Source organism: Microbacterium sp. LEMMJ01, from assembly GCF_002114135.1.
Taxonomy (GTDB): Bacteria; Actinomycetota; Actinomycetes; order Actinomycetales; family Microbacteriaceae; genus Microbacterium.
The window spans coordinates 505,326-555,761 of record NZ_NCTV01000036.1 but is presented as its reverse complement, the minus strand read 5'-3'; the positions used below and the strand labels follow the sequence as shown (position 1 = coordinate 555,761).

At 70.9% G+C, this 50,436-nt stretch carries 47 protein-coding genes (1 of these 47 cut by a window edge); 35 read left to right on the top strand and 12 right to left on the bottom strand.

Going from position 1 to position 50,436, the window contains the following annotated elements:
- The 4 genes from B7W94_RS17650 to B7W94_RS17635 form a co-directional block, all read left to right on the top strand.
- Nucleotides 1-597: substrate-binding domain-containing protein (locus B7W94_RS17650; RefSeq protein ID WP_172400146.1), on the top strand; the 597-nt coding region annotated here is incomplete at its 5' end.
- A 108-nt stretch (nt 598-705) separates the two neighbouring features.
- Nucleotides 706-1,491 (top strand): SDR family NAD(P)-dependent oxidoreductase, encoded by a 786-nt coding sequence (locus tag B7W94_RS17645; protein ID WP_085607930.1) that lies wholly within the window; start codon nt 706-708, stop codon nt 1,489-1,491.
- A 114-nt stretch (nt 1,492-1,605) separates the two neighbouring features.
- Nucleotides 1,606-1,923, top strand: coding sequence for a hypothetical protein (locus B7W94_RS17640; RefSeq protein WP_085607928.1), 318 nt, complete (start codon nt 1,606-1,608; stop codon nt 1,921-1,923).
- Nucleotides 1,923-2,135, top strand: coding sequence for a DUF2188 domain-containing protein (locus B7W94_RS17635; protein ID WP_085607926.1), 213 nt, complete (start codon nt 1,923-1,925; stop codon nt 2,133-2,135). The genes B7W94_RS17640 and B7W94_RS17635 overlap by 1 nt, the downstream gene beginning before the upstream one ends.
- A gap of 14 nt (nt 2,136-2,149) precedes the next feature.
- Here the strand turns inward: B7W94_RS17635 and helR are convergent, their stop codons facing one another.
- Nucleotides 2,150-4,279, bottom strand: coding sequence for an RNA polymerase recycling motor ATPase HelR (helR, locus tag B7W94_RS17630; RefSeq protein WP_253247469.1), 2,130 nt, complete (start codon nt 4,277-4,279; stop codon nt 2,150-2,152).
- Nucleotides 4,280-4,407: 128 nt separating this feature from the next.
- Between helR and B7W94_RS17625 the strand changes: the two genes are divergently transcribed.
- A complete protein-coding gene (locus tag B7W94_RS17625) occupies nt 4,408-4,989 on the top strand; it encodes an NADPH-dependent FMN reductase (protein ID WP_085607922.1) in 582 nt (193 codons plus the stop codon).
- A gap of 17 nt (nt 4,990-5,006) precedes the next feature.
- Here the strand turns inward: B7W94_RS17625 and B7W94_RS17620 are convergent, their stop codons facing one another.
- The gene (locus B7W94_RS17620) at nt 5,007-5,882 is read right to left on the bottom strand and encodes a DUF72 domain-containing protein (protein WP_085607920.1); all 876 of its coding nucleotides are present in this window, start codon (nt 5,880-5,882) and stop codon (nt 5,007-5,009) included.
- Between the two features lie 84 nt (nt 5,883-5,966).
- On the opposite strand from B7W94_RS17620, the gene B7W94_RS17615 reads away from it, so the two are divergent.
- Nucleotides 5,967-6,182: a hypothetical protein gene (locus B7W94_RS17615; RefSeq protein WP_085607918.1), complete on the top strand. Its 216-nt coding sequence runs from the start codon at nt 5,967-5,969 to the stop codon at nt 6,180-6,182.
- A gap of 388 nt (nt 6,183-6,570) precedes the next feature.
- A complete protein-coding gene (locus tag B7W94_RS17610) occupies nt 6,571-6,951 on the top strand; it encodes a hypothetical protein (protein ID WP_025105120.1) in 381 nt (126 codons plus the stop codon).
- A gap of 33 nt (nt 6,952-6,984) precedes the next feature.
- Here the strand turns inward: B7W94_RS17610 and B7W94_RS17605 are convergent, their stop codons facing one another.
- From B7W94_RS17605 to B7W94_RS17595, 3 genes are read right to left on the bottom strand one after another with little or no spacing between them, the layout of a single operon-like run.
- A complete protein-coding gene (locus B7W94_RS17605; protein WP_085607916.1) occupies nt 6,985-10,440 on the bottom strand; it encodes an error-prone DNA polymerase in 3,456 nt (1,151 codons plus the stop codon).
- On the bottom strand, nt 10,440-11,975 hold the full coding sequence (locus tag B7W94_RS17600; RefSeq protein ID WP_085607914.1) for a DNA polymerase Y family protein: 1,536 nt from the start codon (nt 11,973-11,975) through the stop codon (nt 10,440-10,442). Before B7W94_RS17600 ends, B7W94_RS17605 begins: the two co-directional genes overlap by 1 nt.
- On the bottom strand, nt 11,972-12,775 hold the full coding sequence (locus B7W94_RS17595) for a hypothetical protein (protein ID WP_085607912.1): 804 nt from the start codon (nt 12,773-12,775) through the stop codon (nt 11,972-11,974). The genes B7W94_RS17600 and B7W94_RS17595 overlap by 4 nt, the downstream gene beginning before the upstream one ends.
- 130 nt (nt 12,776-12,905) lie before the next feature.
- On the opposite strand from B7W94_RS17595, the gene B7W94_RS17590 reads away from it, so the two are divergent.
- The 6 genes from B7W94_RS17590 (at nt 12,906) to B7W94_RS17565 (ending at nt 17,293) form a co-directional block, all read left to right on the top strand.
- Nucleotides 12,906-13,376, top strand: a complete 471-nt coding sequence (locus B7W94_RS17590) for a prepilin peptidase (RefSeq protein ID WP_025105116.1) — start codon at nt 12,906-12,908, stop codon at nt 13,374-13,376.
- Between the two features lie 47 nt (nt 13,377-13,423).
- Complete coding sequence (locus tag B7W94_RS17585) at nt 13,424-13,639, top strand: hypothetical protein (RefSeq protein ID WP_025105115.1); 216 nt, start codon at nt 13,424-13,426, stop codon at nt 13,637-13,639.
- On the top strand, nt 13,632-14,243 hold the full coding sequence (locus tag B7W94_RS17580; RefSeq protein WP_062764524.1) for a CYTH domain-containing protein: 612 nt from the start codon (nt 13,632-13,634) through the stop codon (nt 14,241-14,243). Before B7W94_RS17585 ends, B7W94_RS17580 begins: the two co-directional genes overlap by 8 nt.
- Before the next feature lie 62 nt (nt 14,244-14,305).
- Entirely contained in the window at nt 14,306-15,463 is a 1,158-nt protein-coding gene (locus B7W94_RS17575; protein ID WP_253247468.1) for a type III polyketide synthase, read from the top strand.
- On the top strand, nt 15,460-16,185 hold the full coding sequence (locus B7W94_RS17570; protein ID WP_085607908.1) for a methyltransferase domain-containing protein: 726 nt from the start codon (nt 15,460-15,462) through the stop codon (nt 16,183-16,185). Before B7W94_RS17575 ends, B7W94_RS17570 begins: the two co-directional genes overlap by 4 nt.
- Nucleotides 16,172-17,293 (top strand): FAD-dependent oxidoreductase, encoded by a 1,122-nt coding sequence (locus B7W94_RS17565; protein ID WP_085607906.1) that lies wholly within the window; start codon nt 16,172-16,174, stop codon nt 17,291-17,293. The genes B7W94_RS17570 and B7W94_RS17565 overlap by 14 nt, the downstream gene beginning before the upstream one ends.
- A 53-nt stretch (nt 17,294-17,346) precedes the next feature.
- Here the strand turns inward: B7W94_RS17565 and lpdA are convergent, their stop codons facing one another.
- Both lpdA and B7W94_RS17555 read right to left on the bottom strand, forming a co-directional pair.
- Nucleotides 17,347-18,744: a dihydrolipoyl dehydrogenase gene (gene lpdA, locus B7W94_RS17560; RefSeq protein WP_025105110.1), complete on the bottom strand. Its 1,398-nt coding sequence runs from the start codon at nt 18,742-18,744 to the stop codon at nt 17,347-17,349.
- 9 nt (nt 18,745-18,753) lie between these two features.
- Nucleotides 18,754-19,407, bottom strand: a complete 654-nt coding sequence (locus B7W94_RS17555) for a copper resistance CopC family protein (protein ID WP_085607904.1) — start codon at nt 19,405-19,407, stop codon at nt 18,754-18,756.
- A 100-nt stretch (nt 19,408-19,507) separates the two neighbouring features.
- Between B7W94_RS17555 and B7W94_RS17550 the strand changes: the two genes are divergently transcribed.
- From B7W94_RS17550 to B7W94_RS17540, 3 genes are all read left to right on the top strand, one after another.
- Nucleotides 19,508-19,990: an FHA domain-containing protein gene (locus B7W94_RS17550; protein ID WP_025105108.1), complete on the top strand. Its 483-nt coding sequence runs from the start codon at nt 19,508-19,510 to the stop codon at nt 19,988-19,990.
- Nucleotides 19,990-20,676, top strand: a complete 687-nt coding sequence (gene ftsR / locus B7W94_RS17545; protein ID WP_085607902.1) for a transcriptional regulator FtsR — start codon at nt 19,990-19,992, stop codon at nt 20,674-20,676. Before B7W94_RS17550 ends, ftsR begins: the two co-directional genes overlap by 1 nt.
- A 99-nt stretch (nt 20,677-20,775) precedes the next feature.
- Nucleotides 20,776-21,321 (top strand): MerR family transcriptional regulator, encoded by a 546-nt coding sequence (locus B7W94_RS17540; protein WP_025105106.1) that lies wholly within the window; start codon nt 20,776-20,778, stop codon nt 21,319-21,321.
- A gap of 69 nt (nt 21,322-21,390) precedes the next feature.
- On the opposite strand, the gene B7W94_RS17535 is transcribed toward B7W94_RS17540, so the two are convergent.
- Nucleotides 21,391-22,203 carry a ParA family protein gene (locus B7W94_RS17535; protein WP_025105105.1) on the bottom strand — a complete coding sequence of 271 codons (813 nt, stop codon included), beginning with the start codon at nt 22,201-22,203 and terminating at the stop codon, nt 21,391-21,393.
- Between the two features lie 92 nt (nt 22,204-22,295).
- On the opposite strand from B7W94_RS17535, the gene B7W94_RS17530 reads away from it, so the two are divergent.
- The 3 genes from B7W94_RS17530 to def all read left to right on the top strand — a co-directional run bounded on the left by B7W94_RS17530 (nt 22,296) and on the right by def (nt 27,744).
- Entirely contained in the window at nt 22,296-25,703 is a 3,408-nt protein-coding gene (locus tag B7W94_RS17530; protein WP_085607900.1) for a pyruvate carboxylase, read from the top strand.
- A 65-nt stretch (nt 25,704-25,768) separates the two neighbouring features.
- Nucleotides 25,769-27,253, top strand: a complete 1,485-nt coding sequence (locus B7W94_RS17525; protein WP_085607899.1) for a MinD/ParA family ATP-binding protein — start codon at nt 25,769-25,771, stop codon at nt 27,251-27,253.
- A complete protein-coding gene (def, locus tag B7W94_RS17520; protein WP_085607896.1) occupies nt 27,253-27,744 on the top strand; it encodes a peptide deformylase in 492 nt (163 codons plus the stop codon). Before B7W94_RS17525 ends, def begins: the two co-directional genes overlap by 1 nt.
- 91 nt (nt 27,745-27,835) lie before the next feature.
- Here the strand turns inward: def and B7W94_RS17515 are convergent, their stop codons facing one another.
- Entirely contained in the window at nt 27,836-29,668 is a 1,833-nt protein-coding gene (locus B7W94_RS17515; RefSeq protein WP_025105101.1) for an AMP-dependent synthetase/ligase, read from the bottom strand.
- 151 nt (nt 29,669-29,819) lie between these two features.
- On the opposite strand from B7W94_RS17515, the gene B7W94_RS17510 reads away from it, so the two are divergent.
- Together B7W94_RS17510 and B7W94_RS17505 are read left to right on the top strand one after the other, a co-directional pair.
- Complete coding sequence (locus B7W94_RS17510) at nt 29,820-30,509, top strand: lysophospholipid acyltransferase family protein (RefSeq protein WP_029989867.1); 690 nt, start codon at nt 29,820-29,822, stop codon at nt 30,507-30,509.
- Between the two features lie 47 nt (nt 30,510-30,556).
- The gene (locus tag B7W94_RS17505; protein WP_029989865.1) at nt 30,557-31,897 is read left to right on the top strand and encodes a class II 3-deoxy-7-phosphoheptulonate synthase; all 1,341 of its coding nucleotides are present in this window, start codon (nt 30,557-30,559) and stop codon (nt 31,895-31,897) included.
- A gap of 61 nt (nt 31,898-31,958) precedes the next feature.
- On the opposite strand, the gene pknB is transcribed toward B7W94_RS17505, so the two are convergent.
- Together pknB and B7W94_RS17495 are read right to left on the bottom strand one after the other, a co-directional pair.
- Nucleotides 31,959-33,914, bottom strand: coding sequence for a Stk1 family PASTA domain-containing Ser/Thr kinase (pknB, locus tag B7W94_RS17500; RefSeq protein ID WP_085607894.1), 1,956 nt, complete (start codon nt 33,912-33,914; stop codon nt 31,959-31,961).
- Between the two features lie 76 nt (nt 33,915-33,990).
- The gene (locus tag B7W94_RS17495) at nt 33,991-35,127 is read right to left on the bottom strand and encodes a LysM peptidoglycan-binding domain-containing protein (RefSeq protein WP_253247467.1); all 1,137 of its coding nucleotides are present in this window, start codon (nt 35,125-35,127) and stop codon (nt 33,991-33,993) included.
- Between the two features lie 130 nt (nt 35,128-35,257).
- Between B7W94_RS17495 and B7W94_RS17490 the strand changes: the two genes are divergently transcribed.
- Nucleotides 35,258-35,614, top strand: coding sequence for an Rv2175c family DNA-binding protein (locus B7W94_RS17490; RefSeq protein WP_025105098.1), 357 nt, complete (start codon nt 35,258-35,260; stop codon nt 35,612-35,614).
- Between the two features lie 6 nt (nt 35,615-35,620).
- Here the strand turns inward: B7W94_RS17490 and B7W94_RS17485 are convergent, their stop codons facing one another.
- Complete coding sequence (locus B7W94_RS17485; RefSeq protein WP_051582272.1) at nt 35,621-36,724, bottom strand: polyprenyl synthetase family protein; 1,104 nt, start codon at nt 36,722-36,724, stop codon at nt 35,621-35,623.
- A gap of 84 nt (nt 36,725-36,808) precedes the next feature.
- Here B7W94_RS17485 and B7W94_RS17480 point away from each other — a divergent pair, with 84 nt between their 5' ends.
- The 13 genes from B7W94_RS17480 to ftsZ all read left to right on the top strand — a co-directional run.
- Nucleotides 36,809-37,183: a DUF3040 domain-containing protein gene (locus B7W94_RS17480; RefSeq protein ID WP_025105096.1), complete on the top strand. Its 375-nt coding sequence runs from the start codon at nt 36,809-36,811 to the stop codon at nt 37,181-37,183.
- Between the two features lie 263 nt (nt 37,184-37,446).
- Nucleotides 37,447-37,878, top strand: a complete 432-nt coding sequence (gene mraZ, locus B7W94_RS17475) for a division/cell wall cluster transcriptional repressor MraZ (protein ID WP_025105095.1) — start codon at nt 37,447-37,449, stop codon at nt 37,876-37,878.
- Between the two features lie 103 nt (nt 37,879-37,981).
- Nucleotides 37,982-38,920: a 16S rRNA (cytosine(1402)-N(4))-methyltransferase RsmH gene (gene rsmH / locus B7W94_RS17470; RefSeq protein ID WP_025105094.1), complete on the top strand. Its 939-nt coding sequence runs from the start codon at nt 37,982-37,984 to the stop codon at nt 38,918-38,920.
- Complete coding sequence (locus B7W94_RS17465) at nt 38,917-39,489, top strand: hypothetical protein (protein WP_025105093.1); 573 nt, start codon at nt 38,917-38,919, stop codon at nt 39,487-39,489. The genes rsmH and B7W94_RS17465 overlap by 4 nt, the downstream gene beginning before the upstream one ends.
- Nucleotides 39,490-39,514: 25 nt before the next feature.
- Nucleotides 39,515-41,284, top strand: coding sequence for a peptidoglycan D,D-transpeptidase FtsI family protein (locus B7W94_RS17460; protein WP_025105092.1), 1,770 nt, complete (start codon nt 39,515-39,517; stop codon nt 41,282-41,284).
- A gap of 27 nt (nt 41,285-41,311) precedes the next feature.
- Nucleotides 41,312-42,724: a UDP-N-acetylmuramoyl-tripeptide--D-alanyl-D-alanine ligase gene (locus B7W94_RS17455; protein ID WP_025105091.1), complete on the top strand. Its 1,413-nt coding sequence runs from the start codon at nt 41,312-41,314 to the stop codon at nt 42,722-42,724.
- Nucleotides 42,721-43,827 (top strand): phospho-N-acetylmuramoyl-pentapeptide-transferase, encoded by a 1,107-nt coding sequence (gene mraY, locus B7W94_RS17450; protein ID WP_025105090.1) that lies wholly within the window; start codon nt 42,721-42,723, stop codon nt 43,825-43,827. The genes B7W94_RS17455 and mraY overlap by 4 nt, the downstream gene beginning before the upstream one ends.
- Nucleotides 43,817-45,352 carry a UDP-N-acetylmuramoyl-L-alanine--D-glutamate ligase gene (gene murD / locus B7W94_RS17445; RefSeq protein ID WP_085607890.1) on the top strand — a complete coding sequence of 512 codons (1,536 nt, stop codon included), beginning with the start codon at nt 43,817-43,819 and terminating at the stop codon, nt 45,350-45,352. Before mraY ends, murD begins: the two co-directional genes overlap by 11 nt.
- On the top strand, nt 45,321-46,526 hold the full coding sequence (ftsW, locus tag B7W94_RS17440; RefSeq protein WP_025105088.1) for a putative lipid II flippase FtsW: 1,206 nt from the start codon (nt 45,321-45,323) through the stop codon (nt 46,524-46,526). The genes murD and ftsW overlap by 32 nt, the downstream gene beginning before the upstream one ends.
- The gene (locus tag B7W94_RS17435) at nt 46,523-47,599 is read left to right on the top strand and encodes a UDP-N-acetylglucosamine--N-acetylmuramyl-(pentapeptide) pyrophosphoryl-undecaprenol N-acetylglucosamine transferase (RefSeq protein WP_085607888.1); all 1,077 of its coding nucleotides are present in this window, start codon (nt 46,523-46,525) and stop codon (nt 47,597-47,599) included. Before ftsW ends, B7W94_RS17435 begins: the two co-directional genes overlap by 4 nt.
- A 42-nt stretch (nt 47,600-47,641) precedes the next feature.
- Nucleotides 47,642-49,042, top strand: coding sequence for a UDP-N-acetylmuramate--L-alanine ligase (murC, locus tag B7W94_RS17430; RefSeq protein WP_025105086.1), 1,401 nt, complete (start codon nt 47,642-47,644; stop codon nt 49,040-49,042).
- Nucleotides 49,043-49,045: 3 nt separating this feature from the next.
- Entirely contained in the window at nt 49,046-49,969 is a 924-nt protein-coding gene (locus B7W94_RS17425) for an FtsQ-type POTRA domain-containing protein (protein ID WP_085607886.1), read from the top strand.
- A gap of 162 nt (nt 49,970-50,131) precedes the next feature.
- Nucleotides 50,132-50,436, top strand: partial view of a cell division protein FtsZ gene (ftsZ, locus tag B7W94_RS17420; RefSeq protein ID WP_085607884.1) — the beginning only. It continues 850 nt past the right edge of the window; only the first 305 of its 1,155 coding nucleotides appear in the window; its start codon is at nt 50,132-50,134; the stop codon falls past the right edge of the window.

Sequence of the window (50,436 nt, the reverse complement as noted above, 5' to 3'; positions counted from 1 at the left end):
CTCATGAATCCGGCCATCGTCGCGCGCGCCTACACGGCCGTGTGCGCGCTTCCCGCCTCGCCGGCGCCGCGGCAGCTCGTCCTCCGCGAGGCGAATGTCGCCGATCTGCGGCGCGAGCTCTCCGCCGGGGAGCTGGACCTCATCCTCGTCCCGTCCGTCGCCCCCATGCCGCGGTTCCGGCACCGCATCGTCGACGCGGAACCCGTGGTCGTCGTCGACCAGGAGCCGTCGCAGGACGGCCCCGTGGAGCTCAGCGACCTCACCGACACGCCCCTCATCCTGATGCCGGACACGTGCGGATTGACGACCTTCACCACCGACCTCTTCGCCGCGAACGACGTGCCCTTGAGCGCCTATGACGGCGAGGCCGCGACCTATCGGGTGCTCGAGGAATGGGCGAAGCTGGGCCTCGGCACGGCGGTCATCCCGCGCTCGAAGCTCGCCTCCCCGGACGCGCCGCACCGCCCGCTGCGAGAACGGGGCATGGACGTCGAGATCTTCTACGAGGCCGTCTGGGACCCGTCCTCCCCGCTCGCGGACGATCTGGACGACCTCACGGCCGCGCTCTCCCTGGACCCGGCGGCCACTCGGACATAAGCAAGGGTTATCACTCCATCACGTGCGCTCGTCTACTCCCGCCGGCTCCCGCTTCCTAGCGTGGAGACGAGACGGCACCCGCCGTCCAGGACGGAGAGGAGCCGCACCATGGCCGCGCTCGACAGGGAATTCACCGGACGCACCGCGATCGTGATCGGGGGCACGAGCGGGATGGGTCTCGCCATCGCCGAACGGATCGGACGCGAGGGGGCCGCGGTCGTCGTGGTCGGACGGCGCGAGGAGAAGCTGCGGGCTGCGCGGACGTCTCTCGTCGGACAGGGCATCGATGTGACCGTCCTACAGGCCGATCTGACGGACCCCGCGAGCGTGGAGGCGCTCCGGGCCCGGCTCGCCGCGGAGCACGCCGACGCCGACCTCCTCGTCAACGCCGCGGGCGTGTTCGCGCCGAGGCCCTTCCTGGAGCACACCGAGGCGGACTACGACGCGTATCTGGACCTCAACCGGGCGACCTTCTTCGTCACCCAGACCGTGGTGTCCGGCATGGTCGCGACGGGCGGCGGCGGAGCCGTCGTCAACCTCGGCTCGATGTGGGCGCACCAGGCCGTGGCCGCGACGCCGTCCTCGGCGTACTCGATGGCCAAGGCCGGCCTCCACTCGCTCACCCAGCACCTGGGGATGGAGCTCGCGTCGCACGGCATCCGGGTGAACGCGATCGCCCCCGCCGTCGTACGCACGCCCATCTACGAGGGCTTCATCCCGAAGGACGAGGTCGACGGGGTCGTGTCGAGCTTCGACGCCTTCCACCCGCTCGGCCGGGTGGGAACTCCCGAGGACATCGCCGAGGTCGCCGCTTTCCTGCTGTCCGATCGTGCGGGCTGGGTGACCGGAGCGGTCTGGGACGCCGACGGCGGCGTGATGGCCGGGCGCAACTGACGCCGCCTCCTCGCAAAGCTCCGGAACCTAGCTGCTCGGCGAGGTCTCCTCAAGCCCCTCGGCGACTCTGATTCCAGCCGGGAGACTGGGGGCAGCCCGATCGAAGGAGGAGACATGGAATCGACACCCGACGACGTCGGCGGTCAGCCGCTGCGCGACGGCGACGCGACCACCGAGGCCGACCCGAGCAACGATCCCGCGCAGGCGGAATGGGAGCGCACGGAAGCCCTCGACGAGGGTGCGGCACCGGAGGATCTGGAGGCGTCGACCGCCACCGGTCGCGATCCCGACGAGATCCCCGACCCCGACGATGAGGTGCCGGCGGAGGACCTGCCGGGTTCCGCCCCGCAGCCCGAGAGTCAGGGGGAGGACCCGGTCCTCGCCGACCTCGGCGACGAGGGGCAGGGCGACCTGGGGCCGGGGGACCTCTGATGGCGGTCACGGCGGTCGTCACCCGGTCGAAGAACGGGCAATGGGTCAACGAGGTGGACGGCGCCCCCGAGCTCTCTCGCAGCTACACCAGCCGCGACGAGGCGATCGAGGAGGGGGAAGCTCTCGCGGCGGAGCACGGTGCCCGCCACGAGATCGAGCACAGCGAGCCGACCGGCACCATCACCGACGGCGGCGACCCGGACGACGTCTGAAGCCCCACGGCTGCTCAGCGCAAGATGACGAGTTCGCGCGTCGTGCGGGTCATCGCCACATAGCGGTCGACCGCCCCCGTGCGCCCGGAGCCGAATGCCTCCGGGCGCACGAGGAGCACGAGGTCGAACTCCAGTCCTTTGGCCGCCTCCGGCGTCAGCGCCCGGACCCGCGGATTCGGCGCGAAGGTGGGGTCGCCGACGACTGCGGCGACTCCCTCCGGGTTCGCCTGGAGCCACGCCTCCAGCACCGCGTCTCGGTCGGCCACCGCGCCGTGCCGGATCGGGATACCGCTCTCCCGCACGGACGTCGGGACGTTGGCGTCGGGCAGGGCTTGACGGATGGTCGGTGCGGCCAGCGCCATCACCTCGGCCGGCGTGCGGTAGTTCACCCGGAGCGAAGCGACCCGCACGTGGCGCAGGCCGAGGTGTTCGAGTCGGTCCGCCCAGGACTCCGCGAACGCCCTTCGCGCCTGGGCCCTGTCGCCGACGACGGTGAAGCTGCGAGAGGGGCACCGCGCGATCAGCATGCGCCACTGCGCATCGGTGAGCTCCTGCGCCTCGTCGACGACGATGTGCCCGAAGGGGCCCGCGAGCTCATCCGGCGGGAGCGGGGGAGGTGCGTCCGCTCCCGCGAGCACGTTCCGCGCATCTTCCCCGCGCAGGATCGACATCACCTTCATCTCGCTGTCATCGCTCTCGACGAGGTGGTCGACGACCGCGGACATCTGTTTCGCCGCCGCGGCGGCTGCCACTTGTCGCCGGTGCTGCTCTCGGACGGCTTCGGGGTCGCCGATCCGGCGGTGCGCGGCGTCGAGCAGGGGAAGGTCCGCGTCCGTCCAGGGCGCCCCTGCTGCTCGGCTCAGCAGAGCGCGCTCGTCGGCCGTGAGGTCGGGCGCGCACTGCGCGAGCAGCGTCCGGGATGCCCAGAGCGCGGCGACCACCGCCTCCGGTGCCAACAGCGGCCAGGCCCGCCGGAAGGTCGCCGTGAGCTCGTCGTCCTGCCGCAGCCACCGGCGGATCGAGGACTCCGGGACCTCCGCGTCGCGGACCTGGTCGACGAGCATCTCCAGCACCTCCTCCCACACCTCGTCGCGAGCTTCGTTGTGCGGCGACGCCGGATCCGCAGTGGCGAACAGATCGGCCCAGTCCTCTCGGCCCACCCAGAGATCGGCCCACGGTGTCTCGAGGCGGAGAGCGTGCGTCGGCGGCCGCGTCAGGGCCGAGACCGCCGCGGCGATCACCTGCCCCGGGTCGAGGCGCTGCTTGATCTCAGCCACGCGGAAATCCGCCTCCGGGATGGCGTCCGCGCCCTCGGGAGTGAGGTCGCGCAGGGTGCACAACCTCACCGTGTCCTCGCCGAGGCTCGGCAGCACGTCCTCGACGTAGCCGAGGTACTGCGGGTTCGGTCCTACGAGCAGCATGCCCCCGGCGCCGGTGGTCAGCCGCGGCTCGGCGTACAGGAGGTGCGCGGCGCGATGCAGCGCGACCACCGTCTTGCCGGTGCCCGGGCCGCCGTCGACGACGAGCGTACCGGGCGAAGGCGCTCGCACGATGGCATCCTGATCCACCTGGATGGTCGCCAGCACGTCGCGCATCCGCTCCGTGCGATGCGCATCGAGGCTGGCGAGGAACGCAGACTGGTCGTCGAGGGAGGCGGCGCCGTCGAGACCCTCGGGCGACAGCGCCTCGTCCCAGTAGTCCGTGATCCTGCCTCGGTTCCACCGGTACCGACGCCGGGAGAGGAGGCCTCGGGGGTCTTCCCAGGTCGCCGCGAAGTACGGTTCCGCTGCCGGAGCCCGCCAGTCGACCAGCAGACGGGTGCCGTCCGCATCGGACACCCCGGCGCGACCGATGTACACCGGCGGCCCGGCCGCGGGGGTCATCCGGCCGAGACACATGTCGATGCCGAAGCGCTCCCGCAGGCGCAGCGTCGCGGTGAGGCGGCGGATCTCCAGGTCACGATCGACCGCCGTGACGCCCGCGTCCGCGGCCTGCCGGCGCACGAGGGCGAGACGAGCGGTCAGGGCGTCGCGTTCCCGGGAGAGGGCGACGCCGAGCCGCCGGAGGTGGACGCGGTCGGCGGCGATGAGGTCGTCTGCGGATTTCGCCGCGTGGTCGTCGGACAGATCAAAGGGGTCGAGCACGGGACATCTCCTTCGAGAGGGCATGCGGGGGCACGCGAGCCGTCGATTCTGCCCCGTGAGGGGGCCCTTGTGGCAAGCCCCCACTCCGGCGATATCCTGGAGATGCAGGGAGACGAGGGGACCTCACCATGACCCATCGGATCGGCTACCTCATCGGCAGCCTCGCATCGGATTCGATCAACCGCGTCCTGGCCACGGCGCTCGTACGGCTCGCCCCGCCGGACCTCGAACTCGTGGAGATCCCCATCCGTGACCTCCCGCTCTACAACCGCGACGACGAACTCGAACCGGTCGCTGCGGTCACCGCGTTCAAGAGTGCGGTCGAGGGGGCGGACGGGCTGCTGCTCGTGTCGCCGGAGTACAACCGCTCCATCCCCGGGGCGTTGAAGAACGCCATCGATTGGGGCTCGCGACCGTGGGGGCACAACTCGTTCGCACGCAAGCCCACCGGCATCATCGGCGCCTCGACCGGAGCGATCGGCACCGCGGTCATGCAGTCATCGATGCGGAGTGTGCTGAGCTTCCTCAACGCACCGCAGCTGAACGCCCCGGAGGCCTACATCACGTTCCGGCCCGAGGTGTTCGGCGCCGACGGGCAGGTGCATGACGCCGACACCGAGAAGTTCCTCGCGCACTACATGGAGGAGTACGCGGCGTTCGTCGAGCGGGTGCTGTCGCTCACCGCTCCGGGTCACGTCGGCGACCGGTAACCGCCGCGCTCGCCGCGTCAGGAGGGCGTGTCCGTCACGAGGTCCGTCACGAGGGCGCTCAACGCCAGGGCGTCGTGGGGTGCGTGCCCGCGGGCGTCGTTGTCGAAGTACACGAAGACGTCGCGCGGCTTCCCGTCGTCGGCTCCGGTCCCGTCGGCCCACCCGCGGATGAGCCTCGCCCACTCCCGCAGCTCCTCCTCGGTGTAGGCGCTGTGGTAGAGCATCTGCGCGCCGTGGAGACGGATGTAGACGAAGTCCGCGGTGAGGGCGTCGAACCGCGGCCATTTGCCTGCGGTGTCTGCGATGACGAGGGAAGCCCCGTGATGCTGCAGGAGCCTCAGGCTCGAGGGGTCGGCGAAGGAAGCGGAACGCGGTTCGAGGGCGTAGCGGAGCGCGCGGTCGGCATCGATCTCCAGCCACGCCCGGTCCTGCAGCCGCTCGTCGTGCCGCCGGGCGAGGGAGAGAGCCTCCGCCGCCGTCTGCGGGAGGGTGTCGAGGAACCCCTCCACGATCTCGGCGTCGAAATGCTGCCGCGCGGGGAGCTGCCAGAGGATCGGGCCGAGCCGGGGACCGAGGGCGAGGACGCCCGAGGCGAAGAAGTTGGCCAGCGCCTGTTCGACGTTGCGCAGCCGCAGCATGTGGCTGACGTAGCGGGAGCCCTTGACCGCGAACACGAAGTCGTCGGGAACGCTCGCCGCCCACCGGCGGTAGCTCTCGGGCCGCTGCAGCGAGTAGAACGAGCCGTTGAGCTCGACGGTGGGGAACTGCGATCCGAGGTGCTCCAGCTCTCGACGCTGCGGGAGGCCGCGCGGGTAGAAGTCGCCGCGCCACCGGGCGTACCGCCACCCGGAGACGCCGATGCGTACCCGGCCTCGCGTGCTCTTCTTCTTCATGGTCGGCTCCGTCGGGTCAAGCCCCTTGCCGCTGTCGTGCGGCCTCGGCAGGCTGGAGGCATCCACACCGAAGGAGGAGGAGCCATGTCTCTCAATGACCATCCGATCGACGATGTGAAGCCCGAGGCCGACCTGCAGGAGCAGGAGCGGCTTGCCGAGGAGGTTCCCGAGGACCCGGAAGCGCCGACCCCCTCGGCGCCGGAGCCGCACCCCATCGAGGCGGACCCGGCGGACGCCGCGGAGCAGCGCATCGAAGTGCCGCTGGATGAGGACGGCCTCGACGAGCCCGCCGACGACTGACGGCCTCCGGCGGCATGTGCACCGGGGCGGCGTTCGAGACAGGGGCGAGGCGTCATGACGAACGACCGTAGTCCGAGCGGTGCACGCCATCGCCGGGGTTGACGCTCAGCGGGACGATGGCTAGCCGCGGGGTATGCCCTCTCGACGGGACCGCCCCAACCCGGTGCTGCCGAGAGGGCTCACCGTCCTACCCGGACGGTTGGGGAGGCGGCGAAGTCTCGCTGTCTCTACGGCTGATCCCCCAGAGATTCAGCCGGTAGCCCCCGCTACGAGAGCAGAATATCCCTTAATCCTCTTGTCCGCCATTTGGGGGACAAAAGTTTCTTCGAAAAATTCTGCGCGGCTCCCGGCTCTGTCGCCGATACGGGCCGTTCCGTAGGGTGGGGGCATGGACAGGATGCTCGTCTTCGCCGGTCAGGTCGCACTCCCGGTCGGGCACCGGGTCGAGGTCTCCGAACTCGTCGACCCGCAGACGCAGGAGCCCGTCGTCCTGTCGCTGCTCGACCTGGACACGGGTATTCGCTACCGCCGCGCCGAGGAGCCCCGAGCTGAGGTGACGCACTGGATCGGCCGTGTCCTCGACTGCACGGTTGCGGTGGGCGTCGCTCCGCGGACGTCGCTGCTCATCGATCCCATCGGGCCGTCGGCCAGCGGCGCGGGCATCGCTCTGCGCGGCGCGGATGCGGCGGTCAACGCGGCCAAGGCCGAGGCGGATCGCTGGGGTGGCTCGGACCGTCCCCCGCCGGAGGAGCCCGAACGCTTCTGGTGACCGCCGGAGGCCGGGGCCCCTCCCGCACCGGAGTCATCGGAAGTCCCGCGAGCGGTGCATGACCCCCGTGCGGAGGTCTTCGAAGGCGTCGGCGAGCACATTGACGACCCCCTCCGGGGAGCGCTCGAGGATGCCGCGGATGATGAGCGCCGGGGACTCCCGGGCGATGCGACCGAACCGGCCCCAGACCCCCGTCGAGCAGATCACGTTCACCAACCCGCTCTCGTCCTCGAGGTTGACGAAGGTGACGCCGGCGGCCGTGGCGGGGCGCTGTCGATGGGTGACGAGACCGGCCACCTCGACGCGTCGTCCGGTCTCGTGGCGCTGCAGGTCTGCGGCCGTCAGGACACCGCGAGCCCGGAGGTCGTCGCGGAAGTGCGTCATCGGGTGGTCGTCGGTCGAGATGCCCGTGGCCCAGAGATCGGCCGAGAGGCGCTCGTAGCTGGTCTGGTCGGCGAACAGCGGCGGCTGCACCGCCACCGTGGTCCCCGGGAGGAATCGGGCGCGGTCTTCCGCGGCGGCACCGGCGAGCCAGATGGCCTCCCGGCGCTCCAACCCGAGGCATGCGAAGGCTCCGGCGGTGGCGAGGGCCTCCAACTGCGCGGCCGTGGCGTCGGTCCGGCGCACGAGGTCGTGCAGATCGCGGTAAGGGCCGTGCGCTTCCCGCTCGGCGACGATGCGCTCTGCCATCGGCACTCCGATCCCGCGGATGCCGCTGAGTCCCAGACGCACCGCGAACCGTCCGTCCCGCCGGTGCGCCGCGGACTCGTCCGGTGCGCTCCGGTCGAACCGGTGCACGGGCGGCTGCGGGTCGGCCAGGCAGTCGTCCCTCCCGGTCGCCCCTGCGGCGTCCGGCGAGAGAGGTTCGAGGGTCTCGGTGGCGCCGGAGAGGTGGAGATCCGGGCGCCGGACCTCCACGCCGTGCCGACGGGCATCCGCCGTGAGGGTCGCGGGGGAGTAGAAGCCCATCGGCTGCGACCGCAGCAGGCCCGCGAGGAAGGCGGCCGGATAGTGCAGCTTCAACCACGAGCTCGCGTAGACGAGCAGGGCGAAGGACAGCGAATGGGACTCCGCGAAGCCGAAGTTCGAGAACGCCTGGATCTGCGCGTAGATCCGGTCGGCGGCCTCGTCGACGAGCCCGCGGCGGGCCATCCCGGCGTACAGCTTGTCCCTGACCTTCTCGATCTTCTCCAGACCCCGCTTCGACCCCATCGCCCGGCGCAGCAGGTCGGCCTCGTCGGCCGTGCAGTCGCCGACGGCCGTGGCCATCTGGATGAGCTGCTCCTGGAAGATGGGGATGCCGAGTGTCCGCTCGAGGATGTCCTCGAGGTCGCTGTGCGGGTAGGGGATGGGGAACTCCTCCGGGGGCTCGCCCCTGGCCTCGCGTTCCCGGTTGGCCTCGTCCATCTTGTCCTTCGCCATCTTCCGACGGACGAACGGGTGCACGGCGCCGCCCTGGATGGGTCCGGGGCGGATGAGGGCGATCTGGATGGCGAGGTCGTAGAACCGCCGCGGCTGCAGCCGGGGGAGCAACCCGATCTGCGCGCGGGACTCCACCTGGAAGACGCCGATCGAATCGGCCCGGCAGAGCATGTCATAGACGCCGGCCTCCTCCTTCGGCAGGGTCTCCGGCGTCCACTCCTCGCCCGTCGCCTCCCGGACCAGGTCGAAGCAGTGCTGCAGCGCCGCGAGCATGCCCAGGCCGAGGAGGTCGAACTTCACCAGCCCCATGAAGGCGGCGTCGTCCTTGTCCCACTGGATGACGGTGCGGTCCTCCATGCGGGCGTGCTCGACCGGCACCACCTCGCCGACCGGCCGGGCCGTGAGGACCATGCCGCCCGAGTGGATCCCCAGGTGCCGCGGAGCCTTCAGCAGCTCGGCTGCGTAGTCGAGCACGGTCTCGGGGATGTCGTGGCCCTCGACGGGTTCGAGTCCCGATCCCCAGCCGTCCACCTGCCGCGACCAGGAGTCCTGCTGCCCCGGGGAGTGCCCCAGGGCTCTGGCCATGTCGCGGACCGCGTTCTTCGGACGGTACTGGATGACGTTCGCCACCTGGGCCGCCCGCTCCCTGCCGTACTCCCGATAGACCCACTGGATGATCTCCTCCCGGCGCCGTGAGTCGAAGTCCACGTCGATGTCCGGCTCCTCCGTGCGGGTGGTGGCGAGGAAGCGCTCGAAGGGGAGACGGTAGAGGATCGGATCGACCGCGGTGATGCCCAGCAGGTAGCAGACCGCGCTCGCCGCCGCGGAACCCCGGCCCTGGCAGAGGATGCCGCGTCGCCGGGCTTCCGCCACGATGCCGTGCACGATGAGGAAGTATCCGGGGAAGTCCTTCTCCTCGATCACGTCGAGCTCGCGGGCGATGCGCCGACGGCCGTCCTCGTCCAGCCGCGGATACTTCGACGGGACCGCCTCCCAGACCAGGTGCCGCAGCCAGCTCATCGGGGTGTGTCCCGTCGGCACGTCCTGGCGGGGGAGGGCCGGGCGCGCCATCCGAAGTGGGAAGGCCGAGGCCGCAGCCAGCTCCAGGCCGTGCGAGATCGCACCGGGGTACCGCCGGAAGCGCGCCGTCATCTCCGCCCCGCTGCGCAGGTGCGCGCCGCCATGGGCCGGGAGCCAGCCGTCGAGCTCGTCCATGCTCCGGACCGCGCGGACCGCGGCCACCGCCTCGGCGAGAGGGGCCTGATCCGGGCGGGCGTAGTGCACGTTGTTGGTCGCCACGACGGGCAGCCGCATCCGGCGGGCGAGGTCGGCCAGGGCGTCGTTCCGCCGGGTGTCCAGCGGATCGCCGTGGTCGAAGAGCTCGACGGCGATGTTGTCGCGTCCGAAGAGGTCGACGAGGTGGCGCAGCGGCGCGGCGGCGTCCCCGGCCTCCAGCCCCTGCCGAACCGCCCCCTTGCGGCAGCCGGTGAGGATCGTCCAGTGTCCGTCGGCGATCGCCGCGAGCTCGTCGGGGTCGTAGACCGGGCGTCCCTTCTCTCCGCCGCGGAGCTGGGCCGCGGTGATCGCCCCCGACAGGCGGTGGTACCCCTCGAGGCCCCGGGCGAGCACGAGCAGATGCGTGCCCGGCGGGTCGGCGGTCCCCTGCGGAGCGGAGGGCAGATCGAGGGAGAGCTCGGCGCCGTAGACGGTCTGCAGCCGCAGCTCCATGAGCTCCGCCAGCTCGGCGAAGCGCGCGGCGCCGTAGAACCCGTCGTGGTCGGTGAGCGCGAGCGCGCTCAGGCCGAGACGCTCGGCCTCCGCGAGCAGATCCTCGGGGGAGGACGCCCCGTCGAGGAAGGAGTAGGACGAGTGCGCGTGCAGCTCGGCATAGGGCACCGCCTCTTCCGGGCGCTCCGGGAGGGTCGGGGGGACGAGCTTCCGCGGACGACTCACCGGTCCGGGATCCGGGCGGAGCCCCCGCGGTGCGGAGGTCGCTTCGGGGGTGGGCTCGCCGCTGAGGGTGCGCTCGAGCTGATCCCAGGTCAACGGCGGATTGTGCCAGCCCATCAGCGGTACCTCCCCTCGGCCCACCAGCGCTCGCCGGCCAGGAAGACCAGCCAGGCGCGGTCGCGGTCGTCGACGATCTGGAGCCGGTGGCCTCGTTTGCCACCGCCCGTGCTCCACCGCCGCTCGTGCACGGGCCACGGCCCGGCCCAGGCCTGTACGGTCGCCCCGTCGATGCGGGCGGGGTCATGCGTGAGGGCGCCGCGATCGTCGACGTCGATCGTGCTCCCGTCCGCGGCGACGACGCCGATGGGGCGCGGTGGGCGGAACACCTCGGAGGGGAGGGGGTCGGGGAGGCTCCCCGGCCAGGGGGACCGTGGATCACGAGGCGGGACCGGGCGCTCGCCCCACGGTGTGAGCACCTGACGATCGGCGAGCCAGCGCCCTCCGGAGAGGGCGGCGGTGACCACGCCCTGATGCCCCAGCATGGTCTGCACCCGGGAGACCGCGTGATGCAGTCGCTCATCGGTACCCGAGCCGAAGAGTCCCGGTTGGTGGTGGGCCGCATCATCCACCGCGACGGGGAGGAGGCGGGCGGCCACGATGCCCCCGAACGCCCTCGCCTCGTCGACGGGCGCGCTCGCGGTCAGGGAGGCCAGCGCCTCCAGCTGCCAGCGCACGCGGTCCACGAGGTCGGCGGCGTCGAAGCTCGTCGGGTGCAGCCAGGTGCGGGAGTGGACGGCGCCGTCGTCGTCGGTCAGGTCGATCCGCACCTCGGTGCACACGAGCGACGCGTCCGCCAGGGCGAGCATCACGGCATCCGCGGTCTGCCGCACGGCGAAGGCCACCTGGTCGGTGTCCCCGAGAGGGGACTCGAACTCGATGGTCCTGGCCAGTTCGGGGTCGGGCGGCCGGGGAGCCAGGGGCCGGGAGTCGGCGCCGGCGGCGAGGGCCTGCAGGCGGGCACCGTGCTCGCCGAAGCGGTCGCGGACGTCGAGAGGGGCGAGCGCGGTGAACTCGCCGAGAGTGCGCACGCCGAGGCGGAGGAGGAGATCGCTGATCTGCTCGTCGCGGAGCACCTGCACGGGGTAGGGGGCCAGGAACTCGCGGGAGCCGCCCGGGGGCACGACCGTGCAGGACGCCGTACCTCGGGCCGCGATCTCGGCGGTGAAGGGTCCGTCGGCGACGCCGACACGCACTTCGGGGAAGCCGGCAGCGGCGAGGACCGCGGACAGGGCTGTCGCCGCCTCGGTCTCCCCGCCGTGATAGCGGGCGATGCCGCGGGCGCGCAGGATCGCGAGGCCGGGGCGTAGCAGCGTCACGCCCGGGGCGTGCTTCTCGATGAGCCGCAGCACGGGGACGAAGGCGCGTTCGTCCTTCTCGGCGTCGTGGGGGAGGACCTGCAAGGAGGAGAGGAGGCCCTGGGCGACGCGGCGGCGCTGGCCGATGCGGACGCCGTGTGCGCGGGCCGATGCGGTGCAGGCGACGACCGTGTTCGCCTGCACCAGGGCCGTCGGCGGGTGCGGGCCTCCGCCCAGCACCGCTCGCAGCGGCCAATCGGGGAACCAGAGCACGAGGACGCGGAGCGGGGCGTTCATCCTGCCTCCGCCCAGAAGAGGAGGTCGGACGACCCGGCCACAGCATCGTCTGTCGCCACGGCGCTGCCCGTCGCAGAGGGAACGAGCGGCGGCAGAGCGGTCAGCTCCGCGGCCGCGGTCTCCACGGCTCCGTGTCCGCCGGGCAGTCGGACGCGCACGCTCGAGGCGCGAGGGCTGTGCCTGGTCCGCGCCGTGACCGTCACCGTGCAGTCCGAGAGCAGCCCCCACCCCTCGCCGAGCCCATGCCAGTCCGGGTCGTGGAGCCGGATGGTCCCCTCGCTCTGCGCCCAGCGCCCCGCGCCCGGTTCCTCCGCCACGAGCAGCGTGGACCCGCGGTCGCGCAGACGGGCGCTGAGTCGGGACACATCGGCGTCGCGTGCCCTCGTCGTGGGCTGCACGACGATCAGGGGCACCACCTCGGCCAGTGCGGATGCGACGGCGAGCCAGCGGTCCCCCGGGTCGGGGACGAGGATCAGGCGGCTCAGATCGATGCCGTAGGCGGCGGCGGCCTCGACCCCCAGGGTGGGCATGCCGATCACCGCGCACCAGTGCCCGCGGCCGGAGGAGGCGCTGAGCAGGGCGAGCACGAGGGCGGGCGAGGGGGAGACGGTGTACGAGGTGCCCGTCTGCAGTCCCTCGTCCGGCAGCAGCGCGGCGAAGGCGGGATCGAGGGGGAGGAGGGTGTGCTCGCTGCGCCGCCGCTGCATCCGGCTGATCTCGCGGCGCAGTCGTAGGACCTCTCCGGCGCGGGTGTCGCTGGTCGGAGAGAGCGCGGTCATCGCATCGAGCCCGATCCCCATGTGTCCATCCTCGAAGATATGTACGAATAAAGCAAGTGACGCGACTGACGCTAGTTCGTACATCCGACATCGCCCTCCGGGTTGTCCACAGGGCGCTCCGCGCCGTCCCGGATCCCCCTACCCTGCCGGGATGGACATCCGTCTCGCCCTCCTCGGCCTCGTGCACGGCGGCCTCCTCGCGATCGGCATCCTGCTGACCGTGATCGATGCGCGCACGCACCGGCTCCCGAACCGCATCGTGCTGCCGACCCTGTTCCTGCTGCTCCTGGCGGCGGTCGCCGACGCCGTCGTCACCACCGACGCCGCCGCTCTGGGGCGGGGCCTGCTCGGAGCCCTCGTGCTCGGCGGCTTCTATGCGGCCCTGCGGCTGCTCAGCCGGGCGGGCATGGGCGGAGGCGATGTGAAGCTCGCCCTGGTGATCGGGCTCGTCCTCGCATGGCACGGCTGGGGGGCCTTCCTCCTCGGCGCGGTGTCCGCCTTCGTGCTCGGAGCGGTCTACGCGCTCGTGCTCCTCGCCGCGGGCCGGGCCGATCGGAGGACCCGCATCGCCTTCGGGCCGTGGATGATCGCGGGGGCCGTCCTCGGCGTCCTCGGCGGCTGACCGTGCAGGTCGCCCCGAATGGGGGAGGGCGGCGCTACCCTGGGCACATGGCACTCGCACGACTTCACGGCGGCCCGCTGGACGGGCAGATCATCCCCCTCGACGACGATGCGGACGACAAGCTGATCGTCCCCTACAGCGAGACGCAGGTGGTCTACAACCGCCGCGGCGAGCCGCAGAACACGGGCGAGGGCGACGGCCCCACCGAGATCGACTACTGGTTCGAGGAAGCCCTCGAAGACCTCACGCTCGAGGATGACTGAGCCCTCTCGCACCGTCGAGGTCGAGCGCAAGTACGACGTCGACGACGGGACGCCCCTGCCCGACTGGACGGCGATCCCCGGCGTCGATGCGGTCTCGCCCGGTGAGCATCGCGCTCTCGACGCCCGCTACCTGGACACCGCGGACGGAACGCTGGCCCGTGCCGGCGTCGCGGTGCGCCGTCGTTCCGGGGGACCGGACGAGGGCTGGCACATCAAGGGCCCGCGGCAGGGCGACGGCCGGGTCGAGCAGGGCTGGCCCCTCGGCGGCGAGGATGTCCCGACGGCGGTGCGCGCGGTGATCGCCGCCTGGACCACTGCGCCGCTGGAGCCTCTCGCACGCATCGAGAACGACCGAACGGCCTACCTCCTCACCGGACCGGACGGCGTCGTGGCGGAGTTCGTGGACGACCACGTGCGCGCGACCGACCTGCGCAGCGGGACTCGCCGAGCCTGGCGGGAGTGGGAGGTCGAGCTCGGCCCCGCAGGCCCCTCCGACGACGCCGGTCGTGCGGCGTTCTTCGCGGCGATCGAGCGTGCGGTGCACGCCGCCGGCGGCCGTGAGGCGGGCTCCGATTCGAAGCTCGCCCGGGCTCTCGGCTTCTAGGCCGCCGACTCCTCGGATGCAACCCCTTTCCGCGTGCGGTCGCAGGGTGGTTGAGTGACCACATGAGTCGACCGCCCGTGCTCCGATCGCTGCAGACGATCGTCCCCGAGACCGTCCTCGTGCAGGAGCAGGTGCGCGACGTCTTCGCCGCCCAGCCCGGCCTGGGACGGCTGGCGCAGCGCATCGTGGCGACGTCGTTCAACGTCTCCGGCATCGACACGCGCCACACCGTGATCGCGGAGCTGGCCGACGACGCCTCCCCGGACGACCCGTTGTTCTACGATCGCGTCTCCGGGCAGCTGCTGGCGCCGGGTACGAGGGCACGCAACGACGTCTACACGCGCGAGGCCTCCCGTCTCTTCGTCGAGGTCGCGCGCCGCGCCCTCGAGGCGGACCCCGACCTGAGCCCGACGGACGTGACGCACGTCATCACGGTCTCCTGCACGGGCTTCCACGCCCCGGGCCCCGAGTACGAGATCGTGCGCGGGCTCGGCCTGTCCGACGCCGTCCAGCGCTATCACTTCGGCTTCATGGGGTGCTACGCCTCGATGCCGGCCCTCCGCGCCGCCGGCCAGTTCTGCGCGGCCGACCAGAACGCCGTCGTCCTCGTCGTCAGCGTCGAGCTGTGCACCCTGCACCTGCGCTCCTCCGAGGACCCGGACACCATCGTCGCCTCCTCCCTGTTCGCCGACGGGGCGGCCGCCGGGATCGTGACGGCACGGGACCTTCCCACGACCGTCCCTGCGCTCCGGCTCGACGGCTTCCACACGGCGATCGTGCCGGAGGGCGTGGACGACATGGCCTGGACGATCGGCGACTCCGGCTTCGAGATGATCCTCTCCACCGCCGTCCCGCAGATCATCGGGGAGTCGATCATCGGAGCGCTCGCCCCGCTCTACGGGCGGGAGGACGGCCTGGCGGAGGCCTTCGCCGCGGGGCGGGTGGGCGACCGGGTGCGCCATTGGGCGATCCATCCCGGCGGACGGAGCATCCTCGACCGTGTGCAGGAGCGGATGGCGCTGAGTGACGGGCAGTTGCGACCGGCGCGGGAGACGCTCCGGGAGTACGGGAACATGTCGAGTGCGACCGTGCTGTTCGTACTGAAGCGCATCCTCGAGCAGGAGGATGCGGAACCCGGCGACCGCGTCGCGGCGATGGCCTTCGGCCCGGGGCTCACCGCCGAGAGCGCGCTGCTGACCGTCGTCGCACCCGCACCGTGAGCGTGGATCTGTCGGCGCGCGCCGTCGACCTCGTCGAGCTCATGGACGACCCCGCCGCCGACGAGGAGGCGCTCGGTCGCACGTACCGGCGCTTCAGCGCCGTGAACGCGGTCGTCTCCCGCCCGGGTCGGCTGTATCGGCGGGACATCCGCCCGCGGGCGGTCGCCGGGCGTCCGCTGCGCATCCTCGACATCGGCGCCGGCGGGGGAGACCTGTGTCGCGACCTCGTCCGGAGACTGCGACGCGACGGCCTCCGCGCCGACATCACCGCTCTGGACGCCGACGAGCGTGCGATCCACTGGGCCTCGGCGCACGACGACGGCGCGGGGATCCGCTATCGCCATGCACTCTCCGGCGACCTCGTGGCGGCGGGCGACACCTATGACGTGGTGCTCTCCAACCACGTCCTCCACCACCTCGACGCCGCAGCACTGCGCGCGGTGCTCGACGACTCCCGTGCGCTGGTGGGTGACCGAGGACTCATCTCCCACCACGACATCGCCCGCAGCCGCCTGGCCTACGGGGCGTTCGCGGTAGGAACCTGGCCGTTCGCGCGGAACCTCCTCGCCGGGTCCTTCATCCGGGTCGACGGTCTCCTGAGCATCCGCCGCTCGTACACTCCGCGGGAGCTCGCGGCCGTCGCCCCGCCGGGCTGGGAGGTGCGCTCGCACCTGCCCGCTCGTCTGGAGCTGCGCTGGGAGGGCGCGGATGGTCGACCATGACGTCCTCGTGGTCGGGGGCGGTCCGGTCGGGCTGCTCCTCGCCTGTCTCGTCGCGCAGGACGGTCGTCGGGTGCGCGTATGCGAGCGTCGCGCCGAGCCGGGCCTGCAGACGCGGGCGATCGGGATCCATCGTCCGGGGCTCGATGCCCTCGACGCCGCCGGAGTGGGCGCCGACGTCCGCTCCGCGGCGCTCCGCCTCTCGAGCGGCGAGGTCCGCAGCCGCGGGCGACGGCTCGCCGCCCTGACCTTCCCTCCCGAGCGTCCCATCCTCACGCTGGCGCAGCCCCGCACGGAGGAGCTGCTGCGCGACCGCCTGCAGACGCTGCGACCCGATGCGCTGCAGCTCGGCTCCGCCGTCCGGGCCGTCCATGACGACGGTCCGCTCGTCCGGGTCGGGATCGACGGTGAGCACGGGCCCGTCGAGGAGACGGCGTCGGTCGTGGTGGTCGCCGACGGTGTGCGGAGTCCTCTGCGGGCGGCGTTCGGCGCCGGCTGGGGTCGGCGGTCGGGGAGTGCCGGCTACGCGATGCTCGACGTCGACGATCCGCAGGCCGACGATCGCGCCGTGCTGTACTTCGAGCCGGACGGCCTCGTCGAGTCCTTCCCGCTGCCGGGTGGACGGCGCCGCTGGGTGGTGCGCGAAGACGGCGACCGGACGGTGGCGTCCGCCGGCGAGCTGGCGGACATCGTCGGGCGCCGGACGGGGAACCTCCTCGACGTGGACCCCGCGGCGGCGGTCTCGTCGTTCCGCGCCGCTCAGCACGCGGCACGGCGGCTGCACCGCGGACGGATCGTCCTGCTCGGGGACGCCGCGCACGAGGTGAGCCCCATCGGCGGTCAGGGCATGAACCTCGGCTGGGCGGATGCGCTCCGGCTGGGGGCCGCGTTGAGCCGGACCGGCCGGGGCGCCGTCCCCGTCCTGGACGGCTTCGCCCGGGAGGTCCAGCGGACCGCGCGGAAGGCGCATCGTCGTTCCGCGTTCTTCATGGCGATGGGTGCTCCGGCGATCGCGCCGGTCGTCGCCGCGCGGGAGGGCCTGGTCGGCGTGCTCGGCTCCTCAGCGCTGCGCGGGTGGACGACCGGCCTCATCACCATGCGCGGCCTGTGACGCGAGAAGGCCCGGTCCGCGATGCGCGGACCGGGCCTTCTCGAGGCGTCGGATCAGAAGTTGATCATGTGGCCGGCGAGGCCGTGGAAGCCCTCCTGCAGCGCCTCCGACAGCGTCGGGTGCGTGTGCACGTTGCGGGCCAGCTCGAGAGCCGTGAGGTCCCACTTCTGTGCGAGCGTGAGCTCGGGAAGCAGCTCCGACACGTCGGGGCCGATCATGTGCGCGCCGATGAGCTCCAGGTGCTCGGCGTCGGCGATGAGCTTGACGAAGCCGACCGGCTCGCCGAGGCCGTGGGCCTTGCCGTTGGCCATGAACGGGAAGGTCGCGACCTTGATCTCGCGCCCCTCGTCCTTGGCCTGCTGCTCGGTCAGTCCGAACGAGGCCACCTGCGGCGAGCAGAACGTCGCCCGCGGCATCATGCGGTAGTCGCCCAGCGTCATGGTCTCGGCGCCGCCGATGGTCTCGGCCGCGACGACGCCCTGCGCCTCGGCGACGTGGGCGAGCTGCAGCTTGGCGGTGACGTCGCCGATGGCGTAGATGCCCTCGACGTTGGTGCGCATGTGGTCGTCGATGTCGATCGCGCCGCGCTCCGTGAGCTTCACACCCGTCTTGTCGAGTCCGAAGCCCTCGACGTTCGGGGCGAACCCGACCGACATGAGCACCTTGTCGGCCTCGATCGACGCCTGCTGGCCGTCCTTGCCCGTGTACGACACGGTCACCGAGGAGCCGTTGTCGACGACCGACTCGACCTTGGTGGAGGTGAGGATGTCGACGCCGTAGTTCTTGTACTGCTTGGTGATCTCCTTCGACACGTCGGCGTCCTCGTTGGGGAGGGCGCGGTCGAGGAACTCGATGATCGTGACCTTCACGCCGTAGTTCGTCATCACGTAGGCGAACTCCATGCCGATGGCGCCGGCACCGACGATCACGATGGACTTCGGCAGCTCACGGGAGAGGATCTGCTCCTCGTAGGTCACGACGTTGTCGCTGAGCTGCACGCCCGGGAGCAGGCGCACCTTGGAGCCGGTCGCGATGATCACGTTGTCGAACGTGACCTCCTCGGTGGAGCCGTCCGCCTTCGCGACGGAGATGGCCTTGGGGCCGGTGAAGGTGCCGCGGCCGTCGTACTCGGTCACCTTGTTCTTCTTCATGAGGAAGTGGATGCCCTTGACCCGGCCGTCCGCGACGACGCGGCTGCGGTCGAACGCCTTGCCGTAGTCGATCGTGAACTCTCCGGAGATCCCGAAGAAGTCGGCCTTGTGGTTCAGGGTGTGCGCGATCTCCGCGTTCTTCAGGAGCGCCTTGGAAGGGATGCAGCCGACGTTGAGGCAGACACCACCCCAGTACTTCTCCTCGATGATCGCGGTGGACAGGCCGAGCTGTGCGCTGCGAACCGCAGCGACGTATCCGCCAGGACCTGCACCAAGGATGACGACGTCGTAATGTGGCATGCCTTAAGCCTATCGCTCCGAGGGGGCGTCGGAATCGGTCGGAGCGGGGCGCCGACGACCGCGCAGGGTGAGCCAGAGGACGACGCCCAGCACCGCGAGCGCGCCGAGGATCACGAGCACCCAGATCCATGCCGGAGCGGCTCCGGCGTCTTCTCCGGCGTCCGGCGTCTTCGTCGCGGTCGCCTCGGGGGTGGCGGTCTGCTCCGTCGTCGGTGCCGCCGTCGGGGGAGCGGTGGTGGGCTCGTCCGTCGCAGCGCCCTCGTCGCCGACGGTGACGGTGAAGGAGAACTCGCCGGACGTGGGGTGGCCGTCGCTCGAGACGACCTTCCACACGACGCGGTACTCGCCGGCGGGCCCCGAACCGGTCAGGGGCTGGGTCACGATCGCGCCGTCGACCGTCGGGGCGCCGTCGATCACGGACTCGCCGGCCGGATCGGTGACGGTGAGCTCCGTCGCACCCTCCCCGTCGATGAGCTTGGCGCTGAACGTCAGGGTCAGCTCCGACGGCAGGGTCTCCACGCTGCTGTCCGCCGCGGGCGACGACGACACGAGGGCGTCGTGGGCCGAGGCCGACAGCGGGGAGAAGAGGACGAGGAACGCGGCGAGGAGGGTGGCCGCGAGGGCGATCGGGGCCGCCGTGCGGCGCAGGGCTGTGGTCTTCACGAGTCCAGCCTATGAATCCCCGGTATGGGACCGCTGAGTGCGAAAGCGGCCTCCCGCGCACCCCTTCGGATCGGATAGTCTGGACGACCAGGAGGGCACAGTGACAGACAGCGACAGCCGACCGGCCGGTGAAGCCGCCATCCATCGCTCCGGCGAGCCGAGACACGATGTGACGCAGACGTTCGGACACGATTCCGATCTGTCGTTCGTGCCGTTCGGCGTGGAGTTGACCGATGTCGAGCAGTCGGCCATCGCGGCGCTGCCCTCGGGCTCCGCGCTGCTGCTCGTCCGCTCCGGCGCCCTCGCCGGCGCCCGATACCTCCTCGACACCGACGTCACCACCGTCGGTCGTCACCCGGAGGCCGACATCTTCTTCGACGACGTCACGGTGTCCCGTCGTCACGCGGAGATCACCCGCACCGGGACGACGTTCGAGATCATCGACCAGCGCTCCCTCAACGGCACCTACGTGAACGGGGAGCGCGTCGATCGCAGCGCCCTCGCGGACGGCTCCGAGCTGCGCGTCGGCAAGTTCCGTCTGAACTTCTTCGCTTCTCCGCTCGACCGCGCGGCGAACGCCTGATGGCGGCGACTCCCGCCCGCGAACGCTCGGCGTCCGCGGGCCTGCTGAGTATCGGTCAGGTGCTCGCCCGCCTCACCCCGGAGTTCCCCGACCTGACCTCCAGCAAGCTGCGGTTCCTCGAGGTGCAGGGCATCGTCCGCCCCTCCCGCACCGAATCCGGCTACCGCAAGTTCTCCGCGTCCGACATCGAGCGGCTGCGCCTGGGCCTCACGCTGCAGCGGGATCACTACCTTCCGCTCAGCGTGATCCGCGAGCAGCTCGATGAGGCGGTGGCGTCCGGCGAGACCGCCGCGCTCGCGCCGCCGCCCTCCATCGCCCCCGCGCCGCGTCGCTACCGCCGCGAGGAACTGCTCGCCGCGGCGGGCGCGGGACCACAGCTGCTCAACGACGCGATCAGCACGGGTGTCATCACCGCCCAGGAGACGTACCCGGAATCCACCGTCGCGCTGCTCCGCGGGCTCGTCGCCCTCGATCGGCATGGCATCGAGCCTCGGCACCTGCGCTCCCTGCGGCAGGGCGCCGAGCGTGAGGTGTCGCTCATCGAGTCGGCGCTCTCCACGCTGCTGCGCCGCACGGACGCGGCGTCCCGTGCTCGTGCCAACGAATTGGCCCCGGAGCTGGCCACGCGGATCGACGATGTGCGGACGCTCTTCGTGAAGGACGCGCTCACCCGGATCCTTTCGTAACGAACTGATTGCGACACACCTTCGGCGTCGCACGGATGTCGTTGCCGGTGCCGGGACCCTGCTCTACCGTGGAGATAACCGTTCCAGGGAGGATTTCAGATGAATGCGGATGAGCTCGCAGGCGACCCGCGGTTCGTGACCGAACTCCTCTTCACGGACGGTCTGCCCGCGATGGACGACGAGGTCGGCTACCGCGGCGCCGTGGCGGCCCGTGCCGCCGGCATCACCTACCGTCAGCTGGACTACTGGGCCCGCACCGAGCTCGTGGAGCCCACCGTGCGCGGTGCGAACGGCTCCGGATCGCAGCGCCTCTACGGCTTCCGCGACATCCTCGTGCTCAAGCTCGTCAAGAGCCTGCTCGACACCGGTATCTCCCTGCAGCAGATCCGCACCGCGGTGGACGAGCTCCGCCGTGCGGGTATCCGCGACCTCGCCGGCACGACCCTCATGAGCGACGGCGCTTCCGTCTACCTCTGCACGTCGAACGACGAGGTGATCGACCTGGTCAGCCGCGGCCAGGGCGTGTTCGGCATCGCGGTGGGCAAGGTCCTCCGCGAGGTGGAGTCGACGCTCGTCGCGTTCGATCCGACCGCACCGGACCCCGTCGACGAGCTGTCGGCCCGTCGCGCCAAGCGCACCGCCTGACGCGTCCCCTCCCGCTTCACGAAGAACGGCCACCCTCGAAGAGGATGGCCGTTTCGTCGTTCCGCGGGGTCAGCTCTGCGGTCCGTTCTCCGGAACCGGGACGCGGCCCGTGCGGATGATGCGGTCGAGGAGCTGGTCGAAGTCGGCGGCGAGCTCCTGTGCGGAGTCGCCGGGCCAGATGTGCAGAGGCTTCGCGGCGCCCTGGGCCTGCTGGAGCGAGGTGCGCTCGGGCAGCTGGGGCGAGAGCACGAGGGGACCGAACATGTCCCGCAGCTCCTTGATGCGGAACTGGTGCTCGATCGACTGCGGACGGACGCGGTTGACCACGATGCCCAGCGGCTGGAGGCGCGGGGAGAGGCCCCGGCGGATCTCCTCGATCGCGCGGAGCGCACGGTCCGCCGCGGCCACGGAGAAGAGGCCGGGCTCGGTGACGACCATGACGCGGTCGCTGGCGGCCCACGCCGTTCGCGTCAGGGCGTTCAGCGACGGGGCGCAGTCGATGAGCACGAGGTCGTAGTCGGCCTCAACTGCCGCGAGGGCCTCCTCGAGCTTCCACACGTCGCGGACGCTCGGGTGCGGGCCGTCGAAGTTGATGGCGGACGGACTGCCGATCAGCACGTCGATCGTGCCGGGGTGGACCTTGGCCCAGCCGCTGGAGGTGATCGCCTGACGGACGGTCTTCTCCTTCGGGTTCGCCAGCACATCGGCGATGTTGAGTCGTCCCGCGACCTGGATGTCCATCCCGGTGGAGACGTCGGACTGCGGGTCGAGGTCGACGACGAGCGTCCGGACACCCCGGGCGAAAGCCGCGGAGGCCAGCCCGAGTGTCACGGTCGTCTTGCCGACGCCTCCCTTGAGAGAGCTGACGCTGAGTACGTGCACGGACTCCACGTTACCTTCCCCTAGGCTGGGGGAACACTCAGCCCCGCCCCATGTGCGTGCTTCGGCCGTGCATCGAGCTCTCAGAGGTGTGCATGTTCCAGAAGATCCTTGTGGCGAATCGTGGCGAGATCGCGATCCGGGCATTCCGAGCGGCCGTGGAGGTGGGGGCGCGCACCGTCGCCGTCTTCCCGCACGAGGACCGCGGCTCGGTCCACAGGCTCAAGGCCGACGAGGCGTACGAGATCGGCGAGCGCGGCCATCCGGTCCGCGCCTACCTCGACGTCGACGAGATCATCCGCGTCGCGACCGAGGCCGGCGCCGACGCCATCTACCCCGGCTACGGCTTCCTCTCGGAGAACCCCGAGCTGGCGGAGAAGGCCGCGGCGAACGGCATCGTCTTCATCGGGCCGCCTGCGAAGGTCCTCGAGATGGCCGGCAACAAGGTGGAGGCGAAGCGCCACGCCGTCGAAGCGGGCGTCCCCGTGCTCCGGTCCACCGAGGCCTCGGACGACGTCGACGCCCTGGTCGCCCAGGCGGAGGAGATCGGGTTCCCCCTCTTCGCCAAGGCGGTGGCCGGGGGAGGCGGCCGTGGCATGCGGCGCGTCGAGACGATGGGCGATCTCGGCCCTGCCCTCGCCGAGGCCATGCGGGAGGCCGGCAGCGCCTTCGGCGATCCCCGCATGTTCCTCGAGCAGGCCGTCGTGCGGCCCCGGCACATCGAGGTGCAGATCCTCGCGGACAAGACCGGTGAGACGGTGCACCTGTTCGAGCGGGACTGCTCGGTGCAGCGGCGGCATCAGAAGGTCGTCGAGATCGCTCCCGCCCCCAACCTCGACGACGACGTGCGCCAGGCCCTGCACGGCTACGCCGTCGCGTTCGCCCGCTCGATCGGCTACGAGAACGCGGGGACCGTCGAGTTCCTCCTGGAGACGGCAGGGGAGCGCGCCGGCGAGGTCGTGTTCATCGAGATGAACCCGCGCATCCAGGTCGAGCACACGGTGACCGAGGAGGTCACCGATGTCGACCTCGTGCAGAGCCAGATGCGCATCGCCGCGGGGCAGAGCCTCGCCGAGCTGGGACTGCAGCAGGAGAACCTGCACCTGCGCGGTGCCGCACTGCAGTGCCGCATCACCACGGAGGACCCGACGCAGGGCTTCCGTCCCGACACCGGGAAGATCACGACCTACCGCTCGCCCGGCGGCGCGGGGATCCGCCTGGACGGCGGCACCGTGCACCAGGGCGCTCAGATCAGCCCGCACTTCGACTCGATGCTGGCGAAGCTCACGTGCCGCGGACGCGACTTCTCGGCCGCCGTCGCCCGCGCGCGCCGTGCCCTCGCCGAGTTCCGCATCCGCGGCGTCTCCACGAACATCCCCTTCCTCCAGGCGCTGCTCGACGACGAGGCGTTCATCCGAGGCGACGTCAGCACGTCCTTCATCGACGAGCGCCCGGAGCTGCTCCGCGGACGCGAGTCGAAGGACCGCGGGACCAAGATCCTCAACTGGCTCGTCGACGTGACGGTGAACAAGCCGCACGGTGCGCATCCCGGCGTCATCGACCCCGCGACCAAACTGCCGCCGATCGACCTGGCCGCCGAACCGGCGCCCGGCTCCCGGCAGCGGCTGCTCGAGGTCGGCCCGGAGGAGTTCGCGCGCGGCCTGCGTGCGCAGAGCGCGCTCGCGATCACGGACACGACGTTCCGCGACGCGCACCAGTCGCTGCTCGCGACCCGCGTCCGCACGAAGGACCTCGTCGCCGCCGCGCCGTACCTCGCCCGGCTGACACCGGAGCTGCTGTCGGTCGAGGCCTGGGGCGGCGCCACCTACGACGTGGCGCTCCGCTTCCTGGGCGAGGACCCGTGGGAGCGGCTCGACAAGCTGCGCGCGGCCCTGCCGAACGTCGCGATCCAGATGCTGCTGCGCGGCCGGAACACGGTCGGCTACACGCCGTACCCGACGGCGGTGACCGAGGCCTTCGTCGCGGAGGCGGCGGCGAGCGGCGTCGACATCTTCCGCATCTTCGACGCGCTCAACGACGTGGAGCAGATGCGCCCCGCGATCGAGGCGGTCCGCGCCACGGGGACGGCCGTCGCGGAGGTCGCGCTCTGCTACACCGGCGATCTGCTGGATCCGGCGGAGGAGCTCTACACCCTCGACTACTACCTGGGGCTCGCGGATCAGATCGTCGCCGCGGGTGCGCACATCCTCGCGATCAAGGACATGGCGGGACTGCTCCGTCCCGCCGCCGCCGCGAAGCTCGTCTCGGCGCTCCGGGAGCGCTTCGACCTGCCCGTGCACCTGCACACCCACGACACTCCGGGCGGACAGCTCGCCACCCTGCTCGCGGCCAGCACCGCCGGCGTCGATGCGGTGGACGCCGCGTCGGCCCCGCTGTCCGGCACGACCAGCCAGCCGTCGCTGTCGTCTCTCGTGGCCGCCCTCGCCCACACGGAGCGGGACAGCGGGATCTCCCTCGCCGCGGTCTCCGACCTGGAACCGTACTGGGAGGCGGTGCGTCGCCAGTACGCGCCGTTCGAGTCCGGGCTGCCGGGGCCCACGGGGCGCGTGTACCACCACGAGATCCCCGGCGGACAGCTGTCGAACCTCCGGCAGCAGGCGAAGGCTCTCGGCCTCGCGGACGACTTCGAGCTCATCGAGGACATGTACGCCGCCGCGGACCGCATCCTCGGACGCGTGCCTAAGGTCACCCCGTCGTCGAAGGTCGTGGGCGACCTCGCCCTGCACCTCGCCGCGGTGAAGGCCGACCCCGCAGACTTCGAGGCGAACCCCGAGAAGTACGACGTTCCGGACTCCGTGGTCGGGTTCATGGCCGGAGAGCTCGGCGACCTCCCCGGTGGCTGGCCCGAGCCCTTCCGCTCCAAGGTGCTCGCGGGGCGTTCCGTGCGCACGGGGCTCACGGCGCTGACGGAGCAGGACGAGGCGGAGCTGGCGGGGACGAGCGCCCAGCGCCGGTCCCGCTTGAACACGCTGCTCTTCCCCGCCCCCACGGCCGAGTTCGCGGAGCGGCGCGAGCAGTACGGCGATCTGTCCGTGCTCGACACGAGCGACTACCTCTACGGCCTGGTCCCCGGCCAGGAGCACCTCATCGAGATCGACCGAGGGGTACAGCTCTACGTCGGTCTCGAAGCCATCGGTGAGGCGGACGACAAGGGCATGCGCACCGTGATGACGACTCTGAACGGTCAACTCCGGCCCGTGTTCGTGCGCGATCGCTCGATCGCTGTCGACGCGCACGAGGTGGAGAAGGCCGACACGTCGGTGCCCGGCCAGGTGGCCGCGCCGTTCTCCGGCGTGGTCACGCTCAAGGCCGAGGTGGGCGCGACCGTGCGGGCCGGCGAGCCGGTCGCGTCGATCGAGGCGATGAAGATGGAGGCCGCCATCACCGCCCCGGTGGACGGGGTCGTGGAGCGGCATGCCATCGCCGAGACGCAGCAGGTGGACGCGGGTGATCTTTTGGTCGTGATCCGACCGGCGCACTAATCTTGTGCGGGCGAGGCCGCGCACCCTGGGCGCATCCCGAGGCCCGCACAGGTTGGGAGTGACACGTGACCGCGAAGAAGAACGCCGACCCCGAGGACAGTCCGCTGGGAGTGCTCGACGACGCCGCGTCCGTCGACACCGCCGGCATCGGCATCCTCGGCGGGACCGCGCAGGTGCGGGTGACCCTGCCGGCGGAGGAGGACGACGACCTCGCCGATGACGGCGTGGTGGAGGGAGAGGTCGGGATCGATCTCGTCGTCGACGACCTCACCCTCCCCTCCGCGCAGACGCCCGTCCTCGACCCGCCGCGCATCCACGAGGTGATCGACGCGGTCGTGGTGGAGGAGCCGGTGCCGGCCGTGGTTGCCGCGCCGGAGCGGGCCGCCGAAGAGAAGGCGGCCGCCCTCTTCCTCGCGAAGGCCGATGCCGACCGTGCGGAGGTCCCGGCCGCGAAACCGGCGCGGGCCCCGCAGGTGCCCGTGCAGAAGGAGACCACGATGCCCAAAGCCGACGACACACCCGCCGCCTCCGTGCCCGGACGTCCGGCGCCCCGGACGGATGTGACCCTCACCGCGAAGCGTCTGGGGGAGCTGGGGGAGTCCGCTCGCGAGTCCGCGGACCTCCTCACGACCGATCGCCTCCTCGACCCGCACCGGGTGGCCAAGCCCGAACCTGAGGGCGGGTGGAGTCACCTGCTCTACACGTTGTCCGGTCGGCGGCTGAACATCGGCGACGGGCGCCGTGCGCGCGAGCGCAAGGAGCTGACCGCGCGCATCGCGGCCCCGCTCGCCGGCGGCGCCCGCTTCGTGCCGGTGCTCTCCCGCAAGGGCGGGGTGGGCAAGACCACCGTCACGGCGCTCCTGGGCATGGCCCTCGCGGACGCGCGGGAGGACCGTGTCATCGCAGTGGACGCGAACCCCGATCGGGGCACTCTCGCCGACCGGGTGCAGCGCGCCGCGCACGGCAAGTCCGTGCGCGACCTCGTCCGCATCCGGGACGACGTGCGCGGCTACCACGACATCTCCGCGATCGTGGCTCGGGATGCGACGCGCCTCGACGTGCTCGCGTCGGACGCCGATCCCCGTGTCGCCGAAGCCTTCAGCGACAGCGACTACCGCGATGTCGCCGACGTGGCCGCGCACTACTACTCGCTCGTGCTCACGGACACCGGCACCGGAATCGTCCACTCCGTGATGTCGGCCACCCTCGACCTCGCCGACCAGATCGTCATCGTCTCCGGTCTCAGCGTCGATGAGGCACGGCTGGCCTCCGAGACGCTCACGTGGCTGGAGACCAACGGGTATGCGCAGCAGGCGCGCGACGCCATCGTGGTTCTCAACCAGTCGACCCCGGGCACGCCGCTCGTCCGCCTCGGAGAGCTGCAGGCGCACTTCGCGTCGCGGGCCCGCAGCGTCGTGCGCGTGCCGTACGACCCGCAGATCGCCGCGGGCGGGACGATCGTCTTCGCGAACCTCCTCCCCGAGACCCGGAAGGCGGCGCGGGAACTCGCCGCGCTCCTCGTCGAGGGCCTCCGGACGAAGGCCGCCTGATGACGGTTCGCGAGATCCGCATCTTCGGCGACCCGGTCCTGCGGACGGTGTGCGCGCCCATCGAGGAGATCGACGACGGCGTGCGCGCCCTGGTCGCCGATCTCCTGGAGACCGTCGAGCTTCCGGGGCGCGCCGGCGTGGCGGCCCCGCAGATCGGCGTCGCGCTGCGCGCCTTCAGCTACAACGTCGACGGCGAGATCGGGTACGTCCTCAACCCCGTGCTGACGGAGGTGCGCGGCGAGCCGGAGCCCACGGGGGAGGGCTGCCTCTCCGTTCCCGGACTCTGGCACGACGCCCAGCGCCATCCCTGGGCCCGCGTCGAGGGGATCGACCTCGACGGACAGCCCGTGGTGCTCGAGGGCGACGGCTTGCTCGCGCAGGCGCTCCAACACGAGACCGACCACCTCGACGGCACGCTCTTCCTCTCCCGGCTCGACCCGGAGACGCGGAAGGTCGCGATGCGCGAGGTGCGCGAGAGCTCCTGGTTCTAGCTGTCGACCCACCCCTTCTCGTACGAACCGGCCCCTTACGCGCGAGCGCAAGGGGCCGGTTCGGTCAGAAGGGGGTGGGCCGACGAGGGCGTCAGCCGCCGATCGCGACGTTGGTGGTGGCGACGGGCTCGTCGTAGATCGCGGAGATCTCGTCGGCGAAGTCGTTCATGATGATGTTCCGCTTGATCGACAGCTTCGGGGTGAGGTGGCCCGAGGCCTCCGTCCACTCCGAGTCGAGGATCGTGAACTTGCGGATGGACTCCGCACGCGACACCCGCTCGTTCGCCGCGTCGACCGCGCGCTGCACCTCGGCGCGGACCTGCGGGTTGGTCGAGGCCTCCGCCAGCGTCATCTTCTCGTCGAGGCCGTTGTTCGCGAGCCACGTCGGCAGCATCTCGGGGTCGAGGGTGACGAGCGCCGAGATGAACGGACGCTGGTCGCCGACGACGACGACCTGCCCGACGATCGGGTTCGCGCGAATCGGGTCCTCCAGGGCCGCGGGGGCGACGTTCTTGCCGCCCGCCGTGACGATGATCTCCTTCTTGCGTCCGGTGATCGTGAGGAACCCGTCGGCGTCGAAGCTGCCGATGTCGCCGGTGTGGAACCAGCCGCCGTCGCTGAACGCCTCGGCGGTGGCCTCCGGGTTGTTCCAGTACTCCTTGAAGACGTTGATGCCGCGCACCTCGATCTCGCCGTCGTCGGCGAGACGCACCCCGACGCCGGGAAGGGCGGGACCGACCGTGCCGATCTTCGACTTCGAGGCGAGGTTCACCGTCGCGGGGGCGGTCGTCTCGGTCAGACCGTAGCCCTCGAGGATCACGACGCCGAGGCTGTGGAAGAAGTGACCGAGCCGGGCGCCCAGGGGAGCGGAGCCGGACACCGCGTAGACGACCTTGCCGCCCATGGCCTCGCGGAGTTTGGAGTAGACGAGCTTGTTGAACAGCGCGAACTTGAGCTTCGTCCCGAACGGGATCTTCTTGCCCTCCTCCAGCAGCCGGGAGTGCTCGATCGCGACGTCGGCGGCGGCGCGGAAGATCTTGCCCTTGCCGCCCGCCTCGGCCTTCTGCTCGGCGGAGTTGTAGACCTTCTCGAACACGCGGGGGACCGCGAGGAGGAAGGTCGGCTGGAACGAGCCGAGGGCCGGGAGCAGCTGGCGCGTGTCCGGCTGGTGACCGGTGCGAACCCCCGCATGCACGTTGAGGATGGAGATGAAGCGGGCGAAGACGTGTGCCGTCGTGATGAAGAGGAGGGTGGAGGACCCCGGCGTCTGCACGACCTCGTCGAGGGCCTTCGCGGAGTTGCGGGACAGCTCGACGAAGTTGCTGTGCGTGAGCACGCAGCCCTTCGGTCGCCCGGTGGACCCCGAGGTGTAGATGAGGGTGGCGATGTCGGAGCCGACGGCGAGGTTCCGGCGGCGCTGGATCTCCTCGTCGGAGACCGATGCCCCCTGGGCGGTGAGCGTGTCGATCGCGCCCAGGTGCAGCTGCCAGACCTCCCGGAGCAGCGGCAGGTCGCCGCGCACCTCGTCGACGCGGGCGAAGTGCTCCGGCGACTCGACGAGGAGGGCGATGGCGCCGGAGTCCTCGAGGATCCACTGGATCTGCGACGGCGAGCTCGTCTCGTAGATCGGCACCATCACCGCACCGGCGTAGAAGAGGGCGAAGTCGACGAGGCTCCACTCGTAGGTGGTGCGGGCGAGGAAGCCCACCTTCTCGCCGGGCTGGATGCCCGCGGCGGCGAAGCCCTTCGCGAGCGCGATCACCGCGGTCTCGAAGTCGGCGGCGGTGATGTCGCGCCATCCGTCGCCCTGCGGGACGGAGAACAGCGCCCGGTCGGGAGTCGCCTCGACGCGCTTCGCAAGCAGGTCGGCGACGTTCGCGTCGGGATCGGCGGGGACGATCGCGGGGACTTCAAACTGGACCACGGCAGCTCCTTCGGTACCGGTCGGGCACGGGCGTTGGTCCGAGTCTAGGGCATGGCACCGGGTCGCGGTCAGGGTGAAACTGAGTCGCTTTCCCGAGGCCGCGAGGGGGAACGGCGGGACGATCCGCGACACGGCGCTAGACTTCACCTCGATGTTCTACTGGCTGATGAAGTACGTCGTGATCGGCCCCGTGGTCAAGGCCGTGTTCCGCCCCTGGATCGTGGGGCGGAAGAACGTGCCCGCGACCGGAGCGGCGATCCTCGCCAGCAATCATCTCTCCTTCGCGGACTCGATCTTCCTCCCGCTCGTGATCGACCGGCCCATGTCGTTCCTCGCGAAGAGCGACTACTTCACCGGGCGGGGCCTCAAGGGGTGGTCCACCCGCTTCTTCATGAAGGCGACCGGGCAGCTCCCCATCGACCGCTCGGGCGGAAAGGCCTCGGAGGCATCGCTCAACACGGGTCTCCAGGTGCTCGGCGGGGGCGACCTCCTCGGCATCTATCCGGAGGGCACCCGCAGCCCAGACGGCAAGCTCTACCGCGGCCGCACCGGCATCGCCCGGATGGCACTCGAAGCCAAGGTCCCCGTGATCCCGGTCATCATGGTCGACACCGACACGGCCATGCCCATCGGCCGGCGGATCCCGCGCGTCATGCGGGTCGGGATCGTCATCGGCGAGCCCCTCGACTTCTCCCGGTACGCCGGCATGGAGAACGACCGCTACATCCTCCGCTCGGTCACGGACGAGATCATGGTGGCGCTCCAGCGGCTCGGCCAGCAGGAGTACGAGGACGTCTACGCATCGACCGTCAAGGACCGCCTCCCGAGCCGCGTCACATAGGCTCCGGGGCGCGTCTCGGCGGTGTCGCCGCCCACTAGGCTGGACGCATGCTCCCGCACCACATCGAAGCCCTTGATGCCTGGCGCTCGCTTCCCATCAAGCAGCAGCCGCAGTGGCCAGACGCCGACCGCGTCGCCGACGTCTCCCGGCAGATCTCGAGCCTTCCGCCGCTGGTCTTCGCCGGTGAGGTCGACAACCTCCGCGACCGTCTCGCCCGGGCCGCCTCGGGGCAGGCCTTCCTGCTGCAGGGCGGCGACTGCGCCGAGACGTTCGCCGGTGCGACCGCCGAGCAGATCCGCAACCGCATCAAGACGGTGCTGCAGATGGCCGTGGTGCTCACGTACGGCGCCTCGATGCCGGTCGTCAAGATGGGACGCATGGCCGGGCAGTTCGCCAAGCCGCGCTCCAGCGACACGGAGACCCGCGGCGAGGTCACGCTCCCGGCGTACCGCGGCGACATCGTCAACGGCTACGACTTCACCGAGGGCTCGCGTCAGGCCGACCCCGGTCGTCTGCTGCAGGGCTACCACACCGCGGCGTCGACGCTGAACCTCATCCGGGCGTTCACGCAGGGTGGATTCGCCGACCTCCGCGAGGTGCACTCCTGGAACAAGGGCTTCGCCCAGAACCCCGCCAACCAGCGCTACGAGCGCATGGCCGCGGAGATCGACCGGGCGATCAAGTTCATGGAGGCCGCCGGCGCCGACTTCGACGAGCTCAAGCGCGTCGAGTTCTTCACCGGGCACGAGGGCCTGCTCATGGACTACGAGCGCCCGATGACGCGCATCGACTCCCGGACGGACACCCCGTACAACACCTCGGCCCACTTCCTGTGGATCGGGGAGCGCACGCGCGAGCTCGACGGCGCGCACGTCGACTACTTCTCCAAGATCCGGAACCCGATCGGCGTGAAGCTGGGCCCCACCACGACGCCGGAGACGGCGCTGGCGCTCATCGACAAGCTCGACCCGGAGCGCGAGCCCGGACGCCTGACCTTCATCACGCGCATGGGCGCCGGACGCATCCGCGACGCGCTGCCGCCGCTGCTGGAGGCCGTCCGGGAATCCGGCGCGCAGCCGCTGTGGGTCACCGACCCCATGCACGGCAACGGCATCACCACGCCGACCGGCTACAAGACGCGGCGCTTCGACGACGTCGTCGACGAGGTCCGCGGCTTCTTCGAGGCGCACCGTGCGGTGGGCACGTTCCCCGGCGGCATCCACGTCGAGCTGACGGGAGACGACGTCACCGAGTGCCTGGGCGGGTCGGAGCAGATCGACGAGGCCGCGCTCGCGACCCGCTACGAGAGCCTGTGCGACCCGCGCCTGAACCACATGCAGTCCCTGGAGCTGGCGTTCCTCGTGGCCGAGGAGCTCGAGAAGCGCTGATCCGCGAGGCGGATGCACGAAGGGGCCGGAACGATGTTCCGGCCCCTTCGTCGTCTCGGTCTCAGCCGGCGAAGCCCATGGTGAGCGTGATGCTCGTGCCCTTGCGCTGCGGTTCGGACGGGCTATACGACTCCACGCGCGTGTTCTCGTTCGCGAGGAGGTCCCAGACGGAGTCGGGGAGTCCGGTGCTGCTCGTGTAGCTCCACGTGAAGCCGGCGTCACGCAGGGCGGCGGTGGCCTCGTTGCGCGTCATGCCCGACACATCGGGGACGTCGAAGAGCGGCGGCCCCTGCGAGATGATGAGCTGGATGGTCTCGCCCGGTCGCCAGGCTCCCTCTTCGGCGCGGTCCGCGTATCCGATGACGCGGTCCTTGCCGATGGAGTCGCTCGCGCGGTAGATGCTCTCCTCGGCGACCTTGAGCCCCTTGCCGGTCAGCGCCTCGGTGGCCTGAGCGACGGTCATGTCCGTGACGTCGGGCACGGCGCCGCGGGAGACCTGCATGGTCGCGGTGTCCTTCTCATGCACCGTGCAGCCCTCTTCGCAGCCGAAGGCGTCTCCGCCGTCCCGAGGCGTGATGCGCACGTTGATCACCGAGCCGTTCGCCGCGTCCGTGAAGAACTCCTCGTCGTCGGTGATCTCCAGGTTCGCCGCCTCCAGCGCTGCGCGGACGTCGTTGGCCGACTGCCCGGCGACGGCGGCGAGCTCGTGCGAGGCCGGGCCGGCGGAGACGACGACGGCGACCGTGGTGCCCTTGTCGACCCTGGCGCCGGTACCGGGATCGGTCTCGATGACGATGCCCTCGTCGACGTCGACGGAGAACTCGTCGCGCTGCGTCGGTTCGAAGCCTGCCTCCGTGAGGTCGGCCGCCGCCTCGTCGTACGTCTGTCCCGCGACATCGGGGACCGCGATGAGCGAACCGGGGCCGGAGCCGAACCACCAGCCCACGCCGCCGGCGAGGACCGCCAGCAGGAGCACGAGGGACAGCAGGAAGGTGCCGCGGGCGCGGCGCTTCGAGGCCCGCCGACGGAGGATGGTGGCGTTGTCGATCCCCGGGGAGGTCGCTGTCGCCGGCTCCGGGAGCACCATCGTGCCCGGCATGACCTTGGTGAGGTCGCCGGAGTCGGCCTGGTCACGGGCGGAGCCGGTCGTCCGGGTCACCGCGGGGGCGACGCCGATCTCGCGCTCGATCTCGCGCAGGCGCTCCAGCATCTGCTGTGCGTCGTCGGGCCGCTCGTCCGGCGACTTCTCCGTCGCCCAGAGCACGAGCTCGTCGAGCTGTTCCGGGACCGCGGGGTTGCGCACGCTGGGGCGGGGCACGGACTCGGTGGCGTGCTGGAAGGCGATCTGCATCGGCTGCTCGCCCTTGTAGGGCTGCTCGCCGACGAGCATCTCGTAGAGCATGATGCCGAGCGCGTAGATGTCGCTGCGGGCGTCGGCCGTGCCGCGCGTAACGAGCTCGGGCGCGAGGTAGGCGATCGTCCCGAGCAGCTGCTGGCCGGTCGCCGTGTTGGCCGTGGTGGCCCTGGCGAGGCCGAAGTCGCCGATCTTGATGCGGCCGTCTTCCGCGAGCAGCACGTTCTCCGGCTTGACGTCGCGGTGGACGATCCCGGCGCGGTGCGCCGCGGACAGTCCGGCGAGGACGGCGTCCATGATCGTGATCGTCTGGGCGACGGTCAGGCGCTTCTGCTCGCGGAGGAGTTCGCGCAGGGTGATGCCCGGCAGATACTCCATGACGAGGTAGGCGAGTTCGCCGTCCTGCCCCTGGTCGAAGACGTTGACGACGTGCGGGTCGGCCAGACGGGCGGCCGCGCGGGCCTCCTGGATGAACCGGCTCTGGAACGCCGAGTCGTCGCTGAGGTGCGCGTGCATCACCTTCAGGGCGATGCGGCGCTCGAGGCGCAGATCGGTGGCGACGTAGACGGTGGCCATCCCGCCGCGGGCGATCCGCGCGCGGACGCGGTAGCGACCGTCGACAAGCCGCCCGATGAGGGGGTCGGCCTGATGGTTGGTCGTCACGACAGAAGTCTATGGACGATTGGCTGAAAGCCCCGGGAACGCCTCACCCCTCGACGCATCCGGATTTCCGGAATCGTCACCCGTGCTGGGCGAGCCACGCGTACGCCTGCGTCTCCCACTGCCCGTAGCGCTCGGGGTAGGCGGAGATCTGCACGGCCTGCGCCGCGTCGGTGAAGGACAGCGACTCCCACCCGGGGATGTCGAACAGACCGCGGGTGACGTCGCCGTTGGGATCGCCGGTTCCGCCGTAGAAGACCCGCGTGCTCCGTTCCGCATCCATGATCTGCTCCGGCGTGCCCCAGCCCGTGCTGGGGCGCTGCTGGAACAGGCCGAGCGAATCGCGGTCTCCCCAGTCGAGGTTCCGCAGACCCGACTCCACCATTCCCGTCGCGAGAGCGGTGGCGATCGCGCGGTCGGAGGCGCCCAGCTCACGGCCGATGCGGATGATGAGGGAGGCATTGGCCACCTGCTCCGCATTCAGGGCGGCGGTGCGCTGGCCGCTCGGGGCGGCGGCGGGCGTCGGCGCCGGAGCACCCTGGACGGCGAGCTTCTGACCGGGATAGATGATCGAGGAGGCTTCGAGGCCGTTCCAGGCGAAGAGCGACTGCGTCGTGGTGCCGTACTTCTGCGCGATCGAGAACAGCGTCTCACCGGCGGCCACGGTGTGCGTGGCGGCGGCCGGTGCGGGGGCGGGCGTCGACGGCGCTGCGGCCGGCGCGGCCGCGGGGGCGGCGGGTGCACCCGCGGAGACGACGAGCTTCTGGCCCGGGTAGATGATCGCGCCCTGGGGCAGGCCGTTCGCGGCGAGGACGGCGCTCACCGAGGTCCCGTACGTCCGGGCGATGGCGAACACCGTGTCGCCGGCCGCGACGACGTGCGTCTTCGCCGCGGCAGGGGCGGGCGTCGCGGCCGGGGTCGGAGCCGCCGCAGGTGCCCGCAGGGAGAGAGTCTGCCCGGGGTAGATCACGGAGCGCATCGAGAGCCCGTTCCAGCTGAGGACGTCGGCGGTCCGGAGCCCGTACCGCCCGGCGATGCCGGCGACCGTGTCGCCCGGCTGCACGACGTGCCCCGGCGGCACGTTCTGCGTGGGTACGACGCGCGTCGGAGCGACGCGCTGGCGTTCGTGCGGTGCGAGCGGTGGTGCGGGTGCGGCGGCGGGTGTCGCCGTCAGGGTGGCGGCGAGAGCGCCGGCCACGGCTGTCTGCAGGATCACGTCGGGCCCCCTTTTCGAGCACTTCACGCTGACACGGATGTATAGAGATGTCAACAGAAGTGACGGGTGTGACGCATGGGACGGAAGTGACGAACATGCGACCAGGCCGTGGAGGTGAGATAGTGGCACCGTGTCTGAGAACGTCGCTGCAACCCCTGACTCCGCGCTCGAGTGGCTGACCATGCCCGACCTCGTCGAGGTCCTCGGCGAGCCGTTGGGTCGCGTGCGACGCCTGATCGACGAGCACTACCTCGTCGGCTCGCGCCGCAGCGGTGTCTTCGCGGTCCCCTCCGTGTTCATCGTGGACGGACAGCCGCTGAGCTCGCTGCGCGGAACGATCATCGTGCTGCAGGACGCCGGGTTCTCCGACGACGAGCTGATCGACTGGCTGCTCGCCGAGGACGAAACCCTCGGGCGTTCGCCGATCGCCTCTCTCCTCGCGGGGCACAAGAGCGAGGTGCGCCGGCTCGCGCGCACGCTCGCCTGAGCCTGCTCAGGAGGAGCGCACGGTGGCGGCCCTGGCGAGGTCGCGCAGCTCGCCGACCGCTGCGTCGTCGAGGCGCGCGCCGGTCAGTGCGCGGTCGGCGTCCCTGGCGTAGTCGGCGATCATCGTCTCGACGCGGTCCAGAGCCCCGGTTCCGGCGATCGTCTCCTGCAGGAAGGAGACCTGGGATGCCGACAGGTCGGGATCGCCGAGCATCTCGTCGAGCACCCGGCGGGCCGAGGTGTCCAGGCGCTCCCTGGTGAAGGCGATGAGCACGGTCCGCTTGCCCTCCCGCAGGTCGTCGCCCGCGGGCTTCCCGGTGACGGCGGCGTCGCCGAACACGCCGAGCACATCGTCGCGCAGCTGGAAGGCGAGACCGAGCGGATGCCCGAAGCGGCGCAGCGCCCGTGTCTGGTCGGCATCGGCGCCGGCCAGGCTCGCTCCGAGGACCAGCGGCTGCTCGATGCTGTAGCGCGCCGATTTCAGCGAGGCGACGCGGAGCGCCCGCTCGGCGTGCTCGCGGTCGTCGCTCACGCTCCACGCCGACTCCTCGGCGATGTCGAGGAACTGCCCGGTCGTGACGTCGCGCCGCATCCGGGCATACTCCGCCCGCACGGTCCTCGCCTCGGCGTGCCCGTCGAGCGCCGACTCCAGGAGGTCGTCGCTCCAGGCCACGAGGAGATCGCCGAGCAGGACGGATCCGGCGCGCCCGAAGGCGGCGGCGTCGCCCCACCATCCGGCGGCGCGGTGCGAGGACTCGAGTGCGCGGTGGGCGGCGGGGCGTCCTCGACGGGTGTCCGAGTTGTCGATCAGGTCGTCATGGACGAGAGCGGCCGACTGGAAGATCTCGAGGGCGGCGCAGGCGTCCCACAGGTGGTCGTCCTCGACCGCGCGACGATCGCGGAACCGGGCGACCGCACGCCACCCGGCGTGACAGAACCGGGCGCGCAGGCGCTTGCCGCCGGAGAGGGTGTCCGCCGCCGCGGCGAGGAAGGCGGCGGCGTCCTCGCCGTACTCGGCCGACTCGGCTCGCATGCGGTCGAGGAAGAGGTCCAGTCGCGCGGCTACGGCCTCAGCGACGGAGGGGGTGGGGGACGGCACGACTCCCAGCATACGTAAAGGATGTGAGGCGGGAACCGCTAGCCCCGGACGCTGCTCGCGCGTAGACTGGAGGGCACGATACCCGAGGGGGATGAGATGCCACTCTCCGAACAGGAGCAACGTCTGCTCGACGAGATGGAACGCCATCTCCTGCACAATGACGCCGACGTCGTGAGCGCGCCGTCGGGTGATCGCACGCTGAGCTATCGCAACCTCGTCTACGGGGCCCTCCTCCTGCTCGCCGGCATCGGCGGACTGGTCGTGGGTGTCATCCTCGGCGACGTCTGGGGCATCGTGGTCGGCGTCATCGGATTCGCGGCCATGCTCGGCGGAGTGATGCTGGCCGTCACCCCGGTCCGGCGCAGCGGTCCGGCAGAGACGCGCACGCGCACCGCCCCGAAGCGGCAGGACTCCTCCTCCTTCATGGATCGCATGAATGACCGGTGGGATCGGCGCCAGGACGGTCACTGAGCCCCCTCCCTTCTCCTCCACCACGAAGCCCGGATGCTGAGCATCCGGGCTTTTTCGTGTCTTCGGTCCGTTGACGCCGTGTGAGTCCTCCACTGGCCCTCCACTCGCCCTCCACCTTGCTCCACCGCGGAATCTCGCGGGTCGCGAGCGTGCGGGTCGCGAACCGCGGCGCGATACGCGGGATTCATCGTAGGAATGTGGAGGAAAGTGGAGTAAAGTGGGGCGCACCTCGAGTTGGCCGGACGGAGAGGGGGTGATGGCCGATGCTGCTGGGCACGCACTCACCGAAGCTGGACGACAAGGGACGGGTCATCCTTCCCGCGAAGTTCCGCGAGGACCTGGGCGGCGGCATCGTCGTCACCCGGGGTCAGGAGCGGTGCCTCTACGTCTTCAGCACGGCCGAGTTCGAGGCGATGCACGAGCGGATCCGTCAGGCCCCGCTCGCCAACAAGCAGGCGCGTGACTTCATGCGCATGTTCCTCTCCGGTGCCAGTGCGGAGATGCCCGACAGCCAGAACCGCATCACCATCCCCGCCCACCTGCGTCAGTACGCGGGTCTTCAGAAGGAGCTCATCGTGACCGGAGTCGGCGCCCACGCCGAGATCTGGGATGCGGAGAGCTGGAACGCCTACCTCGCCGCCGGCGAGGAGTCCTACGCCGAGCTGGAGCAGGAGGTGATTCCCGGACTGTTCTGACCACGGCTGTGATGCCCCGCCGCTCCCGCCCCGACACACTTCCCCGGTGCCGGGTCGAGAAGCGGAGGGGGATCAGAGCCGAAGGTCGGACCCGAGAGAGATCATGAACCTCCGCGACATCCACACCCCCGTCCTGCTCGACCGCTGCGTCGAGCTCCTCGCGCCGTCCCTCCAGGAGGACGGCGCCGTGCTCGTCGACGCCACCCTCGGCATGGGCGGGCACTCGGAGGCGCTGCTCGAGCGCTTCCCCGGCATCCGCCTGATCGGCCTGGACCGCGACACCGACGCGCTGAAGATCGCGGGGGAGCGGCTCGCCCGGTTCCGCGACCGCGTCACGCTCGTCCACACGGTCTACGACGAGATCGGTCTGCACGCCCAGGGCGCCGCCGGGATCCTCTTCGACCTCGGCGTCTCGTCGCTGCAGCTGGACGAGGCCGAACGCGGCTTCGCGTACTCCAAGGACGCTCCGCTCGACATGCGGATGGACCAGACGAAGGGCATCACCGCCGCCGACGTCATCGCGACGTACAGCGAGGGGAACCTGCGCCGCATCTTCGAGCGGTACGGCGAGGAGAAGCTCGCCGCACGGTACGCCCGCTTCATCATCGACGCCCGCCAGAAGCAGCCGATCACCCGCTCCGGGGAGCTCGTGGACATCCTCGTGGCGGCGACGCCCGCCGCGGCACAGCGTGCGGGGCACCCCGCGAAGCGCGTGTTCCAGGCGCTGCGCATCGAGGTCAACGCGGAGCTGAACGTGCTCGCGGACGCCATCCCCTCCGCGATGGACGCTCTCGCCGTCGGCGGTCGCATCGTCGTGATGTCGTACCAGTCCCTCGAGGACCGGCTGGTGAAGCAGGCCTTCGCCGCCGCGTCCTCCTCGACGGCGCCCGCCGGCCTCCCTGTCGAGCTGCCGGAGCACGCCCCCCGATTCCGCATCCTGACCAAGGGGGCGGAACTCGCCGACGACGAAGAACGCGCACGCAACCCGCGTGCGATACCGGTGCGCCTGCGCGCCGCCGAGAAGGTGCGGGAGAGCGCATGAGCATGAACGCAGTCCGCAAGCCGACCCTGCCGCTGCAGCCGGTCGTCCCGGAGAAGACCCCGGAGCGCCGCCTCCAGCCCGTGACGGCGCCGGCGCGGCGGCGGAAGCCGAAGCTCGCCTACGCGCTCGTCGCCCTCGGCGGAGCCCTGGCGATCGGTGCCGCGCAGGTCGGACTCTCCCTGGCCATCACGCAGGACTCGTTCACCCTCGCCGGGCTCACCTCCCAGCAGCGCGAGCTCGATCTCCGCACGGATGCACTGAAGGAGGAGCTCACGGGTCTGAGCTCTCCGCAGGTGCTCGCCGGCAATGCGGCCGACCTCGGCATGGTCGTCGCGGGAGCGCCCTCGTATCTGCGTCTCAGCGACGGCGCGGTCTTCGGCGCCGGTGCCGGCGCGGAGGGGATCTCGACGGTCGACCCCCACGGACCGGCGGCCGTCGGCAACGTCCTCGTCACCGAGGAGACGCCCGCGGCGGAGCAGACCGCGGAGGAGTCCACAGGCGGGACTCCGCCCGCGACGGATCTGCCGCCCGCCCTCACCGACGGCCTCCCCAGCCCCACGACCCACTGACCATCCCGATCGACGGAGAGATCCCATGACGACACGAGCCACGCGCGGACCGCGGCGACGCACCGTCGTCGCACTGGCGGTCATCCTCTCGGTGCTGGTGGCGTTCGTCGTCCGCCTCATCGACATCCAGGTCGTGAGCGCCGACGAGCACGTCAGCCAGTCCCTCGAGCACATCGGGGACGGGTCGACGATCCCCGGACAGCGCGGCTCCATCGTCGACGCGGAGGGCACCGTCCTCGCGTCGAGCGTCATGGTGTACGACGCCCAGCTCAGCCCGCAGGTGATCCGACTCACGGAGGAGAAGGACCCGGCGCTGCCGTGGGCCGAGGCCTCCGAGAAGATCGCCGAGATCACGGGCGTGCCGGGCGACGAGATCCGCAAGCGGGTCTCGGACGCCCTGGCCGAGAACCCGAACAGCCAGTACGCGCCCTTGAAGACCGGGTTGAACACCGAGCAGTACATCGCGCTCCGCGACCTCGGCCTCGGGTCCTACCTGGCGTTGAAGCCGCGTGAGACGCGGGTCTATCCGAACGGCGCGGTCGCCGGCAACGTGCTCGGCTTCCTCGACAACACGGGCGAGGCCAAAGCCGGTGTGGAGCAGCTCGAGGAGTCGTGCCTCGCGCCCGTGGACGGTGAGAAGACGTACCGCAAGGGCAAGGACGGGGTCGTGATCCCGGGCAGCGAGTCCGTCACCGACGCCGTGAACGGCGGCACCGTGCAGCTCACGATCAACAGCGACCTCCAGTGGTACCTCCAGCAGATGGTCGGCGAGGAGGCCCAGAAGCAGGGCGCGAAGGGCGGGACCGTGACGGTGGTCGAGGTGGGCACGGGCAAGATCCGCGCCGCCGCCGAGTGGCCGGCCATGGACCCCAACGACCTGGACTCCTCGACGCCGGAGACCCGTTACAGCCAGATCTTCCACCGCGACTTCGAGCCGGGCTCGACGTTCAAGGCGATCACGGCGGCGGCGGCGATGGAGGGTGCCGGCCTCACTCCGCTCAGCACCGTCACGGCCTCGTCGCGGGAGACCTTCCCCAACGGCGCCGTGGTCAACGACGCGTTCAGCCACCCCGCGTACAACTACACGCTGGCCGGCGGACTGATCGACTCGTCCAACACGGCGCTGTCGAAGTTCGGCACGATGGTCGCCCCCGAGGTCCGCTACGACTACCTGCAGCGCTTCGGCGTGGGTCAGAAGACGCTGGACTTCCCCTCCGAGGTGGGGGGCATCCTCCACCCGGTGAGCGACTGGGACAGCCAGTCGCTGTACACCACGACGTTCGGCCAGTACTTCACCGTGACGGCTCCTCAGCTCGCCGGCGCATACCAGGCCATCGCCAACGGCGGGGAGAAGATCGACCTGACGATGGTCGAGTCCTGCACCGCACCCGACGGGACGGTCACGGAGACCCCGAAGCCGAAGCACGAGCAGATCGTGAAGGAGCAGACCGCGGCCGATCTGACGCGCATGCTCGAGAACGTGGCCGTGCAGGGCGGGAACGCGGATCGCATCCAGGTGCCCGGCTATCGCGTGACCAGCAAGACCGGTACCGCACAGGTGTCCGACGGCAAGGGCGGCTACAAGGCGGGCGTCTACTACACCAGCATGGTGGGCTTCGCTCCCGTCGACGACCCCCAGTACGTCGTCGTGGTGACCCTCGACGAGCCGACTAAGGTTGTATCGTCCGCGGCCACCGCTTCCGCCTTCCAGAAGGCGATGACGCAGGTGATGAAGACCTATCGCGTGATGCCGTCCTCTGTCCCGATGGACGCGCTCCTCCCCAAGTTCGGATAGCCGGCGAGAGCCGCGCATGGAGATGACATGATCGCCCTGACGCTCGCTGAGATCGCCGCCGCCGTCGGTGGTGAGCTGCGCGTGGCCGGAGAGCACACGCCGGAGACGGTGGTCGACGGCATCGTCGACACCGATTCCCGAACCATGGAGGCCGGGTCGATCTTCGTCGCCAAGCCCGGAGCCGAGACGGACGGACACCGCTTCGTCGGCGCCGCTGTCGAAGCCGGCGCGGTGCTGGCGATCGTCGAGCGTCCGGTCGACGTCGCGGTTTCACAGATCGTCGTCTCGGATGCCGTCGCCGCGCTCGGCGACCTCGCCCGCGAGGTCGTGGCGCGCGTACGCGCTGGCGGGAACCTGCGCATCGTCGGCATCACCGGCTCCAACGGCAAGACGACGACGAAGAACTTCCTCGCCCGCATCCTCGAGGACGAGGGCGAGACCGTCGCTCCGGTGAAGTCCTTCAACAACGAGGTCGGCGCCCCGGTGACGATGCTCCGCGTCACGCACGACACCCGCTTCCTCGTGAGCGAGTTCGGCGCCGCCGCGCCGGGCAGCATCGCGCGGCTCGCCGGCCTCGTCGAGCCCGACCTCGTCGTCGTGCTCATGGTCGGGATGGCGCACGCCGGGGGCTTCGGCGGCATCGAGGCCACCGCGAAGGCCAAGTCCGAGCTCGTCGCCGCGGCCCGCGTGCCCGGCACGGCCGTGCTCAACGCCGACGACGCCCGGGTGTGGGCGATGCGCGAGCTCGCGGAGAGCCGCGGCCTCCGGGTCGTCGGCTTCGGCCAGTCCGCCGCGGCCGCCGTGCACGCGCGCGACATCGAGGTCTCGGCCTCCGGCACGCAGTGCGTGATCGAGGTCGCGGGGGAGCGGCTGCCGCTGCGGCTGCGCGTCCTCGGCGCGCACCACGTCACGAACGCCCTCGCCGCGATCACCGCGGCCGTCGAGCTCGGTGTGGCCGCTGCCGACGCCGTCGCCCGCTTGGAGACCGTCGAGATCGCCGAGCGCTGGCGCATGCAGCCCCTGGGCAACGACCGCGTCCGCATCATCAACGACGCGTACAACGCCAGCCCCGACTCGATGGCAGCCGCCTTGCGGACCCTCGCCCAGATCACCGGCCCCGACGAGCGCACCGTCGCCGTCCTCGGCGCGATGAGCGAGCTCGGCGAGAGCGCGGGGGAGGAGCACGACCGCATCGGCCTCCTCGCGGTGCGCCTCAACATCCGGCGCATCGTCGTGGTCGGCCCGGAGGCCCGTCGGCTGTACCTCGCCGCCGTCGGCGAGGGATCGTGGGACAGCGAGGCCGTGCATCTGCCGGACCAGGACGCCGCGTTCGAGTACCTCCGCACCGAGCTGCGCGACGGCGACCGGGTCCTCGTGAAGTCGTCCAACTCCGTGGGCCTCCGGCATCTCGGCGATCGTCTGGGAGAATTGTTCTCGTGAGGTCCCTCATCATGGCGGCGGCCATCTCGCTCGCCTTCACTCTCTTCCTGACTCCCGTCTTCCTCCGGCTCTTCCGGAAGTGGGGCTGGGGGCAGGTCATCCGCACCCCGGAAGCCGCCGGCAACCCGAGCCACGAGGCCAAGCGCGGCACGCCCACGATGGGCGGGGTCATCTTCATCCTCGGCTCGATCGTCGGCTACTTCACCGGCGTCCTCGTCAGCGGCGAGACCCCGGCGCTGTCCGCGATCCTCGTCATCTGGCTCATGGTCGGCTTCGGCGTGGTCGGGTTCATCGACGACTACATGAAGGTGCGCAGCCAGCGCAGCCTCGGGCTCTCCGGGTGGCGCAAGGTGATCGGGCAGCTCATCGTCGTGATCCCGTTCGGGATCGTGGCGCTGAACTTCCCGAACAAGTGGGGGCAGACGCCGGCCAGTGCGTCCATCTCCCTCTTCCGCGACATCACGTGGCTGAACCTCTTCGCGTTCGGCGTCATCCTCGGCTGGATCCTCTACCTCGCCTGGATCTCGATCATCGGGGTCGCGACCTCCAACAGCGTCAACCTCACCGACGGCCTCGACGGCCTCGCCGCCGGTGCGGGCGTGATCGTCGTCGGTGCGTACAGCCTCATCGCGTTCTGGCAGTTCAAGCAGCCCTGCATCGGCGGAGACCCCGGTTCCCTCGGCGGCTGCTACGAGGTGCGCGACCCGTTCAACCTCGCCATCATCTCGGCCTCGTTCGCTGCCAGCCTCATCGGCTTCCTGTGGTGGAACGCCCCGAAGGCCAAGGTGTTCATGGGAGATGTGGGTTCGATGGCCATCGGCGGCGTCATCACCGCGATGGCGGTCATGACCCGTACCGAGCTGCTGCTCCTCATCATCGCCGGTGTCTTCGTGCTCGCCTCCGGATCCGTGATCCTGCAGCGCGCCTACTTCAAGATCACCCGCGGCAAGCGGCTCTTCCTCATGAGCCCGTTCCACCACCACCTCGAGATGCGGGGATGGTCGGAGGTCACCATCGTGGTGCGCATGTGGATCATCGCGGGTCTGCTCGCCGTCTCCGCCGTCGGTCTCTTCTACGTGGAATGGCTGACCCGTGTCGGCTGAGCGCCTGGCCGGGCTGACGAGCTGGCACGCCGACTGGCGTGGCCTGCGCGTCGCCGTCCTCGGCCTCTCCATGACCGGCTTCTCCGTCGCCGACACCCTCGCCGAGCTCGGTGCCGACGTCCTCGTGCTGAGCGCGTCGGCGGAAGAGGAGTACGCCCGTCTGCTCCCCGTCATCGGCGCCCGGCTGGAGCTCGGTCCGCTGGACGCCGTGCCCGAGGCGCTGACGGCGTTCGCGCCCGAGGTCGTCATCGCCTCCCCGGGTTTCGCTCCGTCGCACCCCGTCATCCGCTGGGTCCAGGACGAGGGCATCGCGCTCTGGGGCGACGTCGAGCTCGCCTGGCGCGTGCGTGACAAGGTCCTCCGCGCGGACGGCACGCCGGCCGACTGGGTGCTCATCACCGGCACCAACGGCAAGACGACCACGACCCAGCTCACGGCGACGCTGCTCGTCGCCGGCGGACTGCGCGCCGCACCCTGCGGCAACATCGGCGTCCCCGTGCTCGACGCGGTCCGGGATCCCGCCGGCTTCGACGTGCTCGTCGTCGAGCTCTCCAGCCACCAGCTCTGGTATCTCGGCCTGTCGCGCCCGGAGGGGGAGCTCTTCCCGCACGCCGCGGTCTGCCTCAACCTCGCCGACGATCATCTCGTCTGGCACGGCAGCGCCCAGGCGTACCGGGACGCAAAGGCACTGGTCTACCGGAACACCCGCGTCGCCTGCGTCTACAACAAGGCCGACGAGGCCACGCGGCGGATGGTCGAGGAGGCCGAGGTCGTCGACGGCGCTCGTGCCATCGGCTTCGACCTGGGCATCCCCGGCCCGAGCGACCTCGGCGTCGTGGAGGGGCTGCTCGTCGATCGGGCCTTCCTCGACGACCGCGCGCGCAGCGCCCTGGAGCTGACCACGGTCGCCGACCTGGAGGCGGCAGGGCTGTCGGCCCCGCACATCGTGCAGAACATCCTCGCCGCCAGTGCTCTCGCCCGGTCCCTCGGAATCGAGCCCGAGGCGATCCACGGGGCGCTGCAGGGCTTCCGGCTGGACGCGCACCGCATCGAGGTGGTCGCGCGGCATGCCGGCATCACCTGGATCGACGACTCCAAGGCGACGAACCCGCACGCCGCCGCCTCCTCGCTGCGCGCGTACCCGGGCGCGGTATGGGTCGTCGGCGGCGATCTCAAGGGCGTCGACATCGCCGATCTCGTCGCGGACGCCGGCTCGACCGCGCGCGCGGCGGTCGTCATCGGAGTGGACCGCACGGCCGTTGTCGCGGCATTCGAGCGACACGCGCCGACGGTGCCGGTCTTCGAGGTCGATGCTGGCGACACTGGACAGGTCATGAACCGCGTCGTGGAGATCGCGGCGGGGATCGTCGACGGGGAGGGCACCGTGCTCCTCGCTCCCGCCGCCGCATCCTTCGACCAGTTCTCCAGCTACGCGGATCGCGGCCACCGCTTCGCCGAAGCGGTGCAGGAATGGATCGATCGGGGGAGCACCGATGACGCAGGTGGCTCGCCCTCCGCGGTCTGAGTCGGGCGGGCTCGCGGCCCGGGTCTCGCTCGGGCGCCGGTTCACGCCGGTCTCGACCGAGTTCCTGCTGATCGCGTCGACCGCCCTGCTCCTCACGATCTTCGGCCTCGTCATGGTGCTGTCCGCGACGAGCGCCACCGCCGTGGCCAACGCGCAGAACCCGTTGGACGGCGCCCTCCGGCAGGGTGTGTTCGCCCTGCTCGGCATCCCGATGATGTTCCTCATCAGCCGCTTCCCCGTGGAGTTCCTCAAGCGCATGGCCTGGCCGGCGCTGTTCGGCGCGGTGGCCCTCCAGCTCCTGGTGTTCACGCCGCTCGGCATCGCCGACGGCGGAAACCGGAACTGGATCCAGGTGGCGGGCTTCCAGATGCAGCCGTCCGAGTTCCTCAAGCTGGCGCTCGCCCTGTGGATCGCCGCGGTGCTGCTGCGCAAGCAGACCATGCTCGGCACCTGGCACCACGTCTTCATCCCCGTCGTGCCGGTCGGCGCGCTGGCGATCGGCACCGTGCTCGCGGGCAAGGACCTCGGCACCGCGATGGTGATGGTCCTCATCCTCCTCGGCTGCCTCTTCTTCTCCGGCGTGAAGCTGCGGCTGTTCATCATCCCGATGATCCTGGGCGTGGTCGCGGTGCTGGCGTACGCGCTCTCCAGCGAGGACCGCATGCGCCGCATCACCGCCACCTGCGACGACATGGCGCTGTACTACACGGACTGCTACCAGTCGATCCACGGCATCTGGGGCATGGCCTCCGGCGGTGTCTTCGGCCTCGGTCTCGGCAATTCCCAGGAGAAGTACGGGTGGCTGCCCGCCGCCGGCAACGACTTCATCTTCGCGATCGTCGGCGAGGAGCTGGGGCTGATCGGCTGCATCGTCGTGCTCGCCCTCTTCACGTTCTTCACGGTGGGCGCGTTCCACGTGATCCGCAAGACCTCGGACCCCTTCATCCGCGTCGCGGCCGGGGGGATCACGGTCTGGATCGTCGGCCAGGCCGTCCTGAACATCGGCGTCGTCATCGGGGTCTTCCCGGTGATGGGTGTGCCCCTTCCCTTCATGTCCCAGGGAGGGACGGCGCTCTTCGCCGTGCTCATCGCCTGCGGTGTGCTGCTGGCCTTCGCGCGGACCATCCCGGTCGCCGAGAAGCAGTCAGCCGAGCGGGGTAGGGTCGCGAGGTGACTTCGTACCTCCTCGCCGGCGGTGGCACCGCCGGCCATGTCAATCCGCTGCTCGCCGTCGCCGACGCGCTCCGCGAGCGCGACCCCGACGCGACGGTCCTCGTGCTCGGCACGGCCGAAGGCCTGGAGTCCCGCCTCGTCCCCGAGCGCGGCTACGAGCTGCTCATCGTCGACAAGGTGCCGTTCCCGCGGCGGCCGAACGCGCAGGCCGCCGCGTTCCCCGCGCGATTCCGTCGGGCGATCGCGCAGGTGCGCGCGCACATCCGGCAGCGCGGCATCGACGTCGTCGTCGGCTTCGGCGGCTACGCCTCCGCACCCGCCTACGTCGCCGCGCGTCGCGAGCGCGTGCCCTTCGTCGTCCACGAGGCCAACGCGAAGCCCGGGCTGGCGAACGTGCTCGGTGCCCGTGCGGCCGCGGGCGTGGGCGTCGCGTTCGCCGGGACGCCCCTCCGCGGAAGCGAGGTGGTCGGCATGCCGCTGCGGCGCGAGGTCATCACGCTCGACCGGGTGGCACGGCGCGCCGAGGCCGCGGAGTACTTCGGGCTCGACCCCGATCGCCCCGTGCTGCTCGTCTTCGGCGGCTCGCTCGGAGCGCAGCGCTTGAACGACGCTCTGGCGGATTCCTGGCGCGACATCCTCGCCGCGGGCTGGCAACTGCTGCATGTGACGGGGGAGCGCAGCGGCCTTCCCGATCGGGGCGTCGCCGGCTATGCCCTCCGGCGGTACGTCGACCGCATGGATCTGGCGTTCGCCCTGGCCGACCTCATCGTGTCGCGCTCGGGGTCGGCGACGGTCAGCGAGATCAGCGCGCTCGGCATCCCCGCGCTGTACGTGCCGTACTCGGTGGGCAACGGGGAGCAGCGTCTGAACGCGGGATCGGCCGTGGCCGCCGGTGCCGCGCAGCTCCTCGACGACGCGACCTTCGACGGCGACGCCGTCCGGCGGATCGTCGTGCCGCTGCTCGGCGATCCCGACCGCATCCGGCGGATGGCGGAGGCCGCGGAGACCGTGGGCACCCGCACCGGGACCGAGAACGTCGTGGCGATGATCGATCGTGCCCTCGGTGCGGCGTGACGCCGCCGCCCGGACGCGAACGAAAAGTAGACTGAAGCGGACATGATTAGACCCGACCTCTCCCTCCCCATCCCCGACACGATCACCTCCGCGCACTTCATCGGCATCGGTGGATCCGGGATGAGCGGACTCGCCAAGATGTTCCTCGACGCGGGTATCCGCGTCTCCGGCAGCGACCGTGCCGACAGCGACAACCTGCGGGCGCTGGCCGCCGCGGGCGCGACGGTGCACGTCGGTCACGATGCCGCCCACCTCGGCGACGCCGACACGGTCGTGCACACCGGCGCCATCTGGCCGGAGAACCCCGAGTTCGTCACCGCCAAGGAGCGGGGCCTCCACGTCATCCACCGGTCCCAGGCGCTGCACTGGCTGATCGGCACGCGACGCCTCGTCTCGGTGGCGGGTGCGCACGGCAAGACGACCTCGACGGGCATGATCGTCACCGCGTTGCGTGACCTCGGCGCCGATCCGCACTTCGTCAACGGTGGCGTGATCGAGCAGCTCGGCACGTCCAGCGCCACCGGGAGCGGCGACCTCTTCGTCATCGAGGCCGACGAATCGGACGGCACCTTCCTCCTCTACGACACGGCGGTGGCGCTCATCACGAACGTCGACCCCGACCACCTCGACCACTACGGCTCGGACGAGGCCTTCCACGACGCCTTCGTGCGCTTCGCGGACGCCGCGTCGGAGGCGGTCGTCATCTCCAGCGACGACCCTGGCGCGCTCCGGGTGCTGGCAGGACTGTCCCACCCGCGGGTCCTGACGTTCGGTCAGGCCGAGGGTGCCGACGTCCGAGTCAGCGAGATCGTCACGGCAGGTCCCGTCGCCGCGGTCGTCTCGCACGGCGGCGAGACCGAGCGAATGCAGCTCGCCGTCCCCGGCGTGCACAACGCGATCAACGCCACCGGGGCGGTCGCCGTGCTGCTCGCGCTCGGCCACCCGCTCCGCGACGCCGTGCGCGCCGTCGAAGGCTTCGCGGGGACCGTCCGTCGTCTCGAGCGTCATGGCGAGGAGCGCGGGGTCACGGTCTACGACGACTACTCCCACCACCCGACCGAGGTGCGTGCGGCGCTCGAAGCCATGCGCAGCATCGCCGGCTCCGGACGGTTGATCGCGATCCAGCAGCCGCACACCTACTCGCGGACGCAGCACATGTACCAGGAGTTCGCGGACGTCCTGGAGGAGCTCGCCGACCACACCGTGATGCTGGACGTCTACGGTGCCAGGGAAGATCCGGTGCCCGGCGTCACCGGCGAGCTGGTGAGCGGCGCGTTCCACGACCCCTCCCGCGTGCACTTCGTCGCCGACTGGCAGGAGGCGGCCGACTACACGGCATCCGTGGCGACCGACGGCGACTTCGTCGTGACCCTCGGCTGCGGCAACGTCTATCAGATCATCCCGCAGGTGCTGGACTCGCTGCGCCGGACCGACGGGGCGTAGCCCATGCGCCGGCCGCCCCCGCTCCCGAGCGCCCCGGATGCACCGGAGGAGACGGACGCCGCATCCGCGCGCAGCCTCCGCCGCCGCCGTGCCGCTCCGTCGCCGGCGGACGAGGCTGTCCAGGACCATCTCGTCGCCCCCGGGGTCGAGGGGGAGCAGAAAGCGGACGTCCCGAGCTCCTCGATGGACGTCTGGCGGGCTGCGCGCGCGCGTCGCAAGGCCCTCCGCGCGGAGATCCGTCGGTTCACCCAGCGCTCGCGTCGGCGCCGCATCACCTGGCTGAGCGTCGTCGGCGCGATCGTGCTGCTGATCGGCGGAAGCGTCGCGGCGGCCTACAGTCCGCTCTTCGCGGTCGAGCGCATCACGGTCACCGGGACGACCACGATCGATCCGGCGGTGATCGAGGGTGCGTTGGCGGACCAGATGGGAACGCCGCTCGCGCTCGTCGACACCAGTGAGGTCAAGGCCGCGCTGCTGGCCTTCCCGCTCATCGAGACCTACGCATTGGAGGCGAGACCCCCGCACGACCTCACGGTCCGCATCGTCGAGCGCACACCGATCGGCGTGATCGAGTCCGGTGCCGGCTTCACCCTCGTGGACGCCGCGGGCGTCGCGCTCTCGACGACCGAGGAGCGCCCGGCAGGTCAGCCGCTCGTCGAGGTCGAGGGCGGCGTGGACTCCTCGGCGTTCCGCAGCGCCGGGCTCGTCGTGCGTGCCCTCCCCGCCGATATCCGCAGCGCCCTCACCGGCGTCCGTGCCTCGACGGCGGACGACGTGACCCTCACCCTCGACTCCGGCCTCACGGTCGTGTGGGGGAGCGAGGAAGACAGCGCGCTGAAGGCGCTCGCGCTCTCCGCGGCGCTCGTGAAGAACCCCACGGCCTCGTCGATCGACGTGACCTCGCCCGACGTCGCGGTCGTCGGCTGAGCGCTTTCCGCAGGAATGGCGCGACACGCCCACGGCGTTGCGGGCGCGCGGGCGGGCGGCGCTTACCTTCGATCTGAGAGAACGCAATACCGGGAAATACTTTACACCTCTAGTTGAGGTTTAAGGTTCCCCCTTCCAGGCTCTACTAATCGGAGGCCGGCCATGAGCCAGAACCAGAACTACCTCGCCGTGATCAAGGTCGTCGGCGTCGGCGGTGGCGGCGTCAACGCCGTCAACCGCATGATCGAGCTCGGTCTCCGCGGAGTCGAGTTCATCGCCGTCAACACCGACGCCCAGGCGCTGCTCATGAGCGACGCCGACGTCAAGCTGGACGTGGGCCGCGAGCTCACCCGCGGCCTCGGTGCCGGTGCCGACCCCGAGGTGGGTCGTCGTGCCGCAGAGGACCACGCGGAGGAGATCGAGCAGGCGCTGACCGGCGCCGACATGGTCTTCGTCACCGCCGGAGA

Coding starts and splice junctions, on each gene's coding strand:
- mraZ (WP_025105095.1), top strand. CDS start 37,447: ATGCTGCTGGGCACGCACTCACCGAAGCTGGACGACAAGGGACGGGTC.
- rsmH (WP_025105094.1), top strand. CDS start 37,982: ATGAACCTCCGCGACATCCACACCCCCGTCCTGCTCGACCGCTGCGTC.
- B7W94_RS17540 (WP_025105106.1), top strand. CDS start 20,776: ATGAATGCGGATGAGCTCGCAGGCGACCCGCGGTTCGTGACCGAACTC.
- B7W94_RS17590 (WP_025105116.1), top strand. CDS start 12,906: ATGGACATCCGTCTCGCCCTCCTCGGCCTCGTGCACGGCGGCCTCCTC.
- B7W94_RS17620 (WP_085607920.1), bottom strand. CDS start 5,882: ATGAAGAAGAAGAGCACGCGAGGCCGGGTACGCATCGGCGTCTCCGGG.
- B7W94_RS17605 (WP_085607916.1), bottom strand. CDS start 10,440: ATGGGCTGGCACAATCCGCCGTTGACCTGGGATCAGCTCGAGCGCACC.
- B7W94_RS17595 (WP_085607912.1), bottom strand. CDS start 12,775: ATGGGGATCGGGCTCGATGCGATGACCGCGCTCTCTCCGACCAGCGAC.
- B7W94_RS17480 (WP_025105096.1), top strand. CDS start 36,809: ATGCCACTCTCCGAACAGGAGCAACGTCTGCTCGACGAGATGGAACGC.
- B7W94_RS17575 (WP_253247468.1), top strand. CDS start 14,306: ATGAGTCGACCGCCCGTGCTCCGATCGCTGCAGACGATCGTCCCCGAG.
- B7W94_RS17580 (WP_062764524.1), top strand. CDS start 13,632: ATGACTGAGCCCTCTCGCACCGTCGAGGTCGAGCGCAAGTACGACGTC.
- B7W94_RS17425 (WP_085607886.1), top strand. CDS start 49,046: ATGCGCCGGCCGCCCCCGCTCCCGAGCGCCCCGGATGCACCGGAGGAG.
- B7W94_RS17610 (WP_025105120.1), top strand. CDS start 6,571: ATGGACAGGATGCTCGTCTTCGCCGGTCAGGTCGCACTCCCGGTCGGG.
- B7W94_RS17600 (WP_085607914.1), bottom strand. CDS start 11,975: ATGAACGCCCCGCTCCGCGTCCTCGTGCTCTGGTTCCCCGATTGGCCG.
- B7W94_RS17615 (WP_085607918.1), top strand. CDS start 5,967: ATGTCTCTCAATGACCATCCGATCGACGATGTGAAGCCCGAGGCCGAC.
- def (WP_085607896.1), top strand. CDS start 27,253: ATGACGGTTCGCGAGATCCGCATCTTCGGCGACCCGGTCCTGCGGACG.
- B7W94_RS17505 (WP_029989865.1), top strand. CDS start 30,557: ATGCTCCCGCACCACATCGAAGCCCTTGATGCCTGGCGCTCGCTTCCC.
- B7W94_RS17635 (WP_085607926.1), top strand. CDS start 1,923: ATGGCGGTCACGGCGGTCGTCACCCGGTCGAAGAACGGGCAATGGGTC.
- ftsR (WP_085607902.1), top strand. CDS start 19,990: ATGGCGGCGACTCCCGCCCGCGAACGCTCGGCGTCCGCGGGCCTGCTG.
- B7W94_RS17455 (WP_025105091.1), top strand. CDS start 41,312: ATGATCGCCCTGACGCTCGCTGAGATCGCCGCCGCCGTCGGTGGTGAG.
- lpdA (WP_025105110.1), bottom strand. CDS start 18,744: ATGCCACATTACGACGTCGTCATCCTTGGTGCAGGTCCTGGCGGATAC.
- B7W94_RS17565 (WP_085607906.1), top strand. CDS start 16,172: ATGGTCGACCATGACGTCCTCGTGGTCGGGGGCGGTCCGGTCGGGCTG.
- B7W94_RS17460 (WP_025105092.1), top strand. CDS start 39,515: ATGACGACACGAGCCACGCGCGGACCGCGGCGACGCACCGTCGTCGCA.
- B7W94_RS17530 (WP_085607900.1), top strand. CDS start 22,296: ATGTTCCAGAAGATCCTTGTGGCGAATCGTGGCGAGATCGCGATCCGG.
- B7W94_RS17625 (WP_085607922.1), top strand. CDS start 4,408: ATGACCCATCGGATCGGCTACCTCATCGGCAGCCTCGCATCGGATTCG.
- murC (WP_025105086.1), top strand. CDS start 47,642: ATGATTAGACCCGACCTCTCCCTCCCCATCCCCGACACGATCACCTCC.
- B7W94_RS17510 (WP_029989867.1), top strand. CDS start 29,820: ATGTTCTACTGGCTGATGAAGTACGTCGTGATCGGCCCCGTGGTCAAG.
- B7W94_RS17640 (WP_085607928.1), top strand. CDS start 1,606: ATGGAATCGACACCCGACGACGTCGGCGGTCAGCCGCTGCGCGACGGC.
- B7W94_RS17485 (WP_051582272.1), bottom strand. CDS start 36,724: ATGCTGGGAGTCGTGCCGTCCCCCACCCCCTCCGTCGCTGAGGCCGTA.
- ftsW (WP_025105088.1), top strand. CDS start 45,321: ATGACGCAGGTGGCTCGCCCTCCGCGGTCTGAGTCGGGCGGGCTCGCG.
- B7W94_RS17465 (WP_025105093.1), top strand. CDS start 38,917: ATGAGCATGAACGCAGTCCGCAAGCCGACCCTGCCGCTGCAGCCGGTC.
- B7W94_RS17645 (WP_085607930.1), top strand. CDS start 706: ATGGCCGCGCTCGACAGGGAATTCACCGGACGCACCGCGATCGTGATC.
- B7W94_RS17585 (WP_025105115.1), top strand. CDS start 13,424: ATGGCACTCGCACGACTTCACGGCGGCCCGCTGGACGGGCAGATCATC.